The organism is Aeromonas media, from assembly GCF_020423125.1.
Classification (GTDB): Bacteria; Pseudomonadota; Gammaproteobacteria; order Enterobacterales; family Aeromonadaceae; genus Aeromonas; species Aeromonas media.
Genome location: NZ_CP075564.1, coordinates 247,501 through 304,082, shown reverse-complemented (window position 1 = coordinate 304,082; position 56,582 = coordinate 247,501). Strand labels below are relative to the sequence as shown.

General features: G+C 62.0%; 52 protein-coding genes, 1 tRNA gene, 2 rRNA genes and 1 pseudogene (2 of these 56 only partly in view). 27 read left to right on the top strand and 29 right to left on the bottom strand.

From position 1 onward, the window contains the following. Nucleotides 1–467: the 3' portion of a tetracycline resistance transcriptional repressor TetR gene (gene tetR, locus KI797_RS01455; protein WP_017780888.1), read on the top strand. It extends 169 nt beyond the left edge of the window; 467 of the gene's 636 nt are visible here — the last part of the coding sequence; its start codon lies beyond the left edge, outside the window; the stop codon is at nt 465–467. A 331-nt stretch (nt 468–798) separates the two neighbouring features. On the opposite strand, the gene KI797_RS01450 is transcribed toward tetR, so the two are convergent. Together KI797_RS01450 and KI797_RS01445 are read right to left on the bottom strand one after the other, a co-directional pair. Continuing rightward, on the bottom strand, nt 799–990 hold the full coding sequence (locus tag KI797_RS01450; protein WP_017780887.1) for a hypothetical protein: 192 nt from the start codon (nt 988–990) through the stop codon (nt 799–801). A gap of 209 nt (nt 991–1,199) precedes the next feature. Next, a complete protein-coding gene (locus KI797_RS01445; protein ID WP_017780886.1) occupies nt 1,200–1,670 on the bottom strand; it encodes a hypothetical protein in 471 nt (156 codons plus the stop codon). Between the two features lie 98 nt (nt 1,671–1,768). On the opposite strand from KI797_RS01445, the gene KI797_RS01440 reads away from it, so the two are divergent. Further along, nucleotides 1,769–2,077 (top strand): helix-turn-helix domain-containing protein, encoded by a 309-nt coding sequence (locus KI797_RS01440; RefSeq protein ID WP_047440196.1) that lies wholly within the window; start codon nt 1,769–1,771, stop codon nt 2,075–2,077. A gap of 108 nt (nt 2,078–2,185) precedes the next feature. Here the strand turns inward: KI797_RS01440 and KI797_RS21120 are convergent, their stop codons facing one another. Both KI797_RS21120 and KI797_RS21115 read right to left on the bottom strand, forming a co-directional pair. After that, nucleotides 2,186–2,932: a DinB/UmuC family translesion DNA polymerase gene (locus KI797_RS21120; protein ID WP_113725460.1), complete on the bottom strand. Its 747-nt coding sequence runs from the start codon at nt 2,930–2,932 to the stop codon at nt 2,186–2,188. A gap of 84 nt (nt 2,933–3,016) precedes the next feature. Beyond that, nucleotides 3,017–3,139 (bottom strand): annotated as a pseudogene (locus KI797_RS21115) (Y-family DNA polymerase); the annotation flags it as partial. A 481-nt stretch (nt 3,140–3,620) separates the two neighbouring features. Here KI797_RS21115 and KI797_RS01430 point away from each other — a divergent pair. Continuing rightward, entirely contained in the window at nt 3,621–4,391 is a 771-nt protein-coding gene (locus KI797_RS01430) for a substrate-binding periplasmic protein (protein ID WP_005328770.1), read from the top strand. Nucleotides 4,392–4,439: 48 nt separating this feature from the next. On the opposite strand, the gene KI797_RS20975 is transcribed toward KI797_RS01430, so the two are convergent. Beyond that, on the bottom strand, nt 4,440–4,565 hold the full coding sequence (locus tag KI797_RS20975; RefSeq protein ID WP_005328772.1) for a hypothetical protein: 126 nt from the start codon (nt 4,563–4,565) through the stop codon (nt 4,440–4,442). Between the two features lie 337 nt (nt 4,566–4,902). On the opposite strand from KI797_RS20975, the gene yjbD reads away from it, so the two are divergent. Both yjbD and cspE read left to right on the top strand, forming a co-directional pair. Beyond that, the gene (gene yjbD, locus KI797_RS01425) at nt 4,903–5,187 is read left to right on the top strand and encodes a DUF3811 domain-containing protein (RefSeq protein ID WP_025328558.1); all 285 of its coding nucleotides are present in this window, start codon (nt 4,903–4,905) and stop codon (nt 5,185–5,187) included. A 393-nt stretch (nt 5,188–5,580) separates the two neighbouring features. After that, the gene (gene cspE / locus KI797_RS01420; RefSeq protein ID WP_025328559.1) at nt 5,581–5,793 is read left to right on the top strand and encodes a transcription antiterminator/RNA stability regulator CspE; all 213 of its coding nucleotides are present in this window, start codon (nt 5,581–5,583) and stop codon (nt 5,791–5,793) included. Between the two features lie 237 nt (nt 5,794–6,030). Here the strand turns inward: cspE and KI797_RS01415 are convergent, their stop codons facing one another. Together KI797_RS01415 and KI797_RS01410 are read right to left on the bottom strand one after the other, a co-directional pair. Then, entirely contained in the window at nt 6,031–7,416 is a 1,386-nt protein-coding gene (locus KI797_RS01415) for an ATP-binding protein (protein WP_226171144.1), read from the bottom strand. A 7-nt stretch (nt 7,417–7,423) separates the two neighbouring features. Continuing rightward, entirely contained in the window at nt 7,424–8,146 is a 723-nt protein-coding gene (locus tag KI797_RS01410; RefSeq protein ID WP_041207099.1) for a response regulator, read from the bottom strand. A gap of 200 nt (nt 8,147–8,346) precedes the next feature. Here KI797_RS01410 and KI797_RS01405 point away from each other — a divergent pair, with 200 nt between their 5' ends. Then, the gene (locus KI797_RS01405; protein ID WP_005328782.1) at nt 8,347–8,703 is read left to right on the top strand and encodes a hypothetical protein; all 357 of its coding nucleotides are present in this window, start codon (nt 8,347–8,349) and stop codon (nt 8,701–8,703) included. A gap of 221 nt (nt 8,704–8,924) precedes the next feature. Continuing rightward, a complete protein-coding gene (locus KI797_RS01400) occupies nt 8,925–10,919 on the top strand; it encodes a methyl-accepting chemotaxis protein (protein ID WP_226171141.1) in 1,995 nt (664 codons plus the stop codon). A gap of 62 nt (nt 10,920–10,981) precedes the next feature. Here the strand turns inward: KI797_RS01400 and KI797_RS01395 are convergent, their stop codons facing one another. Together KI797_RS01395 and KI797_RS01390 are read right to left on the bottom strand one after the other, a co-directional pair. After that, complete coding sequence (locus tag KI797_RS01395) at nt 10,982–11,395, bottom strand: hypothetical protein (protein ID WP_005328788.1); 414 nt, start codon at nt 11,393–11,395, stop codon at nt 10,982–10,984. A 149-nt stretch (nt 11,396–11,544) separates the two neighbouring features. Then, nucleotides 11,545–12,546, bottom strand: a complete 1,002-nt coding sequence (locus tag KI797_RS01390) for a sensor domain-containing diguanylate cyclase (RefSeq protein WP_226171139.1) — start codon at nt 12,544–12,546, stop codon at nt 11,545–11,547. Nucleotides 12,547–12,949: 403 nt separating this feature from the next. Here KI797_RS01390 and glnK point away from each other — a divergent pair, with 403 nt between their 5' ends. Continuing rightward, nucleotides 12,950–13,288, top strand: coding sequence for a P-II family nitrogen regulator (gene glnK, locus KI797_RS01385; RefSeq protein WP_005328794.1), 339 nt, complete (start codon nt 12,950–12,952; stop codon nt 13,286–13,288). 25 nt (nt 13,289–13,313) lie between these two features. Further along, nucleotides 13,314–14,555, top strand: coding sequence for an ammonium transporter (locus KI797_RS01380; RefSeq protein WP_182786784.1), 1,242 nt, complete (start codon nt 13,314–13,316; stop codon nt 14,553–14,555). A 59-nt stretch (nt 14,556–14,614) separates the two neighbouring features. Here KI797_RS01380 and KI797_RS01375 read toward each other — a convergent pair whose 3' ends face one another. Next, a complete protein-coding gene (locus tag KI797_RS01375) occupies nt 14,615–15,517 on the bottom strand; it encodes a helix-turn-helix transcriptional regulator (RefSeq protein ID WP_226171137.1) in 903 nt (300 codons plus the stop codon). 75 nt (nt 15,518–15,592) lie between these two features. On the opposite strand from KI797_RS01375, the gene KI797_RS01370 reads away from it, so the two are divergent. Beyond that, nucleotides 15,593–15,991, top strand: coding sequence for a VOC family protein (locus KI797_RS01370; protein ID WP_226171135.1), 399 nt, complete (start codon nt 15,593–15,595; stop codon nt 15,989–15,991). A gap of 376 nt (nt 15,992–16,367) precedes the next feature. Here the strand turns inward: KI797_RS01370 and recD are convergent, their stop codons facing one another. From recD to KI797_RS01340, 6 genes are all read right to left on the bottom strand, one after another. Then, a complete protein-coding gene (recD, locus tag KI797_RS01365) occupies nt 16,368–18,443 on the bottom strand; it encodes an exodeoxyribonuclease V subunit alpha (RefSeq protein ID WP_226171133.1) in 2,076 nt (691 codons plus the stop codon). After that, complete coding sequence (recB, locus tag KI797_RS01360) at nt 18,440–22,048, bottom strand: exodeoxyribonuclease V subunit beta (protein WP_226172961.1); 3,609 nt, start codon at nt 22,046–22,048, stop codon at nt 18,440–18,442. The genes recD and recB overlap by 4 nt, the downstream gene beginning before the upstream one ends. A 2-nt stretch (nt 22,049–22,050) precedes the next feature. Beyond that, complete coding sequence (gene recC / locus KI797_RS01355) at nt 22,051–25,413, bottom strand: exodeoxyribonuclease V subunit gamma (protein ID WP_226171130.1); 3,363 nt, start codon at nt 25,411–25,413, stop codon at nt 22,051–22,053. 262 nt (nt 25,414–25,675) lie between these two features. After that, nucleotides 25,676–26,068 (bottom strand): DoxX family protein, encoded by a 393-nt coding sequence (locus KI797_RS01350; RefSeq protein ID WP_161506824.1) that lies wholly within the window; start codon nt 26,066–26,068, stop codon nt 25,676–25,678. An 84-nt stretch (nt 26,069–26,152) separates the two neighbouring features. After that, nucleotides 26,153–26,839, bottom strand: a complete 687-nt coding sequence (locus KI797_RS01345; protein WP_161506823.1) for a pirin family protein — start codon at nt 26,837–26,839, stop codon at nt 26,153–26,155. A 32-nt stretch (nt 26,840–26,871) separates the two neighbouring features. Further along, nucleotides 26,872–27,204, bottom strand: a complete 333-nt coding sequence (locus KI797_RS01340) for a hypothetical protein (RefSeq protein ID WP_043129538.1) — start codon at nt 27,202–27,204, stop codon at nt 26,872–26,874. A gap of 256 nt (nt 27,205–27,460) precedes the next feature. On the opposite strand from KI797_RS01340, the gene KI797_RS01335 reads away from it, so the two are divergent. Further along, entirely contained in the window at nt 27,461–28,375 is a 915-nt protein-coding gene (locus KI797_RS01335; RefSeq protein WP_005330088.1) for a LysR family transcriptional regulator, read from the top strand. Nucleotides 28,376–28,811: 436 nt separating this feature from the next. Next, the gene (locus tag KI797_RS01330; RefSeq protein WP_005330085.1) at nt 28,812–29,576 is read left to right on the top strand and encodes a helix-turn-helix domain-containing protein; all 765 of its coding nucleotides are present in this window, start codon (nt 28,812–28,814) and stop codon (nt 29,574–29,576) included. A 154-nt stretch (nt 29,577–29,730) separates the two neighbouring features. Here the strand turns inward: KI797_RS01330 and KI797_RS01325 are convergent, their stop codons facing one another. Further along, nucleotides 29,731–30,543: a UTRA domain-containing protein gene (locus KI797_RS01325; RefSeq protein ID WP_226171126.1), complete on the bottom strand. Its 813-nt coding sequence runs from the start codon at nt 30,541–30,543 to the stop codon at nt 29,731–29,733. A 182-nt stretch (nt 30,544–30,725) separates the two neighbouring features. Here KI797_RS01325 and KI797_RS01320 point away from each other — a divergent pair, with 182 nt between their 5' ends. From KI797_RS01320 to KI797_RS01295, 6 genes are read left to right on the top strand one after another with little or no spacing between them, the layout of a single operon-like run. After that, the gene (locus KI797_RS01320) at nt 30,726–31,772 is read left to right on the top strand and encodes an ABC transporter substrate-binding protein (protein ID WP_226172958.1); all 1,047 of its coding nucleotides are present in this window, start codon (nt 30,726–30,728) and stop codon (nt 31,770–31,772) included. Nucleotides 31,773–31,781: 9 nt separating this feature from the next. Then, nucleotides 31,782–32,615, top strand: a complete 834-nt coding sequence (locus KI797_RS01315; RefSeq protein WP_226171123.1) for an alkaline phosphatase family protein — start codon at nt 31,782–31,784, stop codon at nt 32,613–32,615. Beyond that, on the top strand, nt 32,615–33,514 hold the full coding sequence (locus tag KI797_RS01310) for an ABC transporter permease (protein WP_226171120.1): 900 nt from the start codon (nt 32,615–32,617) through the stop codon (nt 33,512–33,514). The genes KI797_RS01315 and KI797_RS01310 overlap by 1 nt, the downstream gene beginning before the upstream one ends. Continuing rightward, entirely contained in the window at nt 33,507–34,283 is a 777-nt protein-coding gene (locus tag KI797_RS01305) for an ABC transporter permease (RefSeq protein ID WP_226171117.1), read from the top strand. The genes KI797_RS01310 and KI797_RS01305 overlap by 8 nt, the downstream gene beginning before the upstream one ends. A 6-nt stretch (nt 34,284–34,289) precedes the next feature. Next, nucleotides 34,290–35,297 carry an ABC transporter ATP-binding protein gene (locus KI797_RS01300; RefSeq protein WP_226171114.1) on the top strand — a complete coding sequence of 336 codons (1,008 nt, stop codon included), beginning with the start codon at nt 34,290–34,292 and terminating at the stop codon, nt 35,295–35,297. Between the two features lie 39 nt (nt 35,298–35,336). After that, entirely contained in the window at nt 35,337–35,996 is a 660-nt protein-coding gene (locus KI797_RS01295; protein ID WP_226171112.1) for an HAD family hydrolase, read from the top strand. A 23-nt stretch (nt 35,997–36,019) separates the two neighbouring features. Here KI797_RS01295 and KI797_RS01290 read toward each other — a convergent pair whose 3' ends face one another. Beyond that, nucleotides 36,020–37,630: a sensor domain-containing diguanylate cyclase gene (locus KI797_RS01290; protein WP_171272802.1), complete on the bottom strand. Its 1,611-nt coding sequence runs from the start codon at nt 37,628–37,630 to the stop codon at nt 36,020–36,022. 109 nt (nt 37,631–37,739) lie between these two features. On the opposite strand from KI797_RS01290, the gene KI797_RS01285 reads away from it, so the two are divergent. Together KI797_RS01285 and KI797_RS01280 are read left to right on the top strand one after the other, a co-directional pair. Next, entirely contained in the window at nt 37,740–38,180 is a 441-nt protein-coding gene (locus KI797_RS01285; protein WP_042648087.1) for a DUF2214 family protein, read from the top strand. 133 nt (nt 38,181–38,313) lie between these two features. Continuing rightward, nucleotides 38,314–39,225 (top strand): DMT family transporter, encoded by a 912-nt coding sequence (locus KI797_RS01280; RefSeq protein WP_218410196.1) that lies wholly within the window; start codon nt 38,314–38,316, stop codon nt 39,223–39,225. Between the two features lie 70 nt (nt 39,226–39,295). Here KI797_RS01280 and KI797_RS01275 read toward each other — a convergent pair whose 3' ends face one another. Together KI797_RS01275 and KI797_RS01270 are read right to left on the bottom strand one after the other, a co-directional pair. Beyond that, on the bottom strand, nt 39,296–40,153 hold the full coding sequence (locus KI797_RS01275; protein ID WP_226171110.1) for an AraC family transcriptional regulator: 858 nt from the start codon (nt 40,151–40,153) through the stop codon (nt 39,296–39,298). After that, nucleotides 40,150–40,638, bottom strand: a complete 489-nt coding sequence (locus KI797_RS01270; RefSeq protein ID WP_161506811.1) for a GNAT family N-acetyltransferase — start codon at nt 40,636–40,638, stop codon at nt 40,150–40,152. The genes KI797_RS01275 and KI797_RS01270 overlap by 4 nt, the downstream gene beginning before the upstream one ends. Before the next feature lie 153 nt (nt 40,639–40,791). Here KI797_RS01270 and KI797_RS01265 point away from each other — a divergent pair, with 153 nt between their 5' ends. Further along, on the top strand, nt 40,792–42,240 hold the full coding sequence (locus tag KI797_RS01265) for a catalase (protein ID WP_226171107.1): 1,449 nt from the start codon (nt 40,792–40,794) through the stop codon (nt 42,238–42,240). 644 nt (nt 42,241–42,884) lie between these two features. Here KI797_RS01265 and KI797_RS01260 read toward each other — a convergent pair. Continuing rightward, the gene (locus tag KI797_RS01260) at nt 42,885–43,202 is read right to left on the bottom strand and encodes a YnjH family protein (RefSeq protein WP_226171104.1); all 318 of its coding nucleotides are present in this window, start codon (nt 43,200–43,202) and stop codon (nt 42,885–42,887) included. A 222-nt stretch (nt 43,203–43,424) separates the two neighbouring features. Between KI797_RS01260 and KI797_RS01255 the strand changes: the two genes are divergently transcribed. Continuing rightward, complete coding sequence (locus tag KI797_RS01255) at nt 43,425–44,669, top strand: hypothetical protein (RefSeq protein WP_226171101.1); 1,245 nt, start codon at nt 43,425–43,427, stop codon at nt 44,667–44,669. Between the two features lie 77 nt (nt 44,670–44,746). Here KI797_RS01255 and KI797_RS01250 read toward each other — a convergent pair whose 3' ends face one another. Continuing rightward, nucleotides 44,747–45,124, bottom strand: coding sequence for a hypothetical protein (locus tag KI797_RS01250; protein ID WP_005330064.1), 378 nt, complete (start codon nt 45,122–45,124; stop codon nt 44,747–44,749). A gap of 195 nt (nt 45,125–45,319) precedes the next feature. On the opposite strand from KI797_RS01250, the gene KI797_RS01245 reads away from it, so the two are divergent. From KI797_RS01245 to dhaR, 4 genes are all read left to right on the top strand, one after another. Then, nucleotides 45,320–46,699 carry a bifunctional NUDIX hydrolase/phosphatase PAP2 family protein gene (locus KI797_RS01245; protein WP_226172956.1) on the top strand — a complete coding sequence of 460 codons (1,380 nt, stop codon included), beginning with the start codon at nt 45,320–45,322 and terminating at the stop codon, nt 46,697–46,699. A gap of 10 nt (nt 46,700–46,709) precedes the next feature. After that, nucleotides 46,710–47,798, top strand: coding sequence for an AI-2E family transporter YdiK (gene ydiK, locus KI797_RS01240; RefSeq protein ID WP_041206533.1), 1,089 nt, complete (start codon nt 46,710–46,712; stop codon nt 47,796–47,798). 201 nt (nt 47,799–47,999) lie between these two features. After that, complete coding sequence (locus KI797_RS01235) at nt 48,000–48,704, top strand: SDR family oxidoreductase (protein ID WP_226171098.1); 705 nt, start codon at nt 48,000–48,002, stop codon at nt 48,702–48,704. A 98-nt stretch (nt 48,705–48,802) separates the two neighbouring features. Beyond that, a complete protein-coding gene (dhaR, locus tag KI797_RS01230) occupies nt 48,803–50,692 on the top strand; it encodes a dihydroxyacetone kinase operon transcriptional regulator DhaR (protein ID WP_226171096.1) in 1,890 nt (629 codons plus the stop codon). A gap of 93 nt (nt 50,693–50,785) precedes the next feature. Here dhaR and dhaM read toward each other — a convergent pair whose 3' ends face one another. The 4 genes from dhaM to KI797_RS01210 all read right to left on the bottom strand — a co-directional run bounded on the left by dhaM (nt 50,786) and on the right by KI797_RS01210 (nt 54,810). Then, nucleotides 50,786–51,502 carry a dihydroxyacetone kinase phosphoryl donor subunit DhaM gene (gene dhaM / locus KI797_RS01225; RefSeq protein ID WP_226171093.1) on the bottom strand — a complete coding sequence of 239 codons (717 nt, stop codon included), beginning with the start codon at nt 51,500–51,502 and terminating at the stop codon, nt 50,786–50,788. A 1-nt stretch (nt 51,503) separates the two neighbouring features. Then, nucleotides 51,504–52,133, bottom strand: coding sequence for a dihydroxyacetone kinase subunit DhaL (gene dhaL, locus KI797_RS01220; RefSeq protein ID WP_226171090.1), 630 nt, complete (start codon nt 52,131–52,133; stop codon nt 51,504–51,506). Nucleotides 52,134–52,142: 9 nt separating this feature from the next. Further along, nucleotides 52,143–53,213, bottom strand: coding sequence for a dihydroxyacetone kinase subunit DhaK (gene dhaK / locus KI797_RS01215; RefSeq protein WP_226171087.1), 1,071 nt, complete (start codon nt 53,211–53,213; stop codon nt 52,143–52,145). Between the two features lie 238 nt (nt 53,214–53,451). Continuing rightward, entirely contained in the window at nt 53,452–54,810 is a 1,359-nt protein-coding gene (locus KI797_RS01210) for an NCS2 family permease (RefSeq protein WP_226171084.1), read from the bottom strand. Nucleotides 54,811–55,011: 201 nt separating this feature from the next. Between KI797_RS01210 and KI797_RS01205 the strand changes: the two genes are divergently transcribed. Next, entirely contained in the window at nt 55,012–55,344 is a 333-nt protein-coding gene (locus KI797_RS01205; protein WP_226171081.1) for a cupin domain-containing protein, read from the top strand. A gap of 124 nt (nt 55,345–55,468) precedes the next feature. Here the strand turns inward: KI797_RS01205 and KI797_RS01200 are convergent. From KI797_RS01200 to KI797_RS01190, 3 genes are all read right to left on the bottom strand, one after another. Beyond that, a tRNA-Asp gene (locus KI797_RS01200) sits at nt 55,469–55,545 on the bottom strand. 98 nt (nt 55,546–55,643) lie between these two features. Further along, nucleotides 55,644–55,758, bottom strand: a 5S ribosomal RNA gene (gene rrf / locus KI797_RS01195). Between the two features lie 125 nt (nt 55,759–55,883). Next, a 23S ribosomal RNA gene (locus tag KI797_RS01190) occupies nt 55,884–56,582 on the bottom strand; it runs 2,191 nt beyond the window's last position.

The window sequence follows — 56,582 nt, the reverse complement described above, 5'->3', positions numbered from 1 at the left end:
AGGCAATACTGGCGAAGCATCACACCCGTTCAGCACCGTTACCGACTGAGAGTTGGCAGCAGTTTCTCCAGGAAAATGCTCTGAGTTTCCGTAAAGCATTACTGGTCCATCGTGATGGAGCCCGATTGCATATAGGGACCTCTCCTACGCCCCCCCAGTTTGAACAAGCAGAGGCGCAACTACGCTGTCTATGCGATGCAGGGTTTTCGGTCGAGGAGGCTCTTTTCATTCTGCAATCTATCAGCCATTTTACGTTGGGTGCAGTATTAGAGGAGCAAGCAACAAACCAGATAGAAAATAATCATGTGATAGACGCTGCACCACCATTATTACAAGAGGCATTTAATATTCAGGCGAGAACCTCTGCTGAAATGGCCTTCCATTTCGGGCTGAAATCATTAATATTTGGATTTTCTGCACAGTTAGATGAAAAAAAGCATACACCCATTGAGGATGGTAATAAATGATGCTATCTATGTGTCAACTCTAATTTATAGTTATGGATAGTGTTTTCAAATATATACATGTATCGTCAGTATTTTATCTATTAAATATTAAACCACTTCTGGTTAATATCATGGGTGTCACCGTCCCTCGATAAAATGGCATTGAGTCTCCCACAACTAAGCCACCCATTCGGTTTAAGGTCTTAACGATGATATCTCTTGCATCCATATGGATTTCATCTACAGATTGTGCGAAAAGTTCGTGCAGTGAAAACCGAGCCAAGCTAGAACCTATTTGATACCCTCTGAAATTTTGCATTGTTGCAAATCGCCCCCAATGAGTTTCATCGCATTATTTCCAGGCTGCAACGGCACCAACAATTGTGGAGTTCATAATTGCACACCACCATTGTGGCGATTTTTCAGCTGGAATAGGGATCAATTCGTCAGGGATCCCCTGCTCTCCCTTGAACACGGGAATTTGCAAACGCAGTATGTCGTCCATATCTTCATGCGTTGCTTTCCTCAATACAAGATTCTGCATCGGGTCATCCTTATCGTTGAGCCGTAACAGCAGGTATTTTCATTAGTAGCTCAGCACAAAATGCACATAATTTGTTCAAATCAATAAGCCGCCTAGGAACACAGTATCTATTGGCCACCGCCTTCCGTTGGCGGCATCGCTTCTTGCGCTATGGCCGACTCAGGTATGCTTCTTTTCGATAAAACGCCTCTTTCATTTATACCTTTTAATTACATCATCACCAATTGACTTACCGCTCTAATTTTCCCATTCAACCGGTAGATTTTTTCTGATGCATTTTTATGCAAACAAGTAATTTTTTGCTTCTCTTGAGGTAGTTTTTCAAGTATCTCGCGGTAGGCTTGTAACTCATAACGAGTCAACAGAAGCTCTTCTTCCAGAGACCTCAACTCACTTGCTAGATCATAATTATCGCCTTTGATTGATGCTTGTAAACTGCCCAGAAGATCATCTGAAAAAATATAATGCCGATTATTTTTTGGCCCATTAGCTTTCACTGCATCCTGTTTTTTCAAGCTATATACATGGCGGTCAACCAAGCCTGATGCCTGATACACAGCCAAGTCATTGACCTCCATAGCCAATCGTATCAGCTCTTTCCTGCTTATTTTTAGACCAGTCATTTTGAGTAAAACTTGATAAAACTTGTTACTGATTTTGTAAACATTTTTATTCTGCATAAAATTTCCACAACCACAACACTTAGGATTGCTAAGTATACAGAGACAGGTGAAACTTAGACAATCTATACATATGAGAACTTTGTGATGAACAAACATTGTACAAAAACCCATTCCCAGAGAGACTCAAGCAGGCGCGTAAAAAAGCAGGTATATCCCAAAAGGAGCTTGGGGTAAGGGCCGGTATGGATGATAGTTCTGCTAGTGGTCGCATGAATCACTATGAGAGAGGTCGCCACGTTCCAGACATTGATACAATGCGAAAACTTGCCAATGTACTGGGAAAGCCGCTGAGTTATTTTTTTTGCGAAGATGATCTTAGTGCGGAATTGGTTTGTCTATTTGAGCAACTTGATGAGGATGAAAAGTTAGATCTTCTCTTTAAGCTACGTGAAAATAAACGGTGATACCGCTAAGTAAGATACCTGCTCATGTTGCGGATTGACCACCAGAAGTTTGCAACGCATTGATAGTGGTTTGTAGCTAGGAGAGGAGGTTAACTTTCATGGTTGTGCTCATGCCTTCACCACCGGGATCCCTTTGATACTGGTGGTATAGCGGGGGCTGAGTTGTTCGCGTTTCATCATCCATTCGCTGGTATCTCGGCCTCGGGATGCAAAGTAGACCTTTCCCAACCGCCCCTGGTTAATCCTATCGATCACCTGCATGAGTGCATCGCTACGGGGATCCTGCTGTTCGCTGCCGAATAGACCCCCTTGCTGCATGCCTTTCGGGGAGAAGTCCGCCAGCATGACGCCGCCCTTCATATAGCGAACATCATCCAACCAGATCCTGCTCAGCAGCGGCTCGATCTGGGCTAGCAACTCACGGGTGTCGGCTGTGGGTATCGGCAACAGCATGGAGATCTGGTTGGCATAATGTGTTTCCCGCTCCGCAAACGGGCTCGAACGAATGAATACTGTGACATGGCGGCAGCACATGCCCTCTGTCCTGAGTTTCTCAGCTGCCCGCTCCATGTAGCCAGCGAGAGCCTCCCGCATGGGGCCGAAGGCGGTGATGCGCTCCCCAAAGGATCGGCTGCAAATTATCTGTTGCTTGGCCTGTGCCAGTTGCTCCAGCTCGGCGCAGGGGATCCCGCACAGCTCCTGCACCGTGCGCTCGACAACGACCCCGTAACGGTGCCGAAGACTCTTAGCATCAGCCGCTACCAGATCAGCCACGGTGTTGATGCCCTGAGCTGACAGCTTGGTGGTGAGTTTGCGACCAATTCCCCAGACCTCGTCTACCGGGGTGATCGCCATCAGTTTGGCGCGGCGTGTTTCATCGCGCAGATCGACCACCCCTCCGGTGGCGGGCCATTTTTTTGCGGCATAGTTGGCGAGTTTGGCTAGGGTTTTAGTGGGGCCGATACCAACACCGACCGTCAGCCCTGTCCACTGCTGTACCCGCTCCCGGATCTGGCGTCCATATGCCACTAGGTCACCCGCCCAACTCTCACTCAGCTCAGCAAAAGCTTCGTCTGTTTACCGGGACGGGTGCGAACAGCTTTGCGAGAAGGTCACTCAGCAACTCGGTGCGTGGTTCTCTCTTTTGAGCTGGTAAGGCTCATGTGGTGAGGGTTCTGGTGAGGACAACCAAAAAGTGTAAGAATAAACAGGTATGAACACGCATTTTCATACCTTTTCTTACATATCTTTAAAAAGTGTCATTTTAAGGTGAGCAACCAGAAGTGTAAGAAAAGGTGTTATGCATTGAAATATATAGTAAAAAATTCATTGCCACTCACTCAGTCACTCACTCAGCAGCGATTTTTTACATGTATTACCGTTCTGATCTACAAAAAGGCCCTGATCACTCAGGGCCTTTTTGTCTGTTTCTGACGCATTCACCTCCACCCTCATCATGTTGTTGCGACGATCCGGCCCCTCCTCTCTTCCTCGCCCCGACTTGTCGCTATCATCGGGACGTAACACTCCTCCGAGAATAAGCATGAGTTATCCTGGTCGCCTGCTGCGCCTCATCTTGCTGGTGTTTGCTGCCCCTCTGGTCGCCGAGCCGCTACGAGTGGGAGTGAGCTTCGCCATCCCTCCCTACGTGATCACTCACGAAGATCGCGGTATCGAGCTCGATCTCCTGCGCGAGGCATTCGCTGGCAGCGATCATGTGCCCGAGTTCACCTATCTGCCTCTCGAGCGGACCTTCCGGATGCTGGAGGAAGGCAAGCTGGATGCCATCATCAACGTCAAGCCAGGCATGCTTAACAATGCCCACCTGTCACAGGCGGTGATCACCTTTCACAATCGGGTTTTTACCCTCGACAAGACGGCATTTCACACCATGAGGGATCTGCAGACGCTGCGCGTCAGCGCCTTCCAGCGGGCACGGCAGATACTGGGAAAAGAGTTTGCCGAGCTGGTCGACCAGAACCCCCACTACGAGGAAGTGGCACGGCAGGAGGGGCAGGTACAGAAGCTGCTGCTGGGACGTACGGATGCCGTAATCCTGGAGCAGCGGGTATTCTACTACTACATGACGCAACTGCTCGGGCAGACAGAGGGCAGCGTACGCTACTCCTCCGATCGGGTCAGACAACATGATCTCTTTCCCCCAACCCAGTACCACTTCGCCTTTCGCCAGGCGACGGCGCAGCGGTGGTTCGATCGCCAGTTGAGCAGGATGAAGGAAGATGGGCGCTATGAACGGATCTTTGCCGCCTATGGCGCGTCGTCATCGTATAGAAACATAAAAGCCAGCCCATGACGGACTGGCTTGATACTGGCCCCAGAGGAACAACAGTGTAGTGGAGCGTTACTTCATCGCGCCGCCATTTTTCAGGTCGGCTTTCTGCCGTTTGGCCTCGCGCTTCTCTTTCAGTGACATCTGCGGTTTTTTCTTGGCATCTTTGCCGTGATGCTGTTCTTTGTTGCTCATCATCAGACTCCAAAAATGTTACCAGGACAGTTGGAATGAGATTCCAGCATGTCATCCGAATCATAGATCACAGTACGCTAGCAGTGACGATCGAGGATCGCACTGGCACCAGCATACCCCCACCCTCCATCGGGATCCAGCCTCACTGGACGGCAGTGTCGCGCAGGGCGTGGACCTCGTCATCTACGTTCCGACAAACCGCAATAACCGGCTTGTATCAGGGCGAAAACCGGCAAGAAAACGCACTCAAGTTGCCCTTTTGGGGTCAAGAGGACGATTACATAAGAGTCGGCTTCCGGAGTGTGTTAGGGTGAACCATCACCTGCCGCAGGAGTGCGCCATGAAAAAGCTGGAAATGAAAGATCTTACCGAGGCCGAAAAAGCCGAGATCACCCTGTTGCTGCAGAAGGCCCAGGCCAATGCCGATCACACCCTGACCAACGGGGAACGCAACAAGATCCGTGAAGAGGGACGCCTGAAAATCGCAGAGGATCGCGCCAAGGCAGCCAAGGCGGCCTCCGCACTGGCACGGGAGAAGGCCAAGGAACGAGCCAAGAATCAGGTGCTGCCTGAAACCTTCAACTGGGCGGATTCCGTCAGCAACAAGTACCGCAGCAAGCGATAATTTCCGTCTCCCATGTCCGGATGCTTGTGCTGTCACCCGGACATGAGCCTGCATACTGCCCTTTCCCATACCGGAAATTGATAGATAACCTTCTGGTATAAAACGATTTTATCAAAATAAAACGCTAACGTCTCCTCGTCGGGCCGGAATTAATACCAAGATAAAGATTGCCATGACGGAGTGAGCGTGTTCTAATCGATTTCGATGGTTCGGTAGTTCAGACCTGATTATGTTAGGCAGTCATTTTAAAGCAGTGATTTGTGCATAGAGTTGTCCCAGATGATTCTCGCCAAATAATTCTCCTTCTTTAGTGCTCCCCATACGTATTGCTGACGAAAAATCATGGATTGCTACAAACGTAGCGTTTCAACATCACTATTCAAGGAAATTATTATGTCTAACAAAATGACTGGTACCGTAAAGTTCTTCAACGCTGAGAAAGGTTTTGGCTTCATCTCCCCGGCTGACGGTGGCAAAGACGTGTTCGTACACTTCTCCGCTATCCAGTCCACCAGCTTCAAAACCCTGGACGAAGGTCAGCGCGTTGAGTTCACCATCGAGCAAGGCCAGAAAGGCCCGGCTGCTGCCAACGTAGTTGGTCTGTAATTCAAGCCAGGAAGCCTTTTCGTCAACCGGAAAGTCCTTCTGCAAGAATTAAAAAAACCCGCCTAGGCGGGTTTTTTGTTGCCTGCTTTTTACCTCTCTACCTTTCGCCTCTCTCAATCCCCTCCCAGATCCCACCTCACCGTCGTCCCACAGCCGCAAGCACCCTGTAAACACCACCGGATACAACGAGGGCGCCAACATGGCGCCCTCGTTACTGATGGATGAATGCGAGCGTCCTCACAACGGCAGGCTGATCCTCGCCTCCAGGCCACCCTCGGGGCGATTGTGGAGGCTGAGCTCCCCGCCGTGCTGGTGCACCAGGGTGCGGGCGATGGCGAGCCCCAGCCCCACACTGCCCGATTCGGTGTTGCGGGCCTCATCGAGGCGCACGAAGGGTTTGAATACCTCCTCCAGCTGACCCTCGGCGATGCCAGGCCCCCGATCGCAGACCAGGATCAGCAGCTCGGATTCGGTGCGCACCAGTAACACCTCGGCGCCCCCCGCGTATTTGATGGCGTTGCCGATAAGGTTTTGCAGCACCCGGCGCAAAGTATTGGCACGACAGGCATAGACCTGCTTGCCCTCGGCCAGGCAGGTGACGGGTTGCCCCATGTCGGCATAGTCGTCGCACAGGCTCTCCAGCAGGCTGACCAGGTCCAGCTCCCGGGTCGCCTCCTGCTGCCCTTCCTCCCGGGCGAAGCTCAGGGTCGCCGCCAGCATCTGCTCCATCTGTTGCAGGGTCTGTTGGAAGCGATCCTTGTCCTCGCCGTCCGCCAGAAACTCGCTGCGCAGCCGCAGGCTGGTGATGGGAGTGCGCAGGTCGTGGGAGATGGCGGCCAGCATGCGGGTCCTGTCCTGCACGAAGCGATCGAGTCGGGTGTGCATGCGATTGAAGGCCTGGATCGACTCTCGGATCTCGGTGGGCCCCTCTTCGCGCAGGGGTTCGATGTTCTCGCCGCGCCCCAGCCTGTCCGCGTTGGCAGCCAGCTGTTTGAGGGGCAAGGTCGCACGGCGGAACAGCCAGATCATCAGGCCGATCACCAGGCTTGCCACCAGCAGCAGGTTGAGGGTGGTCTGCCATGACCAGCTCGCCGACTCCTTGTCCACCAGGGAGCTGAACTGCAGCCAGCCGCCGTTGGGCAACTGGATGGAGCCATAGAGCCGCATGTCCTGGGGGGGCGGCATGCCATTGCGATCCTTCATCATGCGGTTGTGGTGCTGCCAGGCCCGGCTGCGCTGGATGTCCTGCTTCAGCTCGGCGCTGATCTCCACCGACAGGGACGACGGATACCCGAGCTTGGCGCGTACCAACTTCTCGAAACGGGGGCTGCGGTTGTCCGGTTGCAGCGGCTCGTCGGCGAGGCGCAGCAGCAGGGTCTCGCTACGGCTCGCCTTGAGGATCTCGTGATAGAGGGAGGGGGGCGAGAGGGAGAGCAACCGCACCACGGAGATGATCCGCTGCATGGCGTTGCGGCTGTTGACGTAGCCGAGCGCCTCCTCCCGGTCCGAGCGGTAGATCTGGATGCTGAGCAACTGGATCAACACCAGTCCCGCCAGTGCCACCAGCACTATCTGGCCGGTCAGCCCCTTGGGCAGCAGCCTGGCGAAGAAGCCCTTGATCATGCTGGCCTCACTCCTGAGTCACGTCTGCGGCGAACAGATAACCGCCGCCCCAGATGGTCTTGATGAGCTCGGGGTTCTTGGGATCCCGCTCCAGCTTGCGCCGCAGCCGGCTCACCAGGGTATCGATGGCACGATCGAAGGCCACAGCCTCCCGGCCGCGGGCCAGATCCAGCAACTGATCCCGGCTCAGTACTCGCTGGGGGCGCTCCAGAAACACCTTGAGCAGATCGAATTCGGCGGTGGAGAGGCTCATCCCCACCCCCTCCTCGTCCACCAGTTCGCGGCGATTGATGTCGAGCAACCAGCGATCGAAGCGCAGATCCCGGGTCAGAGTCTCGGGCACGGGCTGGATCTCGGCCTGGGTTCGACGCATCACCGCCTTGATCCTGGCCAGCAGCTCCCTGGGATTGAACGGCTTGGCGAGGTAGTCATCGGCCCCCATCTCCAGCCCTATGATGCGATCCGTCTCCTCCCCCATGGCGGTGAGCATGATGATGGGCAGGCGGGACTTCACTCTGAGCTCGCGGCACAGGGTGAGGCCATCCTCCCCCGGCATCATCAGATCCAGCACCAGCAGATCGAACTCCCGCTCGTCCAGCAGCCGCTTCATCTCCTTGCCATCACGGGCACAGCTGACGCGCATGCCGTGTTGCTCCAGAAAGCGCTTGAGCAGATCGCGGATCTCACTGTGGTCGTCGACCACCAGAATATGAGGGCTGCCTTGGTTCATCATCGTCTCTCCCGTTATCGAGCTGGAGCGATTATACGAAAATCAACCGGGCGGGTTGTGTCAAAGTGTGCCAGAGCGCCAAGATGCCACACTCTGCTACAAAATAGTCCGGTACTGGCAAAGTTCAGACACTTCCACGGTGTTTACTGGGTACCAAGGCGAAACAGCCTGTACCCGTACCAATTAGACAGGAGTGACCCATGAAAAACCTGACCAAGACCCTGCTGACCGCCACCCTGATCCTCGGCCTGCCGCTCGGCGCCTATGCCGCCAGCGAAGCCGTCTCCACCGCCCAGCCGACCCAGGCCATGGCGGCCGGTTGCCCCATGGACGGCTCCGGCATGATGGGCGGCAAGCACCACGGCGGCCGCCACGACAAGATGGCCCGCATGCAGAACATGACCCCGGAGCAGATCCAGGCCCACCTGCAACAGCGCTATGACAAGATTGAAGACCCGGCCAAGAAGGCCGAATTCGTGAAGAACCTTGGCTTGCGTGCCGACGGCATGACCAAGCATGCCGAAGCGATGAAACAGTTCGCCGAGGCGCACCAGTAAACGCTTCTAGACCCGCAACAGGGTGGCCTCGGCCACCCTTTTTTGTCTCTCCCGCTCGGCCTGCCACCCTCTGCGATTCGCCCCTGGCATCCGTTATTTCCCTTATCATCTGCTCCGGGTTATGTGAGCGATAACAAACGTTTTATGTTCGAAATGGCTAATAATGGCGACTCAAACAACAGGATCGGGCAAGGCCCCGACAACAGTGGACAGGAGTCGTTATGGGATGGAATCTGGGCACAATCAAGGGGCGTTATACCGCCGTCTTCGTGGGATTCATGGCGCTGGTGTGCGCCCTGACGGTGATCGGCATCCAGTTCTGGATCAAGCCGGCGCTGCAGAAGGCCGGTGAGCAGAATGTGGCGATGCGGGTCAGCGAGATAGCCACCGACATCCGCGATCAGCTCAACGGGGTGCAGAGCCAGTCCCGCAGCATCACCCAGCTGGTGGCACAGCTGCCGAGCGAGCAGATAGACACCCTGCTGCCTGCCCTCATCGATCAATACGGCAACGCCATGGTCTTCGGCGGCGGCATCTGGCCCCTGCCGAACAAGCGGGAGGCGGGCCGCGCCAAGTTCAGCACCTTCTATCACAGGGACGCGGCCAACGCGCTCATCCCCAATACCTACTGGAACTCGGCCGAGGCGCCGAACTACTTCGAGCAACCCTGGCACAAGGCGGGGCAGCAGGCTCCTCGCGGCATGTGCGTCTGGGCCGCAGCCTACAAGGATGGCGCCAGTCAGCAGCCTAGGACCAACTGCGCCATGGGGATCTACAAGGACGGCGCCCTGTACGGGGTATCGACCATAGACGTGACCCTGGGGTTCTTCAACGATCTGGTGGCCAGGAAGGAGCAGGAGATCGGTGGCCAGGTGATGATCGTCGAGGCTGACGGCAAGATCCTGAGCAAGAACGCCCGCCTCGGCGGCGATGTGGTGCTCGGCAACCTCTCCGCCCACGCCGACTACCCCTTCGCCGGGGCCATCGCCGGCCTGCTCGGCCAGGACGCGAGCAAGGGGCTGCTGCGCACCACCTTCCAGGATCAGGGGCAGGAGCAGACCTTGCTGATGCAGGCCATTGAAGGCACCCCCTGGCTGCTCGCCACCGCACTGCCGACCAGCACCCTGACCCAGGACAGCCGGGACGTGCTCGCCACCCTGGCCAGTATCCAGCTGCCCCTGGTGGGGCTGCTGTTCGTGCTCATGGTGCTGGCCATCAGCCAGCTCGGCAGCCGGCTGCAGACCCTCAAGCTCAACATCGATGCCCTCAGTGCCGGCGATGCCGACCTGACCGCCCGCATCCAGGTGAAGGGCCATGACGAGCTGGACAACATCGCCCTGTCGGTAAACCGTTTCATCGCCTACCTGCAGCAGATGATGGTGCAGGTGACCGATGCCACCGACCTCATCACCCGTGAGCTGGCGCAGCTCGATCAGCAGACCGGTCAGGCCAGACGGATCCTGGGGGAACACGCCAGCGAGACGGATCAGGTGGTCACCGCCCTCACCGAGCTCAGTTCCACCGCCGACAGCGTGGCCCAGCACGCCAGCGACTCGGCGAGCTTCACCGAGGCTGCCAATGGCCAGGCCGCCAATTCACGCAAGGTGGTGGGATCGGCCTCCGCCAGCGTGGTGGCCCTGATCGACGAGGTGGATCTCGCCGCCGCCAAGGTGCTGGAGATGCAGGAGGATGCCAAGCAGATCGGCAGCGTACTCGGAGTGATCGGCGGCATCGCCGCCCAGACCAACCTGCTGGCGCTCAATGCCGCCATCGAGGCGGCGCGGGCCGGGGAGCAAGGACGTGGCTTCGCCGTGGTGGCCGACGAGGTGCGTGCCCTGGCGGCCCGTACCCAGAACAGCACCGCCGAGGTGGGCAGCATGCTGTCACGTCTCACCCAGGGGGTGGCAGAGGCCGTGGTTGCCATGGAGCAGACCAAGCACAGTTGCCAGGCCGCAGCCGACACCACGGGTCAGGTCACCGGCGGGCTCGACAGCATGGCCGACTCCGTGGTGCAGATCCACGATCTCAGCAGCCAGATAGCCACCGCCGCCGAAGAGCAGAGCCGGGTGACCGAGGAGATCAACCGCAACATGGTGAGCATTCGCGACATGCTGAGCCTGCTGGTGCAAAACGGCAGCCAGACCGAGCAGAGCGCCGCCACCCTGCTCGGCTCCAACCGCCAGTTGCTGGCCCTGGTGCGCCGCTTCAAGGTGTGATGGTGAACGTCAGCCAGCAAAAAGGGGCCCGCGGGCCCCTTTCTCATTCACTTCGCCGTGACTCAGGCCTTGTTGGCCAGGTTCAGGGTCTTGACGGTCTCGCCTTCGAACTTGATGACCACGTCTTTCTGGGCCACTTCGGAATCCTTCAGCAGGGACTTGGTGGTCTCGGCCAGCAGCGGGGAAGCCTTGTTCAGGGCGCCCAGATCATAGGTCCACACTTCCAGACCGGCGTCGGTCTTGGTGCTGGCCGGGGCGCCCAGCTTGTCCTTGATGGCCTGCTTGTTGGAACCGCCTTCCTTGATATCCAGAGCCTTTTTGATCGCTTCGTTGGAGGCGCTGTCCATGGCAGTACCGGCCATCTCTTTGGCGGTGCTGGTGACGCTGCTGGTCACGGAGTCGGTCAGGGAGTCCATCAGGCCGGCCTGGGCAACCAGAGGCAGGGCGGTCAGGGCAATCAGGAGGCACTTTTTCATTAAGATACATCTCACAGGAATGAAAGAGCGCGCATCAGACCAGTGAGCTTGACTGGAGTCAAGGTGATCCCAAGGTCAAGCCTCATTCGGGGGGCAAGGGGCAATCCCCTTAGGTGAAGATGGTGGTCGGGAACGGATATCGGGCTGGCCTAGCCGCAGAGCTGATCCTTGCCCGCCAGCTTGGCTCGATAGAGCGCCCTGTCCACCCTCGCCATCAGCTGATTCAGGGGCTCATCCGGCATGGACTCCACCAGGCCGAAGCTCAGGGTGATGGGCTCCACCCCCTTGACCCTGGCGTAGCCCAATCGCTGTCGCAACTTTTCGGCAACCACCTGGGCCTCCGGCAGACGGGTATTGGGCAGCACCAGCATGAACTCGTCTCCGCCCCAACGGGCCAGCAGATCGATCTCGCGGATGGAGCCTCGCGTCAGACGCACTATGTCGATCAGGGTCTGATCCCCCACCCCGTGGCCATGGCGATCGTTGATCTGCTTGAAGTCATCCACGTCCATGGCGATCACGGCGAAGGGCTCCTTGAAACGCCGGGCACGCTCATATTCCAGCCGGACGGCCTGCTCCAGCCGATAGCGGCTGGCGGCGCCGGTCAGGGAGTCCGTCTCCGCCAGGCGACGGTTCTCCTCAACCTGGTGCTGCAGCGTAAGATTGAGCCGCTCCAGCTCGGCGGTGCGCTCCGCCACCTGCTGCTCCAGGGAGCGATTGTGCAGCTCCAGCCGGGCATAGAGCTCACGCTGAGCATGGATATCCCGATGCGCCCCTATCATCCTGGCCACGGATCCATCCGGATTGCGCGCTATGATGCGGCCACGATCCTCTATCCAGATGAAGTCCCCGTTGCGGCAGCGGCAGCGGTACTCGACCCGGTAGTCAGGGGCCACCCCGCTCAGATAGGCGTCGAAACAGGCCATCACCCGCGCCAGATCGTCCGGATGGATCACGTTCTCCCAGGTGAACACCGTATTGTTGAGAGAATGCGGCTCATAGCCCAGCATCTGATACCAGCCCGGGTTGCGATAGACGAAACCGGTGTTGGCATTCCAGTCCCAGACCCCGTCGCTGATGACCTCCAGAATGCCGCGTACGGCGGCGTCATTGAGATCCGAGATCCTGATCGTGTCATTGTCCTGCAGCATGGGAACCATCCTTGTTCTGCTACCCCGCGTCACTGCGCGGTGACTCACATCCGATTGTTGAACATCACTGAAACATGCGCCTGGCCTGCCGGGAGTCGCCGATGGCGGTGGACGGCTTTCACACCCTGCCATGACAAGGTTATCGGCCACTCCCGAGCTCCCCTGAATAACAGTAGCAGCCGGGCTCTTCGCAGGTCTTGAGCGCCGTCAAGCCGACCCTCTTTTGTTTGTTCGCCGCATGCACCAAAGCGGTGCGCACCCTTGGCGCAGCCCTGCCAAAATTGGGCGTCTCTCGTCCCACCTCCGGACACAAAATGAATAAGATATTGAATAAATGGGAGAAAAATATTGGCCCAACATTTGCCTTTTGTCTAAGTGAGCCACCAAGGATTGGGGATATTGCATGAAATTAATCACCGCCATCATCAAGCCATTCAAACTCGATGACGTTCGCGAAGCCATGGCCAATCTCGGCGTCGAGGGGCTGACGGTCTCGGAGGTCAAGGGGTTTGGCCGCCAGAAGGGGCACACCGAACTCTATCGGGGTGCCGAATACCAGGTGGATTTCCTGCCCAAGGTAAAGCTGGAGATCGCCACCCTGGCCGACAACGTCGAGCAGATCATCGACGCCATCAGCAAGGCCGCCCACACCGGCAAGATAGGTGACGGCAAGATCTTCGTCTACGACCTGCAGGCAGCCGTGCGGATCCGCACCGGCGAGACCGACGCAGACGCCCTTTGATACGACTGGAACCGAGGAATACGACATGGAAGAGTTGATCACATCCGTCAGCGAGCTGCGTTATGCGCTCGATACCTTCTACCTGCTGATCTCCGGCGTGCTGGTCATGTGGATGGCCGCCGGGTTCGCCATGCTGGAGGCGGGCTTGGTCCGCGCCAAGAACACCACCGAGATCCTGACCAAGAACATCCTGCTCTATGCCATCGCCTGCGTCATGTACCTGCTGGTTGGCTACAACATCATGTACGTGGACAACGGCGCTGGCGGCTGGCTGCCGAGCTTTGGCAGCCTGATGGGCAGCCAGGCGGACGACGCGGGCCACTCCCTGCACGCCGACTTCTTCTTCCAGGTGGTGTTCGTCGCCACCGCCACCTCCATCATCTCGGGGGCGGTGGCCGAGCGGATGAAGCTCTGGTCCTTCCTGCTGTTCTGCGTGGTGATGACCGGCTTCATCTACCCCGTCGAGGGCTACTGGAGCTGGGGCGGCGGCTTCCTGAAAGAGGCGGGCTTCTCCGACTTCGCGGGCTCCGGCATCGTCCACCTGGCGGGTGCCGCCGCCGCCCTGGCCGCCGTGCTGCTGCTCGGCCCCCGTCGCGGCAAATATGGCAAGCAAGGGGAGATCCATCCCATCCCCGGCTCCAACCTGCCGCTCGCGACCCTGGGCACCCTGATCCTCTGGATGGGCTGGTTCGGCTTCAACGGTGGCTCCCAGCTGGCGCTCTCCAGCGCCGCTGACGCCACCGCCATCGGCACCGTGTTCGTCAACACCAACGCCGCCGCTGCCGCCGGTGTGGTTGGCGCCCTGCTGGTCAGCAAGCTCACCTGGGGCAAGGCAGATCTCACCATGATCCTCAACGGCGCCCTCGGCGGTCTGGTCGCCATCACCGCCGACCCGGCCTCCCCCAGCCCGCTGTTTGCCAGCCTGATCGGCGCCCTGGCCGGGGCCCTGGTGGTCTACGCCATCGTCGCCTTCGATCGCCTGAAGATCGATGATCCGGTCGGTGCCATCTCGGTACACGGGGTGTGCGGCCTGTTCGGCCTGATGGTGGTGCCCTTCTCCAACGCGAGCGCCACCTTCGGCGCCCAGTTGCTCGGTGCCGCCACCATCTTCGGCTGGGTCTTTGTCGTCTCTCTGGTCGTCTGGAGCCTGCTCAAGGCCACCATGGGTCTGCGGGTCAGCGAAGAGGAAGAGCTGATGGGCGTGGACATGCACGAGTGCGGTGTCGATGCCTACCCCGAGTTCGTCAGCATCAAATCCAGCATCTAAGCACGCCATCTGCTTGCGGGGCCCGGGGGACACCTCGGGCCCCGTTTTTTTTGGCGCCCTCAGCGCCCCTTGAAGGCGGGATGGTGAGCCTGGCGGTAGTGGCTCGGGGCCAACCCATGCTGGCGCTTGAAGGCGGTGGAGAAGTGGTACTCGTTCTTGAAGCCGCACTGGGCGGCCAGCAGCTTCACCGAGTCGGCCCGGCTCGCCAGCAAGAGCGCCGCCCGCTGCAAACGCAACCGTTGCAGCAGCGCCATGGGCGCCAGCGTGAAGTGCTGCTGACAGAGCCGATGGAGCTGACGCTCGGAGAGGTGCAGGGCGCCGGCCATGCGCGCTATGTCCCACGGCTCGGTCAGCGCCTCTTTGAGCAGCAATTCGAGGCGCAGCGCCAGCCGCTCGCCGCGACTCTGCCCCTCTCCCTTTTGCAGCAGGCGGCGCAGATAAAAACCGAGCTGCTCCACCAGCAGCGCACTGAGCAACGGGTCCTGGTGGCGCTCCTGCTCCGCATAGAGGTTCTCGATGGTGCGAAGCAGAGTCCCCTGCTGGGAGGTGCAACCGAGCCGGGGGTGGCTGGCGAAGGCATCCCAGGGGGAATCCTTGTGCAGCAGCAGCCACACCAGCTCCCACTCACCCGTCTCACTCAACGGCAGATCCAACGGCTCGTTCACCTGCTCACTAAGCTGGTAGCAGAGCGGCTCTCCGGCCGGGATCAGCGCCCACTCGCCGGCCTGCAGCCGTTCGCGGCGATCCCCCACCTGCACCTCCCCCTCGCCCCCCAGAGTCAGCAGAAAACAGTGCACATCGGCAAAGCGGCGCGCGATGCGATAACGGGTCTTGAGACGGGAATAACCCGCCAGCCAGACCTGCTCCTGTGCGAGGGCCGGCAACAGGCTGTCACAGCAGATCTGCTCGCGGCAGTCGGGGGAGACATCGACAAGATCGGTGTTGGCAGTTTCAGACATCATCAGGACGGGCTCAGCCATGTCGAAGGGACAGGCCCCAGCATAGCATTGAGGGCATCAAGTCACAGGAGACCAGCCATGCATATCCATCACGTCGCCATCTGGGCGCAGGATCTGGAGGCACTCAAGGCATTCTACTGCACCCTGTTTGGCGGGCAGGCCAATGAGCGCTACCACAATCAAGCCAAGCAGTTCAGCTCTTACTTCGTGCGTTTCGAAGGGGGCGCCAGCCTGGAGCTGATGCACACCCCCATACTGTTTCCGGTAGATCTCAGTCTGCCGCACCCGCTGCAGGGGCTGGCCCACCTCGCCTTCTCCCTCGGCAGCGTGGAGGCGGTGGACAAGATGACAGCCCGCCTCAAGCTGCTCAAGGGCGCCGAGGTCAAACACCTGGACGGCCCCCGCTGGACCGGCGACGGCTATTACGAGAGCACCTTCCTCGATCCGGAAGGCAACCGGTTGGAGCTCACCATCTAATACCTGAATGCTCCCCTCACCCTGCCCTCTCCCAACGGGAGAGGGAATAAAGCGGCACCGGGGATATGATCGCCAGCCATGGCGATTCGATTGACGTAAAAATAGTCAGCCACGTAGGTTCGATTAGCGAAGCGTAATCGGACGAAGGTCACTTTATTACTCCCTTCTTCCGTTTATTAGAAAAGGAGGAGAAAGGCTGAGGATGAGGGGGAGGAAAAAAGAGATTACGCGGTAAACGTTGGGCTTCGCTACCTTAGATGTAGCAACTCAATATCCATATAAAACATAGCACTATAGCGAACCATGATGAATTTTCACATATAAAACAATAAGTTAAAAACAAACCTATTAGTGCGAAATAAAAAATACAATGCTGTCAAAAAAGAATCCCAGCCCCCAACCTCTCCGCCAATCCGGAATAACGCTCGGTCTTTTTCCGCACGGCCTGTGCCAGCAGGGCGCGATCGCCATAGAGATCGAGGCGCGCCTTGGCGCGGGTGATGCCGGTATAGACCAGCTCGCGGGTCAGCAGCGGGCTGGGGCTGTCGGGCAGCACCAGCACGGTATGGGCAAACTCTGAGCCCTGGGATTTGTGGATGGTCATGGCGTAGACGGTCTCGTGAGGTGGCAGGCGGCTGGGCAACAAGGCACGCAGGGTGCCGTCCGGCTGCTCAAACCATACCTTTAACCGACCAGTTTCATCGGGCAGGCAGAGCCCCATATCGCCGTTATAGAGGCCGACGCCGTGGTCGTTGCGCACCACCATCACCGGGCGGCCCGCATACCAGTCGCCATCACGGGAGATCAGACCAGCCCGTGACAGGGCCAGTTCGAGCCGCTCGTTTAGCCCCAGCACGCCGAACGGGCCATCGCGCAGGGCGCAGAGGATCTGGAAGCTGTTGAATGCCTTGAACACGGCGGCGGGCGCTTCACCCGCGCGGGCCGCCTTCAGATAGCTGCCGTAACCGGCCACCCCCTGGGCAATCAGGGCGTCGTAGGCCTCCCCCGCCCAGGGGTGCAGGCTGATATCGGCGAATCCTGCGCTCCAGACTGATTCCACTGCCGTGGCATCGCCACTGTTGCAGGCGCGCGCCAGCTGGCCGATGCCCGAATGCTGATCGAAGCGCCAGCTCTTGGCCAGCAGGCAGAGGCTGTCGCGCACCGGTGCCCCCGCGGGCGTGCCCTGCAGGCGGTAGCCGGTCTGGCGGGAGAGCCAATCCGCCTGCGCCGGGCTGATGCCCTGTTCGATAAAGCTGCAGATATCGCCGAGCACAGCCCCCGCCTCCACCGAGGCGAGCTGATCCTTGTCGCCAAGCAGGATCAGGCGGGCGTGACTCGGCAGCGCATCGAGCAGGCACGCCATCATCGGCAAGTCGACCATGGAGGCCTCATCCACCACCAGCAAGTCGAGGTGCAACGGGTTGCCCGCGTGGTGGCGGAACTGGCTGCGCCCCGGGATCACCCCGAGCAGCCGATGCAGAGTGCCCGCCTCGGTGGGGATCGCTTCGACCCACTCGGGGGGCAGATCGAGGGCCTGCAGGGCAGAACCGATACTCTCGGTGAGGCGCGCCGCCGCCTTGCCGGTGGGGGCCACCAGCCGGATCGCCGGGGCCTTGCCCGCTTGCAGGCCAGTCTCCACCAGAATGGCGAGCAGTTTGGCGACCGTGGTGGTCTTGCCGGTGCCGGGGCCGCCGGAGATCACCGCAAAGGGGCGCGCCGCCGCGGTGGCTGCCGCCAGCTTCTGGCCGTTGCAGCAGAGCGCCTCGAGCACCAGCGTATCCAGCTTGCTCAGGTCGCTCGCCGCCTGGGCGCTGGCCAGCAATGCCTCGATGGCGGGCCAATCCACTTCGTTCGGGAACACCAGATCGAGATACTTCTCGATAAAGTGGCAGGCCGAGAAGTCGGGGGCGAGGCGGGCTTTCAGCAGAGCCGCGAACACCAGCCCGTAGTCGCGGGCAAACAGCCGCGACAGGGCCGGGGCGATCTCCGGCCATTCGGCGCGTTCACTCAAAGCGCGCAGATGGCGGGCCACCCCCTGCTCGTGATCGTGGTAGCGGGTAAGGTAGAGCCGCCCGTGCCAGAGCCGCAGCGGCCAGCGCGGGGTGAGCCCCTCATCCTGTTCGGTACCAACCAGGGGACTTGCCGCAAACAGGGCGGGCCAGCGGGCAGGATCCGCCAGATCCAGCAACAGATCCCGGCTCTGCTGGGGATCCAGCCCGAACGGCCGCAGTGATCCGGCAGCGAGCATCTCCAGCGGCAGGCAGACATGACCGCGCCCCAGCTCGAAGCAGGCGAGCGCCGCCCCCAGCACCAGCTCGGGGCTGCCGCCCAGATCGGCCACCAGCTTGGCAAATTGCAGATCCAGCTGGCGGATGCGGCCAGCCAGCGCCAGTGTTTTCAACCGTTCAACCATCATTGCGCTGGTTGCGGTGCTGATCATGGTGCCGCTCATGCCTCTACCTCGTTTAATTCTGTTGATGACACACCGCCAGAGCGATCACCGTTTCTAAACAACTCATCCAGCCCCAGCACCAGCTCACGGCTCGGGCGGGTATGGAAAATGCCCCCCTGCGGCATGCCGCGCAGGAACAGATAGAAAACCCCGCCAAAGTGCTGCTCGAAGTCGTAGCCCGGCAGGCGCAGGGTGAGCAGCCGGTGCAGCGCCAGCGAGTAGAGCTGGTATTGCAGGTCGTAGCGATGCTCCGCCATCGCCTGCTCCAGCGCCGGGCGGCTGTAATCGGCGGGGTTCATGCCGAGGTGGTTTGATTTGTAGTCGAGCAGATACCAGCGCCCCTGCCACTCGAACACCAGGTCGATAAAGCCCTTGAGCATCCCCTGCACGGTGGCAAAGCTGAGCGGCTTGCTGTCCCGCGACAGGGGGTCGTGCTGCTGGCAGAGGGCGGTCAGCGCCGATGCCGTCACCCGCCCCATGGGCAGGAAGAACTCCAGCTCCACCTGTTTGCGCTCGGGCGCCAGATCCCGCAGCCGCACCGGCTCGCCAAGGCCGGTCTCAAGGGGAGTCTCCAGCACAGCCTCCACCTGCTGTTGCAGCACCGGGGCCCAGCTCTCGTCGAAGCCATCCTGCGCCAACAGGGTGGCGATATGCTGCGCCAGCGACTCGCCAGCGGCGCTCTCGAAGTCTATGGTCTCGAACAGGCTGTGCAGCAGGGTGCCGGGGCGCGCCCCTTTCGGGAAAGTGAAGATGGAGGGCTGGGGCGCCTCCTCCGGTTGTTCGGAAGCCAGCGCGGCCGCCTCGGTCACTACCTCGTCATCGAAGCCGGGATTGGCGAGTACGCCCTTGCTGTGGCCGTGGCCCTGCGCCGCCAGCCCGGAGTAGGAGCTGATCCACCAGTCCCGCTCAAGAGAGCCGCTAAAGTGGCGCACCTGCGGCTCGCCCAGCTGCTCCTCCTCTGGCGGCAGCGGGGCTGGACGGGTGAGCGAGGGCTCACCGACAGCCACCCCGGGCAGCGCCTGCGACAGCTCGGTCAGAGCGGTCGCCAGCGTCTGCGCATCCCCCTCCTCGCCCTTTTGCAGCAGGTAGCCGATGGCGGTGTGGTGCAGATCGGTCTTCTCCGACTTGCCCGCCCCTGCCCGCACCGGCGCCAGCCCCAGCCAGGTGGCGTAGACGCCCCGGGTCAGCGCCACGTAGAGCAGCCGCAAATCTTCGGCGAGGCGCTCGCGGTCGGCCTCGGCCAAGGAACCCTCGGCGCCGGTCAGATCGAGAATGGTACGATTGCCCGCCTCATCCGCCTCGTGATAGAGCGGAGTCTCGGCGGTTCTGTGGCTGCAGATAAAGGGGAGGAACACCAGCGGGTACTCCAGCCCCTTGGATTTGTGGATGGTGACGATCTGCACCAATTTCCGCTCGGATTCGAGGCGCAGTACCTGCTCCGCATCCTGGCCGTTGGGGCGGCTCACCGCCTCCCCCAGCCAGCGCAACAGGGCGTACTCCCCGTCCAGCTCGCTGCTCACCTGTTGCAGCAGCTCGCCGAGATGGAGGAAGTTGGTCAGCCGCCGCTCGCCATAGGGGCTCGCCAAAAGCGAAGAGGCGAGATTGCGCCGGTGCAGCAGGGCCCGCAGCATCGCCAGCACGCCGCGGCGATGCCAGATCTTGCGGTACTCCATAAACTCCTGCACCGCGCTCTCCCAGGCCCGTTCATCGCTGGCCAGCCCATCAAGCGCCTTGGCATCCAGATCAAACAGGCCGGTGGCGAGCGCCGCCCGCAGGCTGCGCTCTTCGCTCGGGTTCTGGCAGGCGTGCAGGATCAGCAGGATCTCCCGCGCCTCCACCTGCTCCAGCACGCTCTCGCGGTTCGACAGATAGACGGAGGCGATGGCGAGCCGCGCCAACTCCTGCTGCACCAGCTTGCCCTCGGCTCCGGTACGCACCAGCACGGCGATATCTCCGGCCTTCACCGCCTTGTCACCGATCAGCGCCTTGCCTTCACGGGCCAGGGTCAGCAGGCGGTGGATCTCGGCGGCGGTGGCGCGGGCCATCTTGCTCTGGTAATCCCCCCGGTTGAAGGTGGGCTGGCCGCTCAGCTGCCAGCAGTGAAGCACAGGGGCAGTGGCGCCATCGAGCAGCAGCGCCTTGCTCTTGCCCTGCGCCTCCACCGGCAGGAAGGGGATATCCGCCTCGTAGATAAAGGGATCCTTGGCCCGCTCAAACAGGCCGTTGACCGCCCCCACCAGCGCACTGCTGGAGCGCCAGTTGCGCCCGAGGGTGTAGTGGGCGCTCACATTTCGCCGCGCCTGAATGTAGGTAAAGATGTCGGCGCCGCGAAAGCCGTAGATGGCCTGCTTGGGGTCACCGATCATCAACAGCGCCGTGTCTTTATGGCCACCGTAAAGCCGGTGGAAGATGCGGTACTGCTGGGGATCGGTATCCTGAAATTCATCGATCATCGCCACCCGATAGGTGGCGCGAATGCGCTCGCACAGCCGCTCGCCCAGGCTGGAGCCAAGCGCCCCGTCGAGGTCTTTCAGCAAGTCATCGAACGAGAGCTGATGGGCCTGCCGTTTGCTCGCCTGCATCCGGCTGCGCACCACCTTGGCCGCCCGTTGCAGGATGAGATCGCGAATACCGGGGCGGCTCGCCAGCAGTTCATCGATTTGGCTGAACAGTGGCAGGGTTGGTAACGCCTTCCCCTTGCTCAGCTTGGCTTCCAGTGTCTCCTGGCCGAAGCGCTCGAGATCCTTGGGCAGCTCGTAACCGCTGCCCTCGTCCTGCGCCCAGTCGCTTATCTTGGCGAGCCAGCCTTCGTAGTTCTTGCCGGTATAGAGCTTCATCTGCCCCTCAGTCTGGCGGCGGATCTCGTCCGTCTGCGCCAGCCACTCACGCTTCACCGCAGCGATGCGGCTCATGGCCAGGCGGTGCCGCTCGGCCAGGGTCTCGTCCCCCAGGGCGGGGTGGATCTCCAGCTCGCTGTTGTCGAGCCAACCGTTCATCTCCCGCAGCAGGGCGGCGGGGCTAGGCCAGAGCGCGCGCACCGAGCTCGCCAGGGTCTTGTCCACCGGATAGAACTCGGCGCGCCAGTAGTCACTCACCGCCTGCAGCCTGAGCTGGCTGTCGTCGGTCAAAAATTCGGTTTCGAACAGGGCGCCCGACTCGAAGGCGTTCTGTTTCAGCATCCGCTGGCAGAAGCCGTGGATGGTGAAGACCGCCGCCTCGTCCATCTGCCGCTCGGCGGCCAGCAGGCGGCGGGCCGCAAGCTCGTGATCCTCCACCTCCTCCAGCAACTGGGCCAGCAGGGTGTCACTGCTGTGGCCACGCATAAAGGCGAGCCGCGCCTCGTGGATGCGGGCGCGGATCCGCCCCCGCAGCTCGGCGGTGGCCGCCTCGGTAAAGGTCACCACCAGGATCTCGGTCACCGACAGCGGCCGCTCGTGGGCGCTGGATTGACCCACATCGGCGCCCTCTTCGATCAGTGGGCCGTGGCCCAGCAGCAGGCGCAGGTAGAGGCCGGCTATGGTGTAGGTCTTGCCGGTGCCGGCAGAGGCCTCGATCAGTCGTTCACCGTGGAGGGGAAAACGCAGGGTATTGAGCGGGTTGGCCATGATCACATCATCTCCAGGGTGGTCAGCAACGGGGTCAGATGTTCGCGGGCCAGGGCCTGCAACTGGCCCAGCACGGCGTCATCCAGCTCGGGGAAGCAGCGGGCGACATAAGGATCTTGCCCCTCCCCCGTCACCATGTAGCCGCCGTTGAAGTGGGTGAGGGCCGCCTTGTCGGCCGCCTCCGGCTTGTCGGGATCCTTCTCGATCGCCCTGAACCACTCCCAGGCAGTATTGGGGAAAAACGGCAGCGGCCGCTTCATCCCTTGGGCCCAGAGGGAGACCAGGGCCGCCAGCCTGGGGCGCGCCTCCTCGGCCGGAAGAGCTGGCAGCCGCAGACTCTGCTTGGCATCGAACAGCAGGGTGTCGCCGGGGGCGCAGCTCAATGAGAGGCAGAGATGCTGAACCCAGCCCAGCAGCAGATCCTTGCCGTTGAAGCTGCCGGGTTTCACCACCAGCAAGCGCCCCTTCTGGGTGTCTATCCACCCCTGCAGCTGGCCCTGGGTCAGGGAGATATCGATCTCCACCGCCCGTTTTTCTGTCTCATTGGCCGCAACCCAGGGGCGCAGCCGATCCGCCAGCTTGCCCATCTCGGCGTCCAGATCCTCCAGCAGCAGGCTGCCGAACCACCCTTGCGGCAGCAGGCCGGTGAGCTGCAACCGCTCGCGCCGCACTGTGCTATCCCCCTGTGCCAGATGGGCATCGAGCAGCAGGGCCTTGAGCTGGTAGTGCTGCAGGCCGTCCAGCTCGAACGGCTCGCTGTCTTCGATGTTGGCTTCGTTCAGCTCGAACCACACCTTGAGGCGACGGTTGAGGAAATACTTGGTGGGCTGCCGATAGAAGCGCAGCAGCTCCGCCAGCTCCAGCCCCTGCTCCTTGCCCCATTCGGGAGGCAGCGGCAGCTCGCCGCTCTGGAAGTTGGCCGCGCCGCGCACCGGATTGAGGGCGGGCAGCCAGTCGGCGGCATAGGTAAAGAGGCGCGAACCCGCCTCCGGGTAGAAGTAGTTGCGGCTGTAGGGGGTGAGCGGATGCGCCACCATCAGGTGGTTGAGCAGCCGCTTGCCGGAGGTTTCGTCGTCCAGATCCTCATCCCCCGCCAGCACGAAGCCCTGCCGCACATAGTCGATCAGTTCCGCCAGCAGCACCGAGGGCACCTTGTCGCTGTTGTCCTGCGCGCTGAATCCCTGATAGCTGATATAGAGCCCCTGCTGGGCACTCAGCAGCGCCTCGAGGAAGAGGTAGCGGTCGTCATCGCGGCGGGAGCGATCCCCCCGCCGCGATGCCACCGCCATCAGATCGAACCCCATGGGAGCCAGGGTGCGCGGGTAGACGCCGTCGTTCATGCCAAGCAGGCAGACCTGCTTGAAGGGGATGGAGCGCATCGGCATCAGGGTGCAGAAGTTGACCTGACCGGCGAGGAAGCGCTGGCTGGAGCGGGACTCCCCCAGCACGCTGCCGAGGTAATCCTGCAACAGGTCGGCGGTGATGGGCTGCTCGAAGCGAGCCTCGCCGAGCCGGGTCTGCCACTCGACCAGCTGGCTGCGAATGAGCTGGAGCTGACGCTCTTCATCCTCGTCGGCCAGATAGAAGCGCTCCAGCAGCGCCAGCAGGCAGGCGTGCCACTCGGTCAGCGGCTGGGCCTGCTGCAGCCGGGGCAAAAACTCGGCCAGCGAATCGACAAACCAGGCGAGCTTGCCGAGCGCCAGCCCCTGCTGACCCTCGATATCGGCGTAGGGCAAGATACCCGCCACCGGTTCGCCGTCGCCCATGGCAAAGCCAAGCAGCATGCGGCGCAGGCCGAACAGCCAGCTGTTGCCGGACATGGGCGGCAGCTCGAAACGGACGGGGTAGCCGTCATCCAGACCCCAGCGGATACCGGTCTCCTGCACCCAGACCCGCAGCTGGTTGAACTCGTCGTCATCGAGCTCGAAACGACGCAGCACGGCGGGCACCTCGAGAATGGCGAGCAGCTCCCCCGCACCCAAGCGGGCGTTGGGCAGCCTGAGCAGGGCGAGGAAGCTTTGCAGCAGCGGGCTCTCCTGACTCGCCGCCCGATCCGATACCGCAAACGGGATCTGACCGCGCGCCCCAAACACTGCCTGAATGTATGGGCCGTAGCTGTTCACATCCGGCATCATCACCACCACATCTTTCGGGGTGAGGGCGGGATCCTGTTCGAACAGCGCCAGCAACCGGTCGTGCAGCACTTCGAGTTCGCGCATCGGGCCGTGGCAGGCATGGATCTGCAAGGATCCATCCGCCGGATCGATCGGGCTCTTGTGGTGGCTGCTGTCGAGATCGAACTGACCGGCGCCTCTCTCGGCCAACTCCAGCACATCCTTCTGGATGGCGCGCAGCAGGCTGACATTGCCTTTGCCATCAACCTCGTCGATATCGACGAAGGCCTCGATTTGCGGCACCTCCAGCTCCATCAGCTGGTGCAGGTAGTCGCGCCCCAGCTTGCCCATGGAGGCGAGCAGCGGGTTGGCGGGGCCCTGCAGGGTCTCAAGATCGGTGCCGGGCTTGAGCTTGTTCTCCAGCCGAGCCAGGGTCTTGCGATCCAGCAGGTCCCCCCAGTAGTAGCGGCAGGGGTTGGTGACGAACAGATGCACCTCCACCTCGGGCCGGCTACCGAGGGCCAGCAATGCCTCCACATAGCGGGGCGGCAGCGCCGAGATGCCGAACACGAATACCCGCTGCGGCAGCTTGCCCGGCAGATCGGCGGTACGCTCCAGCTCGTGGATAAACTCCTCGTAGAGGTTGGCTCTGTGGTAGCCACTCGGAGAGAGCGCCAGGGTGCGGGCCACCAGCTCGCGCCACAACTCCGGCTGCCAATCCTGACCGCTCACCCCGGCCAGCTCCTGACTGCCTGTGCCGACCAGTCCTTCCCCCTCTTCCCAGCGGGCGATCCAGTCCGGCCGATAGACCAGATACTGGTCAAAGAGATCCGCCACTTTTTGACAGAGCTGCCACAACCGCACCTGCTCGGGATCCCTGGCGGGATCCTCGTCCTCTCCACCGCCCAGATAGGCGGCGAGCGGGGCAAAGGCGGGGCGATCCAGCAAGGCAGGCAGAATGGTCATCAGCTGCCAGCTCATGGAGCCCTTGTTGTAGGGGCTCTGGCGCGGCACATCCGCCAGCACCCGGGTGAACATCTCCCAGATAAAGCTGGCGGGCAGCGGAAAGTCGATATTGGCGGCGATGCCGAAGGCTTTGGCCAGCTCCAGCTTGAGCCACTGGGCCATGCCCGGGCTCTGCACCAGGATCTGCTCCCGATCGAAGGGGTGAGAGAGGGGCGCCTGCCGGATGCGGCTCACCAGCAGCTCCTTGAGCAGATCCAGCTGATTGGAGTGGTAGAGGGTAAACATGGACGACTCCCGCCAATTCACAAGAGGGGATGAGCGCCGGAAAAAACGAGCCATTTCCGTCACTTCACAGGAGTGGGAATTGTCAGGGATCGGGGGGGAAGATGCAAAAGGCTCTTGCGGCCAGCAGGCGGGCAAACCGCCGAACCATGAGGGGCGCCGCAGATTTGGCGCGCCGCCTCACCAACCCGGAAAACGCAGACAGAAAAAAGCCGGTGCAGTTGCACCGGCCAAAAGGCATTGGAAAACTTGAATCTTCAGGGCATTACCAGTTTTTGCCGAGACGGGCATCCACACTGAAGGCACCCGCACCAGCCGCCGCCAGGGCCAGGAAACCACCGGCCACTGAGACGTTCTTCATAAACATCAGCATCTGCATCTGTTCGGCAGGCTGATAGTGGAAGATGAAGGCGGCCATCAGGGTGAAACCGGCCAGCAGCACCGAGAGGCTGCGGGTAAAGAGACCCAGCACGATGGCGAGACCGCCACCCAGCTCCAGCAGGATCACCAGGGGCAGCATGAACCCGGGCACGCCCATGGCTTCCATGTAACCCTGGGTACCGGCGTAACCGCCGATCTTGCCCCAGCCTGCCATCACGAACATCAGCGCCAGCAGAACACGACCCGCCAGCAGTGCCACATCTTTCATCTTGTCCATCGTCAGATTCCTTTGATTACCCATCTTGGTAATAACAGTGTAAGAGCTAATTGTTAACTCATTCATTTCGCCGTGATTTATCTATCAGGGCAAGTCAAACAGCAGGGCTTCACTCCCCTCGGCGGCGGTGAGCATCCAGGACGCCTCATCGCGACTGAGCAGGCCGTCGCCGGGTCGGGCAGCCAGACCGTTGCCAGTCAGCTCCCCTGAAATCATATGCAGGTAACCATGACGCCCTTGCAATGCCCATTCGAGGGTTTCCCCTGCGGCAAGTTGCAGTCGCCAGATGCGGGCCTGCTGGCGGATCCTGAAGGATCCTTCCTCCCCATCCGGTGACGCGACCAGCGTCAGCCCGGGCTGGGTGGCTATCTTCTTCTGCTGATAACCCGGGGTAGTGCCGACTTCGTTCGGCTCTATCCAGATCTGCAACAGGGAGAGGGGCTCGGTCTGCGAGGGGTTGTACTCGCTGTGCCGGATGCCGGACCCTGCGCTCATCAGCTGGAAATCCCCCGCCGGGATCTGCTCGGCATGGCCGAGGCTGTCCCTGTGCTCTATGGTGCCGCTCAGCACGCAGGTGAGGATCTCCATGTTGGCATGAGGGTGGGTAGCGAAGCCGCCACCCGGCGACACCAGATCCTGGTTGATGACCCGCAGGACGGAGTGCCCCATCCAGTCCGGGTCATAGTAGTGACCGAACGAGAAGCTGTGGCGTGCATCCAGCCAGCCGAAGTTGGCATGGCCCCGTTCTGCTGCGGCTCTCAATTTCATCATGGTGTGCTCCTCCAATACCTTTAAACGGTTGATTAGCGCTGGCGACCGTCACCCAGACCGAACGGGATGCGGTAGCTGCTGCTCTCGTTGCCCAGGCTGACCGTCAGGTTGCCCTGGGTGCGGCTCGGGATCTGTACCTGTTGGGTGCCCATCAGGTTGGCGTGAACGGAGGCCAGCAGATCGCCAGACTCATCGCGCACCTCCAGCATGGGGTTGGCCTTGCCAGCCATGGCGGCAGTCGCGTTCCAGTTCACGAACAGCACGCCCGGGGCGGCATTGAGGTCGGCCGGTACGGCAGCCTGGGCGAAACCTGCGGTCATCAGGCCTGCAACGGCCAGCATCTTGATTACGTTTTTCATGTTCATTCACTCTCTTGGTTTTTATGTCATTGCCAAGGCCGGTCTGGCCCGAATCAATGCATCCATGCAAGAGGTTATTCAAATAGTGTGTTGTTCTTTCACCTACAGCAGACATCGTTTTTGTGATGTCTCAGCCTGGAACTACCTTTTATTTGGCCGCTTGGCCTTCCTGCCTAAGCGTTGATTGAATATTAAAGTCACTTGCCCTAAGTTGTTAGCGAGATAATCTGGCAAACATGTTCAAAAAAATTGAAGGTTAGATATGGCCAAGGAATCGAACAAGGAGCGGGCGCTGACCCTGGAGGCGATCCGGGTGCTGGACGCCATAGACCGTCGTGGCAGCTTCGCGGCGGCGGCCGACGAGCTGGGCAAGGTGCCCTCGGCGCTGAGCTACACGGTGCAGAAGCTGGAAGACGAGCTGGACGCCATGCTGTTTGATCGCAGCGGCCACAGAACCAAATTCACCCCCGCCGGGCGCATGCTGCTGGAGCAGGGCCGTCTGCTGCTGGAGGCCGCCGAGCATCTGGTGGGAGAGACCCGGGCCCTGGCCCGGGGCTGGGAAACCGACATCACCATCGCCGTCGATGCCCTGGTGCCGCTGCAGGCGCTCTACCCCCTGGTGGAGCGGCTGGCCGAATTGACGGATACCCGGCTGCGATTACGGGCCGAGGTGCTGGCGGGCAGTTGGGAGTGTCTGGAGGATGGCCGCGCCGACCTGCTTATCTCCTCCCTCAATCCCGACATCACCCTGACCGGCATCAAGCACCAGCCCTTGCAGGAGGAGGTGATGCTCTACGTCGCCCACCCTGATCACCCCCTGCACGGGGAGCCCGAGCCCCTGGCGGACGAGACACTGCGCCGCTACCGCGCCATCGCCATCGCCGACACGGCGCGGCGCAAGCCCGCCCTCACCTATCGCCTGCTGGACAAGCAGCCGCGCCTGACCGTCAGCACTATGGGGGAGAAGCGCGATGCCCTGCTGGCGGGCATTGGTGTCGGCACCATGCCCCTGAGCTGGATAGAAGAGGACATCAAGGCGGGACGCCTCAAGGTGATCGGCCCCGAGTATCGCCATCAGGTGCAGGTCGTGCTGGCGTGGCGGCGAGATACCATGGGCAAGGCCAAGAGCTGGCTGGTACGGGAGATCCCCAAGCTGTTCCCCTGCAAGGGGGAATAGCCCCTCGGGAGGGTGGCGCAGGAGGTGCCAAAAAATGCGCCCCTTCCTTGACGGCGGGCTCAAATTCGGAGAAAAGAAAAAAAGCGGACCTCTTGCGAGTTCCGCTCAATGCCAGGAAAGAATAAAACCTTGCGGTTAAAAAAACCCTTAAATTGGAAGCAAACAATCGTTTTCTCAACCAGGAAGGTATTGAATCCGATTCGTGTTGGATTATGTGCGATGTAATATGCATCACCAGCAAAATGTTGGAAGGTTGAAGGATATGCACCACCGAGTGTCATTATCTGCCACCTTGCACCACAACTGGTCAGGCCATTTCAGCCGTTATAACCGGGTTACTCTCCTCTGGTTTTTCTAGGTGTCAAAAACTGAGCCCAATACAGATAAATCACTCACTTTTTGACACGACTAAAAATGCAGATAAAGGAATAGTTGCATGACCTACAGCCAGACCCTGGCCAACCACATTCTCGACACCCTGAAGAAGACCCTGACCGACAAGGGGATCCGCTATCAGACCCTGGCGGAAGCCATGGGGGTCTCCATCGCCACCGTGAAGCGGATGATGAACAAACCCTCCCTGCCGTTCGATACCCTGCTGGAGATCTGCCATCTGGTGGGCCTCTCGTTCGAGGAGCTGCTGGATCGCACCCAGGATGCCCAGAGCCGCCGCGCCGTCTTCACCCAGGAGCAGGACGAGGCGTTTCACAAGGAGCCCGGCCTCTACGCCTTCCTCGCCAACATCTTCTGGCGCGACAAGACCCTCATCGATCTCAAGCGCGAATACGGCCTGACCGATGCATCCTGCTACCTCTATCTGCGCAAGCTGGAGAAGCTCGGCATATTGCAGCTCGGCATCGACAACAGCTACCACTTCCTCATCAGCGAGCGCATCAGCTTCGAACAGCACAGTCGCTTCGCCCGCCAGCAGGCACGCCAGGCCATGTCGGTGCTGGGGGACTATCTGGTGGAGAACATGCACAAGTCGAACAACTACATGGCGCTGTGCCAGCTCCACCTGGACGAGAGCGAAGCCATGGCCCTGATCGATCGCATGAAGGAGTACTGGCATCAGGAGCTCAAACTCAACCGCCCCGCCATCGGCCAGCGGGAGGGCAGCAAGACCTACACCATGTCGCTGCAACTGGCGGACTGCGGCTACCAGAGCTTCGACGACCTTATCCCCAATATCGACAACTGATCCCGGCGGATCCTGTGGGGTCCGTCCGTTTTCGCTGGCTCGGTCGTTAGCCTTACATCGGCCATTCAGACCCTCTTGCCGCCTTCGGATGCAGTGCCCGTGTATCGAGACCGATACGGAGCGCCACTGTGCCCGTCAGTGCTCTGGATATTCCCTAGTCAACGAGCCGGGTTTGCTGCAGTGTGCCTGAGAGCGGCAGCAAGACGCGCGTATCCAGACAGATACGGATCGCATCCGGTCGCCAGTGTTCGATATCGCAATCCACCAGCGCCCCCCGTTCGTCATAGTTGACCCGCACCAGTCTTAGCACGGCACTCCCCTCTGCCAGATTGAGGGCCCGGGCTATCTCTCCGCGAGCCGCCGAGGGGGCGATCTCCAGGCTCGCCCCACCCTGGCCTATGCCATAGCGCTGCTGATAGAGCTCGGTGAGGGAACTGGCCAACGGGGCGCTGGCGATATCGGGAAAGCGGCTCGCCAGCAGATGGTGGCTGACGTGCAGCACGGGGCGGCCGTCGATCAGTCGCTGGCGGCGGATCTCATAGAGCGGGGTGAAGGGCACCAACCCCATCCAGCGGCAGAGTTCGCTGCTGGCAAGCTCGCCGCCGTGAGCCAGCACCCGGGTTTCGGCAGTGCGCTGCTGCTCACCGATCCACTGATGAAAGTGGGTGTGGATGGCGGGATCGTAGGTGAGGCGGGGCGGCGCCACGAACCAGCCGCGTCGCTCGGCCCGGTAGATAAGACCATCCGCCTCGAGGCTGGAGAGCGCCTCCTTGATGGTGATGCGGGTGGTGGCAAAGCGCTCGCTCAGCGCTCGTTCGGCGGGCAACTGCTGCCCGGCCCCCAGCTGGCCGCTGCCAATATAGCGGCGCAGGGTCCGGCAAATCTGTTCGCACTTGGAGGGGCTGCGGCCATCGGTCAGCCCCTGTTCACTCAATCGCTCTGTCACTATCACGTCCCTGTCGGTCATTCCGGTGTGCGCCCCCTGGAGTAGACCAGCGGCTGTCGGTCCCGAGTTGTAACCGCTGTGGATGACAGCGCCATGACAGGACTATTGTCACGAAAACGCCATCAAAGCGCCCCGCCATCGTCATATTTCCCCTCTAGCATCCCTCTCGAACCTTAACTGACCTAGTCCAGAGGGATGGGATGATGAAAAGCGTGATCGCAAGTGCAGTGGCCCTGGTGGCCATCAGTCAACCGCTGTTTGCCGCCGACAATATCGCGGATCTCGAGAAGGCCGCTCGTGGTGAAGGGCAACTCAGCAGCATCGGCATGCCCGACAGCTGGGCCAACTGGAAGGATACCTGGCAGCAGCTGGGCAGCATCCACGGCATCAAGCATCAGGATACCGACATGAGCTCGGCGCAGGAGATCGCCAAGTTCGCCGCCGAGAAGGCCAACGCCACCGCCGATATCGGCGACGTGGGCGGCGCCTTCGGTCCGGTGGCGGTCAAGCAGGGGGTCACCCAGCCCTACAAACCCTCCACCTGGGCGGACATTCCGAACTGGGCCAAGGATGCGGACGGTCACTGGATGCTGGCCTATACCGGCACCATCGCCTTCCTGATCAACAAGGATCTGGTCAAGGCTGCCCCCACCAGCTGGCAATCCCTGCTGGGCGGTGACTACAAGGTGACCCTGGGTGACGTGGGCGTCGCTTCCCAGGCCAACAACGGCGTGCTGGCAGCGGCCTATGCCACCGGCGGCAGCGAGAAGAACCTCAAGCCCGCGCTGGATCTGTTCGGCCAGCTGGCCAAGCAGGGCCGCCTGTCGCTGAACGACCCGACCATCGCCAATATCGAGAAGGGCGAAGTGGAAGTGGGTGTGCTGTGGGACTTCAATGCCCTCAACTACCGCGACCAGATCGACCCCAAGAAGTTTGAGGTAGTGATCCCGAGCGACGGCTCCGTCATCGCCGGTTACACCACCATCATCAACAAGTGGGCCAAGAACCCCAACGCCGCCAAGCTGGCCCGTGAATACATCCTCTCCGATGCCGGTCAAATCAACCTGGCCCGTGGCTACGCCCGCCCCATCCGCAGCAATGTGACCCTGCCGGATGACGTCAAGGCCAAGCTGCTGCCAGCCGAGCAGTATGCCAATGCCAAGCCGGTCAGCGACCACGCTGCCTGGGAGCAGAGCTCCAAGGCCCTGCCGCGCCAGTGGCAGGAAACCGTCATGATCAACATGCAGTAAGGGAATCCAGTGCAACACAAGGTGATAGTGGTACTTGTGGATGGTCTGGCAGCCGAGGTAGCCCATTGCATGGGCTACCTATTCGGCATGGTGGAGGCGGGGCGGGGTCTGCATACGACCCTGAATGCTGCCCTGCCCTCTCTCTCCCGCCCCCTCTACGAGTGCATCCTGACCGGCGTACCACCGGTGGTGAGCGGCATCACCCACAACGGGGTGAATCGCCTCAGCCAGCATGACGCCATCTTCCATCTGGCCCGTGCCGCGGGTAAGCGCACCGCAGCGGCGGCCTACTACTGGGTGAGCGAACTCTACAACCAGAGCCCTTGGCTGGCGGCCCGGGATCGCTATACCCATGACGAGCAACTGCCGATCCAGCACGGCTGTTTCTACTGGGATGACGCCTATCCCGACAGCCATCTGCTGATGGATGGCGAATGGCTACGCAGCCAGTACGACCCCGACTTTCTGCTGATCCACCCCATGGGGGTGGACGATGCGGGCCACAAGTTTGGCCTCGATTCACGCCAGTACCGCAATCAGGCGCGCCGCATGGACAGCCTCTTGGCCGATCTGCTGCCCCAGTGGCTGGCGGAGGGGTATCAGGTGGTGATCACCTCGGATCACGGCATGAACAATGACCTGAGCCACGGTGGCACCCTGCCTGAGGAGCGCACAGTGCCGCTCTGGCTGTTTGGCGATGCCTTTATCGAGCGCTGGCCGGATGGGGTGGCGATTGCCCAGACCCAGCTATGCGCCCTGATGGCCGATCTGCTGGGCATTCCCCACGACAAGCCGAGCGGCCCGCCGCTGCTCAAGGCGACCTTTATGCGCGAGGTGCACTGATGATGCCTGCAACCACCGAGATCCTCGCGGATCAACCCGTGGCAACCCGGCGCAGGGCACACCGTCACTGGCTGCCGGCCCTGGTGCTGCTGCCCTTTGTCCTCTTGATGATCCTGTTCCAGCTCGCCCCCATGGTGTGGGTATTGGTGGGCAGCTTTCAGACCCCGGATGGCTGGGGCCTCGATTACTACCGGGAGATCCTGAGCTCCCCCTTCTACCTGCAATCGTTCGGCAACTCGTTGCGCATCGCCGGTATCGCCAGTCTGGCGGGGCTTGCCATCGGCACGCTCGGGGCCGCCGCGCTGCGCCACAGCGGCGAGCGGGTCAAACGGCTGCTGCTGGCCTTTGTCACCATGACCGGCAACTTCAGCGGGGTGCCGCTGGCGTTCGCCTTCATCATCGTGCTCGGCATCAACGGTGCCGTTACCCTGCTGCTGAAATCCTGGGGGCTGATCGACGGATTCAACCTCTACTCGGGCAGCGGCCTTATCCTCATCTACACCTACTTCCAGATCCCCCTCGCCCTGCTGCTGCTCTATCCGGCGTTCGATACCTTGCAGGATGAGTGGCCCCAGGCCGCAGCGCTGCTCGGGGCGAGCAAGGGGCAGTATGTGTGGCACGTGGCGCTGCCGGTGCTGACTCCTGCGCTGCTCGGCACCCTGATCATCCTGTTTGCCAACGCAGTGGGGGCCTATGCCTCCGCTTACGCCCTCACCACCGGCAACTTCAATCTGGTGACCATACGGGTGGCCAGTCTGGTCTCCGGCGACATCTTCCTCGAGCCCAACCTGGCGGCGGCGCTGGCGGTGATCCTGATGGTGCTGCTGGGGGTGGTGACGGCCGCCAACCAGTGGCTGCTGAAAAAGAGCTATGTGAACAAGGGGCAATCCCATGCATGATTTGCAACCGAGCTGGCCCAAGTGGGTGCGGGGAGCCCTGGTCGCCACCCTGCTGCTGCCGCTGCTGGCTACCTTTCTCTACTCCATCTCCACCCGCTGGGGGGCGACCCTGCTGCCGGACGGCTTTACCCTCGACTGGTATCTCAAACTGTGGGGCGACCCGCGCTTTCTTGCGGCGTTTGGCCGCAGCCTCCTGGTCTGCTTCGCCACCCTGTTGTTGGGGACGCTGGTGCTGGTGCCGACCGTGCTGGTGGTGGCCTACTACTTCCCCAAGCTGGATCCCTGGATGAACCTGCTGATCCTGCTCCCCTTCGCGGTGCCGCCTGTGGTCTCGTCGGTGGGGCTGCTGCAGATCTACGCCGATGGCCCGCTGCCGATTATCGGCACGCCGTGGCTCCTGATCGGCACCTGGTTCACCGTGGTGCTCCCCTTTATGTACCGGGCGCTGGCCAACAGCTTGCAGGGGGTGCCGCTCAAGGATCTGATGGATGCGGCCCATCTGCTGGGGGCGAGCAGTCGGCGCGCCTTCCTGCTGGTGGTGATCCCCTGCCTGCGCAAGGGGCTCTTGGCGGCGCTGTTTCTCTCCCTCTCCTTCCTGCTCGGTGAGTTCGTGTTTGCCAACATGCTGGTGGGCACCCGTTACGAGACCCTGCAGGTCTACCTCTACAACATGCGCGCCACCTCGGGCCACTTCACCAGTGCGCTGGTGATGAGCTATTTCCTGCTGACCCTGCTGCTCACCTGGGCGGCCAACAGATTTCATCGGTGATCCAAGATGTTTCATTTAGAAGTCAATCAGTTGCACAAATCCTACGGCGATACTCCGGTGTTCGAGGGGATCGAATTCGGCATCCGCAAGGGGGAGCTGGTGACCCTGCTCGGCCCCTCCGGCTGTGGCAAATCGACCCTGCTGCGGGCGCTGGCCGGGCTCACCCCGGTGGATGGTGGTCAGGTGCGGGTGGCCGGTGAGGAGATCACCTGGCAGGCGCCCCAGAAGCGGGGCATCGGCATGGTGTTCCAGAGCTATGCGCTGTTCCCCAACATGACGGTGTGGGACAACGTCGCCTTCGGCCTCAAGATGAAGCTCCAGCCGGGACGGGAGCTGGCCGCCAGCGTGCAGGAGGCGCTGGAACTGGTGGAGCTGACCGGCTTCGAGCGCCGCTATCCGGGGGAGCTCTCCGGCGGTCAGCGACAGCGGGTGGCACTGGCCCGGGCCCTGGTGGTGCAGCCGCGGATCCTGCTGCTGGACGAGCCGCTCTCGGCGCTGGATGCCCGTATCCGTCGCAGCCTGCGCCAGCAGATCCGCGAGATCCAGCAGCGCCTCGAGCTCACCACCATCTTCGTGACTCACGATCAGGAGGAGGCGCTCACCCTGTCGGATCGGATCTTCCTGATGAACAAGGGATCCATCGTCCAGAGCGGCACGCCAGAGCAGATCTACACCCGTCCCGCCAGCGAGTTTGTGGCGGGCTTTATCGGTAACTACAACCTGCTCGGCTCCGAGCAGGGCAAGTCGCTGTTCGGCCCCCGCTTTCAGGGCAAGCTGGCGCTGCGACCAGAGTCCATCACCCTGTTGCCCGCAGGGGCGACCAGCAGCGAGCCCAGCCTGCCCGGCATCATTCGCCAGCAACAGCTGCTCGGCAACGTCATCCGCTATCAGGTGGAGTGCGAGGCGGGGCTGTTGACGGTGGATTGCCTCAACCGTTCGGCTCGCGATCTGCTGGCCACCGGCAGTGCCGTGACCCTGGCGGTGGCCCGGGATCAACTCTGTGAGGTAGCATGACGCCTCGTTTCATTTTCGTTGTTACCGCAAGGAGCCCGCATGGCACTGGCACTGTTTGATCTGGATGAGACCCTGATCGCGGGGGATTCCGCCAGCCTCTGGCTGGAGTACATGGTGGCCCAGGAGCTGGCCCCGGCGGGCATGGTGGCCGAAGAGCAGGGGATGATGTCCCTCTACCATCAGGGCAAGATGGACATGCACCAGTACATGGCTTTCACCCTGCAGCCGCTGGTGGGCAAGTCGCGCCAGTGGCTCAGCCAGCAGTGCCACCACTTTGCCGAGCAGGTGCTGCGTGAGCGCCTCTACCCCGAGGGGCTGGCACGTATCGAGTGGCATAGGGAACGGGGTGACGAGCTGGTACTTATCTCCGCCTCTGGCGAGCATCTGGTGGCCCCCATGGCGAAGATGCTGGGGATGGATCACTGTGTGGCCATCCTGCTCGATGAGGAGGAGGGGATGCTGACCGGTCAGACCCGCGGCACCCTGAGTTTTCGCGAAGGCAAGGTGGCCCGTATCAACCAGCTGTTTGCCGGGCGGGAGCAGCTCTGGCAGGGGAGCTTTGGTTACAGCGACTCCCACAACGATCTGCCCCTGCTGCGGGCGGTGACCCATCCCCACGCGGTCAATCCGGCCCCCGCGCTGCGCCAGTGCGCCTCTGAGCTGGGCTGGCCCCTGTGGGCATGGCAGTTACTCCCTTGAACTGCTGAATGAAGAAGAGGCCCTCAGGCCTCTTCTTTGCTCAGTATCCCATCGTCTTCCGGCGGCACCTCGTTCTGTGCCGAGGGAGCGATTCCCCCCAGATAGATGCGGTTCTTGCCATCCCGTTTGGCGCGATACACCTCGGCATCGACGATATCGAGCAATTCCTTGGCATCCAGGCCGGGGGCGCTCGCCACCAGACCACCGCTGAAGGTGATCCCGAGGCCGGGCTCGCGCCAGTCCAGCGACGCGACCCCGATCCTGTACTGCTCCAGCAGCATCTGACAGAAGTGAATATCCGGGTTGGCCAGCAGCACCACCAGCTCCTCGCCACCATAGCGGCAGACCCAGCCGTGATCCTCCAGCAGCTTGGCGCCAAAGTTGGCCACCCGCTTGAGCACTACGTCCCCGGTCTGGTGACCATAGGTATCGTTGACCCGCTTGAAATCATCCAGATCGATCATGGCCAGACAGAACGGCTGGTGCTCAAGCAGCAGGCGATTGACTCGCTCGTCAAAAAAGCGACGGTTGTAAAGGCCGGTCAACTTGTCGAGGTTCGCCTGCTGGCGCGCCTCGTGGTAATCCTTGCTCACCTCCGCCAGCTCGGCATAGACATGCCTGAGTTCGTGCATGCCCCCATGGGGCACCTCGTCAGGCTGCATTCGGCTGGCGCGGATCATGGTGGAGATCTCGTCCAGCATGCGCCTGAAATAACGGGACCAGACCAGCGCCAACACCATGTAGAGCACGCTGGCCAGCAGCACCACCCCGAGCACGTTGAGCAAGGCCCGAGCCACCACGGCCTGGATGCTCGACGCCGGCTGCACGCTGATCAGCACCCAGTTCCGATCAGGCAAGTGGCTGTAGGCCACAAACTGCCGGGAATCCTGATCCAGGAAGATGCCATCCTCCCGACTGAAGCGGGAGAGCCAGCTCGGGTGGGTCATGGACTTGAGCAGTTGGGAAGGATCGGGGTGGGCCAGCACCTTGCCGGACTGATTGACGATCATCTGGTAACCACTGTTCAATTGCCGGTTCAGCTGGGCGGAGAAGGGGGCCAGCACGGCATCGACCGCGAACACCCCGCGCACTCTGCCCTCCTTGTCGGTCAGTGCCCGCGCCAGAGCGATGACCAGATTGCCGTTGGTGTAGTCGTAATAGGGCTCGGTCCAGACCATCTTGCCCACATGCTGGCTGGCCAGCTGATACCAGGGGCGCTCCCGGGGATCGAAGCCGGCATCCGCCTGCCATTCGGGATAGATCAACATCTGGCGTTCGGCGGTGCCGACATAGATATAGATGAGGTCTGCCATCACCCCCTTGTAGAGCTGCCACTCCTTCAGGTAGGTTTCGGCATGGTTCAGCCGGGGGCCGCTGATGTCCTCCACCTTCACCTGGTTGTAGATGAGGGTGAACTCGCGCTCCATCTCGTGCAGATAGGGTTCGATGAAGACGTGACGCAACTGGTGGTTGGTGGCGAGCAGGCGCTGTTGCAACTCGTGTTGCAGGCTGCGCTCCATGTGCAGGTAGTAGATGCCTCCCAGCACCAGTACCGGAATGAAAAGCAGCAGCAGGCCCAGACGCATCCGGGCAACCAGGGACCAGGTTTTTTTGGAGACTGCTCGCTTATCCAACCCTGACTCCTGCTATCCCCTGAGGTCGTGTAGTGTCAGAATATCAGCCCCGCCCGATGGCGTCCAAAAGGAAGCTTGCCATGTGGCCAACGAGAAGGAACAGGCTCGGATGTTGAACCCGGAACTGCTGACCGCGCTCCATTATTGCGCCGTGATCACCCTGACCGGCGCCATCACCTCGGAGTACTTTCTGTTCCGGCGTGGCATGTCCATCGAACAGGTGCGCAAGCTGCTGCTGGCGGACAGCCTGGCGGCGCTGGCGCTGCTGCTCATCTTCATCACCGGCGTGCTCATGGTGCTCGCCCACCCGCTGCAACCGGCGGCCCTGCTGGCCAATCCCGGCTATCGCACCAAGCTGCTGCTGTTCTTCGCCATGGCCCTCAGCTTCGGCTACCCCAGCCGGCTGTTTCATCACTGGCGCCGCTCTCTGCGTCAGGGGCGCGCCCCCATCGTCTCCATCCAGCAGCAGTTCTGGGTGATCTGGATCCTTCGGGGCAACCTGCTGCTGCTCGCCCTGCTGCCCCTGCTCGCCAGGCTGGCAAGCGACTGAGCACCGGCGCCCCTCCCTCATCCAGGGACCACGCCGGATCACAAATCACCGGCGACAAAGCCCCCCGCAGGCGGGTATCGTACTGACAGGGGCCAGAGTGCTCCCTTGACTGCTCTCTCAGGGATGAATCCGTATGCGTTCAAACATGATGTTATTGATGGCCGCCGCCATCTGGGGACTGGGCTTCGTCGCCCAGCGCCTGGGGATGGATCACATGGGGCCTTTCACCTTCAACGGCCTGCGCTTCCTGCTCGGCGCCCTCTCCCTGCTGCCGCTGCTGTGGTGGCTCAAATCGCGTCAGCCCAGGCCGCAACCAGGCTCACCATCCGGTGATCGCCGCCTGCTGCTGGTCGGCGGCCTGATCGCCGGGGGCGTATTGTTCAGCGCCGCCTCCCTGCAACAGGTGGGGCTGCTCTACACCACGGCCGCCAAGGCGGGCTTCATCACGGGTCTCTACATCATACTGGTGCCCGTCATCGGCCTGGCACTGCGCCACAAGACCGGGGCCAACACCTGGGTAGGCGCCCTCATCGCCATGGCCGGCCTCTACTACCTCAGCGTCACCGAAGAGTTCACCATAGGCTACGGCGATCTGTTGCAGGTGATCGGCGCCCTGTTCTGGGCCATTCACCTGCTGGTGCTCGATCACTACTCGAACCGGGTCGCCCCCATTCGCCTCGCGGGAGTGCAATTCGTGGTGTGCGGCCTGCTCAGTCTTGGCACGGCCTTTGTCATCGAAACTCCGACCCTCGGCGGCGCCATGGCGGGCTGGCAGGCCCTGCTCTACGCGGGTCTGGTCTCGGTCGGCATCGGCTACACCCTGCAGGTGGTCGGCCAGCGCGGTGCCCACCCGGCCCACGCCGCCATCATCCTGAGTCTGGAGACGGTGTTCGCCGCCATCGGCGGGGTACTGCTGCTGGGAGAGCATCTGGACGAGAGGGCCATCGTTGGTTGCGCCCTGATGCTGGCGGGCATGCTCATCTCCCAGATCCGGCTGCGCTGGTGGTGGAAGTCCCGCCGAAACAAGGTGTCCAGCCAGCCCTGATGTAGGCATGGCGCCATCCCCCCCCAATACAACGAGGCGCCCAAGGGCGCCTCGTTTCATTGCCACGCGCTTATCGCACGCTGGAGCAGAAGCTCACGTCATCCTGCAGGGGATCATTGCTCATGCTGTGATAGAGCTCGAAACAGGGGCCGTCGCCGAACGCCAGCCCGGCGGAAACGATGTCGCCTATGTGCTCCTGCCAGCGCGGCCCGTACTGGTTGCGATCCGTGATGAGGTAGCGGGACTGGGCGTAACGCCCGGCTGGGATGAGCTGGGTCTCCACCTCCCCCGCCCCCTGGGTCCCCACCGGCACTGTGATGCCGATGTCGGTACGGCACTGGGTCGGTGGCGTCACCTCGGGGTTGTCGTGGTAGATGAAGATCCACTCCCCCTGCTCGAGCCCGCGGGTAGCGGCCCACTGGTGCAGGTGGTTGCAGACGGCGTCATACCCTTCGCCATAGGGGCCGGTGACCCGGACATAGGCCAGAGTACGGGCGTCCATCTCGATGGTTTTCATGGTGTTGCTCCTTGCTGATGAGTGACCCTCAGCATAAGGATCCGGCTGCGCAAATGCGTGTCCATCCTTGCTCATCAGGTGTCCATTCTTGCTCTTGTCACGGCGAAACGCTCCCGGGGTGCAGCCATAGTGACGACGAAACGCCTTGGCAAAGGCCTGGGAGCTGGCCAGGCCAGCCCCCAGCGCGATGGCGGTGACGCTGGCGTCGGTGTAGCAGAGCTGCCAGGCCGCCCGCTGCATCCGCAGCCGCCGGTACATCTCCCCTGGCGCCTCCCCCACCACGGCGGTGAACACCCGATGGAAATGATAGAGGGAGAGGCAGGCGCGGCTCGCCAGCTCCTCGATGGAGAGATCCGGCTCCTGTTCGAGCGCCCGCAGCACGGGAGTCAGGCGCTCGCGATAGTCGATCATGAGCGCACCCTGGCCATATAGAGGGTGTCCACCAGCACGCCGTGGCGCAGGCCGTAATCCCGGGCGACGCCTTCCTGCACGAACCCGAACTTGCGGTAGAGCGCCTGCGCCGCCTCGTTGTCACTCCAGACGGTGAGCTCGAGGCGAGTCAGCCCGAGCCAGTTGTCCGCCAGATCCAGTGCGGCCGCCATCAAGGCCGTGCCCACGCCGCGCCCGACCCAGTCATCACGCACCGCCATGCCGAGGCTCGCCACGTGGCGTCGACGCGGGTTGGGCTCCTGCCACAGGGTCAGGTTACCCACCACCAGACCATCGGATTCGGCCAACAGCACAGTGACCCCGTCCCGCGGCTCGAGTCGCTGCTGCCAGTGGTGCAGCGAGGCGAAGGGGAGTTGCAGGGTGCCGGCCTGCGCTTTGGGCATGGCGTAGAGATCGCGCAGGGGGGCGGCATCTTCCGGCCCGGCGCGGCGAATGGTGATGGACATGAGACCTCCTGATTGGCTGAGTCCCATCTTGCCGCAAGGCTGGCGTTCGTTTCCACCCCCCATCAGCGAAACCAATCAAAGGGTTAGGCACACTCCATTGGAGCCGGGCGCGCCCTTCCCCTAGTCTGGCGACTCATCACAAGGAGATGCCCCATGACTGACAAGACCCTGCACAGCGCCAACGGCGCCCCCGTCGTCGACAACAACAACAGCCTCACCGCCGGCCCCCGCGGCCCCGTCTTGATGCAAGACATCTGGTTGATGGAGAAACTCGCCCACTTCGACCGCGAGCGCATTCCCGAGCGGGTGGTTCACGCCAAGGGCTCGGGCGCCTACGGCACCTTCACCGTCACCCACGACATCAGCCAATTCAGCAAGGCCGACCTGTTCAGCGCCGTCGGCAAGCAGACCCCGGTCTTCCTGCGCTTCTCCACCGTGGCCGGTGAGAAGGGGGCCGCCGACGCCGAGCGCGACGTGCGCGGCTTCGCCCTCAAGTTCTACACCGAGCAGGGCAACTGGGATCTGGTGGGCAACAACACCCCGGTGTTCTTCATTCGCGACCCGCTGAAATTCCCCGACTTCATCCACACCCAGAAGCGGGATCCGCGCACCAACCTGCGCAGCGCCACCGCCGCCTGGGATTTCTGGTCCCGCCATCCCGAGTCCCTGCATCAGGTCACCATACTGTTCAGCGATCGCGGCATCCCCAGGAGCCTGCGGGAGATGAACGGCTACGGCAGCCACACCTTCAGCTTCATCAACGACGCCAACGAGCGCTTCTGGGTCAAGTTCCACTTCAAGACCGAGCAGGGCCACAGCTTCTACACCGATGAAGAGGCCGCCACCGCCGTCGGGCAGGATCGGGAGACCAGTCAGGCGGATCTGTTCAACGCCATCGAGCGGGGCGACTTCCCGCGCTGGAAGGTCTATGTGCAGGTGATGCCGGAGGCCGACGCCCAGACCTACAAGATCCACCCGTTCGACCTCACCAAGGTGTGGCCGCACGGCGACTACCCGCTGATCCCGGTGGGGGTGCTGGAGCTCAACCAGAACCCGGACAACTACTTCGCCCACGTGGAGCAGGCCGCCTTCACCCCGGCCAACGTAGTGCCCGGCATCGGCTTCTCGCCGGATCGCATGCTGCAAGGGCGGCTCTTCTCCTACGGCGACACCCAGCGCTATCGCCTCGGGGTCAACCACGGCCTGCTGCCGGTCAACGCTCCGCGCTGCCCGTTCCACCACGGTGCCCATCGTGATGGCGCCATGCGCAGCGACAGCAATGGCGGCGCCAGCCCCAACTACCAGCCGAACCGCTTCGGTACCCAGCAACCGAGCGAGCAGCACGGACCGGCGCTGAGTCTGGAAGGGGCCGCCCTGCACTACGACTTCCGTGACCATGACAGCGACTACTACAGCCAGCCGGGGGATCTCTTCCGCCTGATGGACGAGGGGCAGCGTTCACGGCTCGCCGCCAACCTGGCGCGATCCCTGATCAACGTGGAGGATGACGCCATAATCGCGGCCCAGCTCAAGCACTTCGAGCAGGCCGACCCCGAGTACGCCAAACGGGTCGAACTGGCACTGGCCGCCTTGCAGCGCTAAGCCGCAAGCAGGCAATATCTGCAAAAGCAAAACGGGGGCCCGATGGCCCCCGTTGTCGTGATGTTGACGGTGATAAATAGAAAACGGAGCCCGAAGCTCGGTTTTTCAATGCCGTATCCATCCCGGACGCAGCGCCTTCGCGCGCTTCCCGCTCCCTTGCCAACAAGCGTTTGTACCACCAGCTCACTACGGCAACGACGTTGTGCATTGGCAGAGCGGCACCATTATCCACCCACGGTGATGAATAAAAACGGAGCTCGAGGCTCCGTTTTTTCAATGCCGTATCCATCCCGGACGCAGCGCCTTCGCGCTCTTCCCGCTCCCTTGCCAACAAGCGTTTGTACCACCAGCTCACTACGGCAACGACGTTGTGCATTGGCAGAGCGGAACCATTATCCACCCACGGTGATGAATAAAAACGGAGCCCGAAGCTCCGTTTTTCAATGCAGTATCAATCCCGGACGGAACGCGCTTCGCGCTCTTCCCGCTCCCTTGCCAACAAGCGTTTGTACCACCAGCTACTGCGACGACGTTGTGCATTGGAAGAGCGACGAGCCATTTCTTAGGTTCCAGCCAAAAGAAGAAAGGAGCTGCATTATGCGACAGGGGTCACGCCCGTGTCTGTAGCTGGATCAAGAAAAGGCTCACTGACCCACCCTGATCGTCTCCCTGCCGGTCGCCCCCTCGTCGACCGGCCCATACATGGCGGGTTCGCGCCAGGCCAGGGGCCCGTTGCTCTCCTGGTCGTTTTGCGGGCCGCACTCCAGCCAGAGATCCCCCTGTTGGATGCGAGATCCGAGGGAATATTTCTGATCCTGATACCAGCAGACCCGCTCGGGCAATGAGCCCAGGGGCAGCACCAGATCTGTGCCCACCGAATGGATGAGGGGGTTCGATGCCGGGGCCGCCAGCACGGGGAGCTGGCCGCCGAGGGCAAACAGACAAAACACGGTTCGGATCATGGGTGACACCTGTGACAACGAGAGAGTGATCCCCTAAAGCGACCACAGGTGTCGCCAACTTGACCAATAAATGTCGGCTCATCTGGCATTCCGGAAGCAATATGATAGCCTGCCAGCGCCCGCCGATCCCATGGGTGAGAAACCGGGCCAGTTCGGGTCATGCTGTCGGGAAAAGACAGCATATAACCTCATTAATCAAATAATTACTTGGATATGTTGTCGATGCGTATCATGCCGTTGCTCCAGGCCGCCTGCCTGAGCCTGATGTTGTCCGCCTGTGTGGCCCCCTTGCTGATGATGAGCCCCACCAGCCAGCTGATGTGGGCCCTGCTCAAACCCCTGGTCGGATTCGATCCGAACGAAGCCAACCTGTTCGAGCAGCCGTTGATCAAGGACAGGATGACCGCCATGCTGGGACCCAACTACGACAGCACCATGCAGTTGCTCAAGACGGCCAACGAGTTGCAGCAGGAGGGGCCGCTGTTTTACGTGGTCTCCCGCTACGCCCCGGTACCGGATGTAGCCAAACAGGCCGGCATGGTGTGGAACGCCGATACCAACCAGCTCTCCGTCATGTTGCAAAAGGGAGACGGCGCGACTCAGGTGTTTGGCGAGAACCTGACGACGGCGACCCCAACCTGGCCGAGCACCATGCAGGAGTGGCAGGCCGGCAACCCCACCGCCACCGCGCTCAGCGGCGTCGGGCAGGCGATGACGGGGTCCGGCACTTCCCTGCTGGGCAACATGGTGGGCAGCCTGCAGCAGAGCGCGACCCAGGCGATCTCCAGCTCCGCCAGCCAGGCGGTCAACGGCGCCACCAGCGCAGCGACCCAGCAGGTGAACAAGAGCGTCACCGGCACCCTGCAGCAGGCCAACCAGGCCGTGACGGATTCTGCCAAGCGGGCCGTGAGCGACTCAGCCACACAGGCTGCCAGCAGCGCCACCAGCGCAGCGACCCAGCAGGTGAACAAGAGCGTCACCGGCACCCTGCAGCAGGCCAACCAGGCCGTTACGGATTCTGCCAAACGGGCCGTGAGCGACTCAGCCACACAGGCTGCCAGCAGCGCCACCACGGTGCAGCCGCAGGCGAGCAAAGCCGTCAGCGACTCAGCCAAACAGGCCGCCAGCAGTGCCACCACCACGGTACAGCAGCAAGCGAGCAAGGCCGTCAGCGACTCAGCCAAACAGGCCGCCAGCAGCGCCACCACGGCGCAGCAGCAAGCGAGCAAAGCCGTCAGCGACTCAGCCAAACAGGCCGCCAGCAGTGCCACCACCACGGTACAGCAGCAAGCGAACAAGACCGTCAGCGACGCCTCCGCCACGGTGCAGCCGCAGGCGGACAAGGTCGTCAGCAATGCGGTCAGCACTGTGCACAAACAGGCCGACGCGGGAGCAGACAAGGCGATCAAGCAGAGCGATCAGGCCAGGGCGGATGCCGAGGCCGAGCTGGAGAAGCTGCTCAACTAAGATGGCGAACCCGCTCACCATGCAAACAGGCCATCCGAGGATGGCCTGTTGTTTATCTGCGAATGGGCAGGGGAGCCTTAAAAGTGGCGATCCTGCTCGGTTGGCTTTGCCACCTTGTCTTCGCTGTGTTCGATGGCCGTGCGGATAAGATCGACGCCAGCCCGGATGATCAGCACCCCCATGTTGACCAGCTTGACGCAGACCCACATGAAGGTGATGAGCAGGATCAGCTTGAGCACTGTCTGGAAGGCTTCCAGGAAGTTCTGCTCCAGCTGGGCGGTGAGGCCATTGGCGCTGCTCATCAGCCAGGTGTAGACCTCGCGCACGAAGGGGATACGGCTCGGCATCTCCAGCACGTCCAGTGCGGCAGGCAAGGCCTGGAAGATGACGATGCTGCCAAACAGTATCAGGATGACGCCGATGGCAATCCCCAGGAAGAAACCGAACTGTCGCATGAAAGGCCCCAAGATGTGTTGAATGAGAAGAACAATAGCCGCCAATACTAGGGACTGCCCGGGCCAACGGCAATCCTTGCACCCCAGATTGGATCGACGCTTGCCCTGCCGGCGCCGGCCATCCACCGGAGGTCATTGCCCAAGTATCTGATTTCTGTGACCCTTGTCCCCATCTATTCCCTTATTAGCGCCATCATGCTCAGACCCGCTCTTTTCCTGCTTCTGCTGCTCGGCACCCTGTCATCTTCCCTGTTTGCCGCCGAATCCCCCCCCTCTGCGGCCGCCTGCGTGATCCGCCACCAGCAGACGCTGTTGCTGGTGCAAGACAGGATCTCCGATCGCTACAGCCTGAGTGGCGGCTACATAGACGGGGGCGAGACGTCCGCCCAGGCGGCCCTGCGGGAGCTGTTTGAGGAGACGGGGCTCCATGGCCGGATCACCGGGGAGCTGGGGCGCTGGCAGCGCGCCACTGTATTCGCCTGCCAGACGCTGACCCCCATCCGGGCCCAGCGCGGCTCGGGTTTTGTCTCCCTGCTTGAGGCCCCGAACCTCGGCGGCGAGATCCTCAACGCCAGGCTGATCGACGTCGCCAGCCTGCCCCATGATCAGCGCCGCTTCCCGACGCAGCTCGACTGGCTCGCCCCCCGGCTGGCCGAGGTGCCCGAGAGCGAGGTGCAGTGGGTGCCGGACTTCAGTCTCGAAGGCGGCGCCCTGCACAGGGCAGAGCTGCCGCTTATCCAGCGCCTGCAGCAGTGGCTGGGGCCAGACGCGCGCTGGCTTGAGGTCGGCAATCTGCTGGGATCCGCGGCCTTCCAGCTAGCCCTGATCCCCTTCTTGCTCCCCCTGCTGGGCTGGCCAAGGCTGCGCAACCTGCTGTTTGCCATGGTGCTGCTCACCCTGCTGGTGCAGCTGCTCAAGGAGGGGATCGCCTGGCCCAGACCCTTCCACCTCGACCCCATGCTGGGGCAAAGGAGCGCCCAGGGCTTTGGCATGCCGAGCGGCCACGCCGCCTCGACCCTGCTGTTCTGGGGCCTGCTGCTCGGCGCCCTGACCTCCCTCAGAGCCTGGCAGGGCATGGCGCTGGCCTTGCTGCTGGCAGCCCTGGCCGGGCTGGCCCGCATCTGGCTCGGCGTGCACTTCCTCTCGGATGTGGCGGCCGGCCTGGGTCTCGGCGCCCTGCTGCTGGCGCTGCGCGCCCCTCTGGCGACGTTGGCGCAGCGCCAAGCTCCCTGGGCTCTCATGCTGCTGGCCTGCGCCCTGGCGGGCTGGCTGACCCAATCCACCGCCCTGGCGGGGCTCGCCATGTTCACCCTGGGACTGGTATCGGGTAATCTGCTACAACTCGAACGACACCCAGCTCCCGCCCTCCACGCCGCCGTGCTGGCCCTGGCGGGCGGTCTGCTCATTGGGGGACTGCTGTTGGCGCTCCCGATGCTCACCGACAGCTCAGTGCTGATCCTGGTGGGAAAAGGGTTACTCTATGGCTGCCTGGGATTCTGGCTGAGTGCCGCGCTCTGGTGGTTGCTGTCTTTTATCAATACGGGCTCCGGACCACGGAGCTCTCCCCCTCGCTAAAGGGAACGCAATGCATATGAAAAAAGTGGATTTGGCCAAGATCACCCTGGGCTTGCTGTTTCTCAGCCTGCTCATCATCTCGTGCTTCATGGTGCTGCGCCCCTTCCTGCCCGCTCTGGTGTGGGCCACCATGATCACCATCGCCACCTGGCCGCTGATGCAGATGGCCCAGCGCCTGCTGTGGGGCAAACGCACCCTGGCGGCGCTGCTGATGAGCTGCATCCTACTGCTGATGTTCGTCATTCCGCTGTTCATGGCCCTGGCAAACGTGGCGGAGAAGGCCCCCATGCTGATCGATCTCGGCACCGAACTGAGCCACTCGCCGCCCCCCGAGCTGCTCTGGCTGCAACAGGTGCCTCTGGTCGGCGACAAGCTGTTCGAGTTCTGGCAGCAGATCCTCGCGAGCGGCGGTCAGGTGCTGTTCGCCAAGCTGGCCCCCTACTTCGGCCAGACCGCCCGCTGGCTGGCGGCCCAGGCGGGCAACCTCGGCCTGCTGTTCGTCCACTTCCTGCTGACGGTGGCCATCTGCGGCCTGCTCTACCACTCCGGGGAAAAAGCCGCCGACGGCATTCGCCGCTTCGCCCACCGACTGGCGGGCCAGCGCGGCGACAACGCCGTGGTGCTCGCCTCCCAGGCCATCCGCGCCGTCGCCATGGGGGTGGTGGTGACAGCCCTGGTGCAATCCTCGGTGGCCGGAATCGGCCTGCTGATTGCCGGCATTCCCTACGTCATGATCCTGGTGGTGCTGATGTTCCTGCTGATCGTCGCCCAGATAGGCCCCTTCCCCGTGTTGCTAGCCAGCGTGGGCTACCTCTACTGGAGCGGTGATACCACCTGGGGCACCTTCCTGCTGGTCTGGTCCCTGCTGGCGGGCACCATGGACAACTTCCTGCGCCCCTTCCTCATCAAGCGCGGCGCCGACCTGCCGCTGATCCTGATCCTGGTGGGCGTCATCGGCGGCCTGCTGGCGCTGGGGATTATCGGGCTCTTTATCGGCCCCGTGGTGCTGGCGGTGGGTTACACCCTGCTGGATGCCTGGATAAAAGAGGGGGAGCAGACGCCCGCCGCAGAAGCGCCCGCATCCCCCCCGGTGGAGTGACCCACCCGCAAGAGAAGCAAGACGCCGCCCACTGGGCGGCGTCTTTTTTCGCACAGCTTGGGCCCGGTTGCGCCAACATAGAACCAAAGTTCGAATCAGCGCGTCAAAACACGAACCTGGGTTCGAATCCACCCCCTCCCTCCCCTAGGCTTCCCTAGCCCCTGCCGACACAATGGTTGCTCTATTGAAGGAGGAGACAAGATGAAAGAACTGAGAGCAACACGCGCCCTGATCAGCGGTGGCGCCAGTGGTATCGGGCTGGCCATCGCCGAGGCCCTGGCCAGCCAGGGGGTGGAGCTGATTCTGGTCTCGCGCCGCCTGGGGCTGCTGGAACAGGAGGCGGCGCGGCTTCAGGGCAGATACGGGGTGAGGGTACTGCCGCTCGCGCTGGATCTCTGCGACAGCGATCAGGTGCGCGCCTGCCACGCCGAGGCCCGGGAGCAGCTCGGCCCCATCGACCTGCTGGTCAACAACAGCGGGGTCGGCAGCGACTACCTGGTGCAGGACTTGCCGGAGTCGGAGTGGGACAGGGTCATGGACACCTGCGCCAAGGGGACCTTTCTGCTGACCCAGGCCTGCCTGCCGGACATGCTGGCCCACCGTCACGGCACCATCATCAACATCGCCTCCCAGGCCGCCAGGCACGGCTACGCCAGGGCCAGCGTCTATTGCGCCGCCAAGTTTGCCGTGCTGGGGTTCGCCAAAGCGCTGCGGGAAGAGGTGCAGCATCAGGGCATCCGGGTTCATACCCTCTGCCCCGGTCTGGTCCAGGTGCCGCCCCCGGCCTGCCCCGGGGATCGCAAGCCCGGCTGGCTGCAGGTGGAGGATCTGGCCGAGGCCGTGCTCTACACCCTGCGCCAGGGTGCCCATGTCCAGCTCGACGAGATCGGCATGACGGGGATCTGAGCGGGGGCCAATGGCATCACAGCCCTCTGAGACAGGTCACTGAATCTGGCCAGCAAGGGTGGTTAAATGGGGGTTCGTTTCCTTGCCGGATCTTCTCCATGCCACCCTCCCAGCCCTGGCCTGACTATCTGCAGGCCTCCTGGCTGCGCTGCGCCCACCAGACCAGCGCCACCCTCTGGCATCCGCCTCACCGCGCCAAGGGACAGACCTTGCAGAGCCTGCGTCAGCGCAAGCGGGATCTGCTCACCACCGGCGAGATGGCCCTCGAGGATCTCTACGAATTTATGGAGGGGCGCCCCTGCGCCCTGCTGCTCACCGACGAGAGCGGCTGCCTGCTGGCCCGCACCGGCCATCGCGAGACACTGGCAGAACTCGAAGCGCTGGGCTTTGGCCCCGGCGCCTTTTTCAGCGAGGGGCGCATCGGCACCAATGCCATCAATCTGGCGGCGCTGGAGGGCGTGCCGCTCTGCGTCAGCGGCCCCCAGCACTTCAACCAGACCCTGCACCCCTGGCACAGCTGCGCCAGCCCGGTCTACAACAGCAACGGCCGTCAGGTCGCCATCATGGCCCTGGTCTGCCGGGTGGAGGAGGCAACGGTCGGGGATCTGGCGCTCGCCGTCAGCGCCGGGCGCGAGCTGGCCCATCTACTGCAGATGGAGACCCTGATGCAGGAGTCCCAGCACCATCTGAGCGAGCTCTACGCCCTGCTCGACGGCATGGATGACGGCGTGCTGGCCTGGGATCCCCAGGGCCGGTTGCGCTACCTCAACGCGCTGGCGGCCAGCCGGCTGCGGCTCGATCCGGCGCTCTGTCTCGGCCAGCCCCTGGAGCAGCACCTGCTGCTGCCCCAGCGGTTGCAGCTGGCTATCAAGGGGCAGACGCCGCTCAGTCATGTGGAGGTGACGCTGGAGCGACTCGGTGCTCAGGAGGGGGAGTTTATCAATGCGCTGATAAGCCTCAAGCCGCTGCCGGGGCCGGAGGGGGTCAGCTTTATCGCCCTGCTGCACCCGGTCGATCGGCTGCGGGCCATTCACCAGCTGCGACAGACGGTGCCCGAGCTCTCGGCCCTGGTGGGGGAGTCGAGCGCCATGCGCAAGCTGCTGCGCCATGCCAGACAGGCGGCCCAGAGCACGGGCCCCATCCTGCTGCGCGGCGAGGAGGAGGTGGGCAAGGCCCAACTGGCGGAGGCCATCCACTTTGGCAGCGAACGGGCCGCCGGGCCGCTCATTACCCTCAACTGCAAGGCGCTGCCGAACGAGAGGATGGCACTGGAACTAATGGGCTCCGACGAGGCGGGACAGGAGCGGGCCGGCAAATTCGAGCTGGCCCACGGTGGCACCCTGGTGCTTGAACAGGTGGAGTGCCTCTCTGCCCCCATGCAGGCTGCGTTGCTGCAACTGCTCAAGACCGGTCGCATCCAGCGCTTCGATTCGGCCCGCATCCTGCCGCTCAAGGTGCGGATCATCGCCACCAGCAGCGCCCCGCTTGAGCTGCTGGTGCAGGAGGGGCTGTTTGGCCGCCAGCTGCTCTATGCCTTGCAGGCGTGCGAGCTCTGGTTGCCGGGGCTGCGGGAGCGCACGGCGGATCTGCCCGGTCTTATCAGCCAGCAGTTGGCGGCGCAGGGGCGCGAGCCGGTGCGCCAGTTCAGCCCGGCGGCCCTCGACTGTCTGCTCGCCTATCCCTGGCCCGGCAATCTGGGAGAGCTGCGCAGCGCGGTCGAGCATGCGCTGCTTCACGCCGGTCAGGGGCCGATCCCGCCGGAGGCGCTGCCCGCCGCCATTCGGCACGGCTATCAGCGGGTGGCGGACGAGGTGGTGGGGCAACCGCTGCTCACGCTGGCCGAGCTGGAGCGCCAGGCCATCTTGCGCTGCGCCCACGCCTGCAAGGGGCAGGTGAGTCAGATGGCACGGCAACTTGGCATCAGTCGCACCACCCTGTGGCGGCGGCTTAAACTGCTCGAGATCGATCCTGCGGACTACCACGGATAGCTGTGATGGGTGAGGCGCTGGCGCGCAAGAAGCCCCAAGCATTAAAAAGACAAGGCCCCGCACCGGCGGGGCCTTGTCCGTATGATGTGAACCTCAGTCGCCGAAGCGCTCCGCTGCCAGCTGCTGGAAGCAGGCCAAGGCGGCCTCGGCATCTTCCCCGCGCGCCAGCAGGGTGAGCCGGTCTCCCTGACGCACGTTGAGCATGGTCACCCGGGTCAGGCTGCGGGGGTTGGCCTCTTTATCCTCTTTTTGCAGCCAGAGTTCGGCGGCAAAGGGCTTGAGGGCGGCCACCAAGCGGGCAGCGGGGCGCACGTGCAGGCCGTGGGGGTTATCCACCACTACCTCGCAGCGCAGCCAGCCGTCGTCGGCAACGGGGGCCGTCTCAGTGGCGGATTGCGCCGGGCTGGCAGGCAGCATCGCCTGTTTCGGGCCCAGCGCGCCGAGCGCCTCTGCGGCCACTTCATCGAGGCTCATACCTGAACCTGCAGCCACCACGGCGGCCAGGGTGCCCTCGACCAGCGGGGCGGGGCAGAGCCGCACCCGAGCGCTTAACTCGGGGGGCAGCAGTTCAAGGGCGGTTTCGGCGCTGAGCAGAGCGCTGCCTAAGTCCATCAGTACCAGTACACCGCTGCCGTCGTCCGCTTCTTCTATCGCACTCATCACGGCGATGGCATCGGTGCCGATGGGGTGGTCAGGATCATCGACCCCGGCCGCCAGCAGCAATCTGGCCGAGCTGCCCAGCTGGTCGGCCAGCGCTTTCAATCCGGCCGCCAGCATGGCGCTGTGAGAGACCACTACGATTCCGATCATGTCACAACCTCGCTCTGTCACGCAGGGCGGTCAGCAGCAGCAGGGTCGAGGTGGCCCCGGCATCCTGATGGCCGATGCTGCGCTCGCCAAGATAGCTGGCGCGCCCCTTGCGGGCCTGCATCTGTATGGTGGCCTCGGTACCGGCGGCGGCGGCGGCCACCGCCTTGTCCAGCGCCTCGGGCAGCGGCAAGCCTTGTTGCTCCGCCTGCTGCAGGGCGGCCAGCGCCGGCCACCAGGCATCGCACATGGTCTTGTCACCCGGCTCGGCACGGCCACGAGAGACGATCCCCTCCACCCCATCACTCAGCATCTTGCCGAGCTGGCCGAGGCTCAGGCTCTGGCAGGCATCGGTGCTGGCCGCCGCCCGGATAAAGAAGGTGCCGTAGAGCGGGCCGCTGGCGCCACCGACCGAGGAGAGCAATGTCATGCCGGTGGTTTTTAGCACCTGACCGATATCCTTGTCCGCCACCACAGGCAGCTTCTCGGCCACCTTGGCAAAGCCGCGTTGCATGTTGAGGCCGTGGTCGCCGTCGCCGATGTCGGTATCCAGCGCGGTGAGGTAGTCACGCTGCTCGGTGAAGATGTGTTCGCAGTCGAGCAGCCAGTTGACGATGTGATGCTTGCTTAACATGGGTTCTCCTTAGCAGCCGCGACGCAGGGCAGGGGTGTGGACGGGGGCATCCCACAGGGTCATCAGCTCGTCATCCACCTTGAGTAAGGTGATGGAGATGCCGGTCATGTCGAGGGAGGTGCAGTAGGGGCCAATCAGGTTGCGCACCAGATGGATGCCTGCCTCTTCGCACAGGGTGGCGAGACGACCATAGACGCCATAGAGCTCGGAGATGGGGGTTCCGCCGAGGCTGTTGACCAGGGCGATAACTCGATCGCCCGCATTCAGCGGCTCGATAAAGGTGTGCTCTTCCTGCCAGCTGCCGGAGGCTCTGTCCCAGTGGCGCAGGGTGCGGCCATAGGGGGTGTTGTCAGCCAGCTCGCTGAACATGTCGTCCACCAGGGTATTGAGGTCGGTGAAGGGGCGGCGCTCGATGCCCGGCTCGCCGTGAATGCCCACGCCGAATTCCATCTCGTTGTCCGCCAGGGTGAAGGAGGGTTTGCCAGCGGCAGGCACGGTACAGGCGTGCATGGCAACGCCTATGGTGCGGCTCTGGTTGTTGATGCGGCGAGCCAGTGCCTCGCAGCGTGCCAGATCGTAGCCCGCCTCGGCTGCGGCACCCACCAGTTTTTCGCACAGCACGGTCGTGGCGACACCACGGCGACCGGCGGTATAGAGGCTGTCTTTGACTGCCACGTCGTCATCGATCAGCGAGAAGCCGACCTTGACCCCGTCGCCGTGCAGCAGTTCGACCGCGGTCTCGAAGTTGAGCACGTCGCCGGTGTAGTTCTTCACCAGAAACAGCACGCCCGCGCCGCCGTCGACCGCCTGACCGCACTCGTACATCTGATCCGGGGTCGGAGAGGTAAAAATCTCGCCGGGGCAGGCGCCATCCAGCATCCCCTTGCCCACCAGACCGCCGTGCATCGGCTCGTGGCCGCTGCCACCGCCGGAGACCAGCGCCACCTTGCCCATCACGGGGGAGTCGGCGCGGGTGATGTAGTGGGGTTCGATACGTACCTTGAGCTCGGGGTGGGCGGCCGCCATCCCCATCAGTTGTTCACGGACCACGGCATCGACGGCATTGATCAGCTTCTTCATGGCTCACTCCTTGGCTTGCCACCGCACGGGTGGGCAAATGGTTGATGAAGCCAGTCTAACGACAGAAAAAGGGATAAAAATGACGGTCGGTTTGGTTCGGATTTGAAACAGCTGAAGGGAGGTTGGCGTTTCAATCTGAAACGGCGCGGGGCAAACGGGCGGGAAACTGTTAGCGGCCTCACAGCCATGAAAAAGGGCCCCGAGGGGCCCTTCGCAACAACCGGAATAACCGGATGGGTTAGATGGCCCAGCCACCGGCATAGAAGATCACCAGCGCCAGGGCGATGATGACGGTGCCGACGTTCAGCTTCTTCCACTCGGCAGCGAAGATGCGGCCAACGACCAGTGCCACGAAGCCCAGCATGATACCGGTGACTATGTTGCAGGTCAGTACGATGAAGACGGCGCACAGCATGCCGGCGAGGGCATCGACCGAATCTCTGAAGTCCAGCTTGGTGACGTTGCCCAGCATCAGAAGACCGACGTACATCAGGGCCGGTGCGGTGGCGTAGGCCGGTACCAGATAGCTCAGCGGGGAGAGGAAGATCATCAGCAGGAACAGCACGCCGACCAGCGCAGCGGTCAGGCCGGTCTTGCCACCGGCGGCGGTACCTGCGGCAGACTCGATGTAGACGGCCGCCGGAGCACCACCCACCACGCCAGCGACCATGCTGCTGACGGAGTCGGCAGTCAGGGCCTTGCCGCCGCTGATGATGTGGCCACGTTCGTTGATGAGGCCCGCCTGACCGGCCACGGCACGGATGGTGCCGGTGGCGTCAAACACGGCGGTCATCACCAGTGCCAGTACGGTGGGAATCACCACCGGATTGAGGGCGCCCAGCAGATCCATGCTGCCTACCAGCGAACCTTTCTCACCAGTCAGGCTCGGCATGGCGAAGAAGCCCTGCCAGGTCACTTTCGGGTCGAAGATGAGGCCGAGGATGGAGATGGCGATGATCACCATCAGGATACCGCCCGGCACCTTGCGACGCTCGAGACCGAAGATGGCAGCCAGACCCAGCACCGTCATGATGACAGGGAAGGAGGTCACTTCCCCCAGCTGAACCGGCAGACCGGCTCCTTCGTTCTTGATCACCATGCCAACGCCGTTGGTGGCGATCAGCAGCAGGAACAGACCTATACCGATGCCGGTGCCGTGGGCGATGCCGGAGGGGAGGTTATCCAGGATCCACTGGCGCACGCCGGTGACGCTGATCAGGGTAAACAGCACACCCATCAGGAAGATGGCGCCCAGCGCGACCGGTATGCTCAGTCCCTGACCCAGTACCAGACTGAACGCGGTAAAGGCGGTGAGGGAGATGGCGCAACCGATGGCCATCGGCAGCTTGGCCCACAGACCCATCAACAGGGAGCCGAAGGCGGCGATCAGGCAGGTTGCCACGAAGACGGGGCCCTGCTCAAAACCAGCGGCACCCAGCATATTCGGCACCACTATGATGCTGTAGACCATGGCCAGGAAGGTGGTCAAACCGGCCAGCAACTCCTGGCGGACAGTGCTGCCACGCTGGGTGATGGAGAAATAGGAGTCCAGAAACCCACTATTGCCGGTGCGGGCCGTCATTTCTTGCGTTGCCATAACTCATCCTGAATGTGTGAAGGAAATCGTTTGCGTGATGGCGCGCAAAATAGCAAGAATTTGGCTAGATTGCAGCGGATCAGGCACCATTTTCCCGAACTTTTCCATTTAAAGCCTCATTGGAGGCCTCAACTTCCACATGGGAAGCACCTCATCAGCTTCTACACTCTTAGCTAGCCCCCATCAGCCGGAGACAAGCCCATGCACACAGGCAACCTGCTTGGCCAGATCCCCTCCCCCCTGCCCAATGAGGTGTTTACCGACCTGGTCAGCACCAATCACTTTCGCATCGGGCGCATCCTCTCCCAGGGACAACAAACCCCCACGGGGGAATGGTTCGATCAGGACGAACACGAGTGGGTAGCGCTGATGCAAGGCGAAGCCATCCTGGTCTTCATCACACCGGATACCGGGGTCCAGGAGCGCGTCCACCTTGGGCCTGGCGATTACATCAACATTCCGGCGCACCTTCAGCACAGGGTGGAGTGGACCCACCCTACCGAGACGACCGTCTGGCTCTGCATCTACTACTAGGGGAGTCCATTTTTCGCCGTGTTAAGGCACAACGAGAGAAGCCCAGTCGACAGATTGGGCTTCTTGGGATGCTGAATGCACATAGTAAAAAGGCCTTCCCGAGAGGGAAGGCCTTTCAAATTAGTGGCGGAGCGGACGGGACTCGAACCCGCGACCCCCGGCGTGACAGGCCGGTATTCTAACCGACTGAACTACCGCTCCGCTGTCTGGTTAGCTTTTTGCTAAATTGTCTGCCGTTTCAATGAGGTGTCATCCTCTCGGCCAATGATGTGATTTTGCACATCATCGTTTAATTGGGTGCCTGGCAGTGTCCTACTCTCGCATGGCGAATGCCACACTACCATCGGCGCTACCGCGTTTCACTTCTGAGTTCGGCATGGGATCAGGTGGTTCCACGGCGCTATGGCCGCCAGGCAAAAAACTTCATCTGGAAAGCTGACGTGAATAACAACTCGGCTAGTTTGCCTTGTCATTATCACTGAATTAGTTAGTAGTTCTTGGGGTCTGTTACAAGTCTCAGAACACTTCTTGGGTGTTGTATGGTTAAGCCTCACGGGTAATTAGTATGGGTTAGCTCAACACGTCGCCGCGCTTACACACCCCACCTATCAACGTTGTGGTCTCCAACGGCCCTTTAGGACCCTCAAGGGGTCAGGGATGACTCATCTCAGGGCTCGCTTCCCGCTTAGATGCTTTCAGCGGTTATCGATTCCGAACTTAGCTACCGGGCAGTGCCACTGGCGTGACAACCCGAACACCAGAGGTTCGTTCACTCCGGTCCTCTCGTACTAGGAGCAACTCCCTTCAATCATCCAACGCCCACGGCAGATAGGGACCGAACTGTCTCACGACGTTCTGAACCCAGCTCGCGTACCACTTTAAATGGCGAACAGCCATACCCTTGGGACCGACTTCAGCCCCAGGATGTGATGAGCCGACATCGAGGTGCCAAACACCGCCGTCGATATGAACTCTTGGGCGGTATCAGCCTGTTATCCCCGGAGTACCTTTTATCCGTTGAGCGATGGCCCTTCCATTCAGAACCACCGGATCACTATGACCTACTTTCGTACCTGCTCGACCTGTCCGTCTCGCAGTTAAGCTGGCTTATGCCATTGCACTAACCTCCTGATGTCCGACCAGGATTAGCCAACCTTCGTGCTCCTCCGTTACTCTTTGGGAGGAGACCGCCCCAGTCAAACTACCCACCAGGCACTGTCCGCGAGCCCGATTCAGGG

Coding starts and splice junctions, on each gene's coding strand:
- KI797_RS01415 (WP_226171144.1), bottom strand. CDS start 7,416: ATGATCAAGGGCTTCTTCGCCAGGCTGCTGCCCAAGGGGCTGACCGGC.
- KI797_RS01325 (WP_226171126.1), bottom strand. CDS start 30,543: ATGACCGACAGGGACGTGATAGTGACAGAGCGATTGAGTGAACAGGGG.
- KI797_RS01445 (WP_017780886.1), bottom strand. CDS start 1,670: ATGCAGAATAAAAATGTTTACAAAATCAGTAACAAGTTTTATCAAGTT.
- KI797_RS01280 (WP_218410196.1), top strand. CDS start 38,314: ATGCGTTCAAACATGATGTTATTGATGGCCGCCGCCATCTGGGGACTG.
- KI797_RS01380 (WP_182786784.1), top strand. CDS start 13,314: ATGGAAGAGTTGATCACATCCGTCAGCGAGCTGCGTTATGCGCTCGAT.
- KI797_RS01245 (WP_226172956.1), top strand. CDS start 45,320: ATGCTCAGACCCGCTCTTTTCCTGCTTCTGCTGCTCGGCACCCTGTCA.
- KI797_RS01395 (WP_005328788.1), bottom strand. CDS start 11,395: ATGAAAAAGTGCCTCCTGATTGCCCTGACCGCCCTGCCTCTGGTTGCC.
- dhaR (WP_226171096.1), top strand. CDS start 48,803: ATGCCACCCTCCCAGCCCTGGCCTGACTATCTGCAGGCCTCCTGGCTG.
- KI797_RS01260 (WP_226171104.1), bottom strand. CDS start 43,202: ATGATCCGAACCGTGTTTTGTCTGTTTGCCCTCGGCGGCCAGCTCCCC.
- KI797_RS20975 (WP_005328772.1), bottom strand. CDS start 4,565: ATGATGAGCAACAAAGAACAGCATCACGGCAAAGATGCCAAGAAAAAA.
- KI797_RS21120 (WP_113725460.1), bottom strand. CDS start 2,932: ATGGCGATCACCCCGGTAGACGAGGTCTGGGGAATTGGTCGCAAACTC.
- cspE (WP_025328559.1), top strand. CDS start 5,581: ATGTCTAACAAAATGACTGGTACCGTAAAGTTCTTCAACGCTGAGAAA.
- KI797_RS01295 (WP_226171112.1), top strand. CDS start 35,337: ATGGCACTGGCACTGTTTGATCTGGATGAGACCCTGATCGCGGGGGAT.
- dhaK (WP_226171087.1), bottom strand. CDS start 53,213: ATGAAGAAGCTGATCAATGCCGTCGATGCCGTGGTCCGTGAACAACTG.
- dhaM (WP_226171093.1), bottom strand. CDS start 51,502: ATGATCGGAATCGTAGTGGTCTCTCACAGCGCCATGCTGGCGGCCGGA.
- KI797_RS01285 (WP_042648087.1), top strand. CDS start 37,740: ATGTTGAACCCGGAACTGCTGACCGCGCTCCATTATTGCGCCGTGATC.
- yjbD (WP_025328558.1), top strand. CDS start 4,903: ATGAAAAAGCTGGAAATGAAAGATCTTACCGAGGCCGAAAAAGCCGAG.
- KI797_RS01340 (WP_043129538.1), bottom strand. CDS start 27,204: ATGAACATGAAAAACGTAATCAAGATGCTGGCCGTTGCAGGCCTGATG.
- KI797_RS01405 (WP_005328782.1), top strand. CDS start 8,347: ATGAAAAACCTGACCAAGACCCTGCTGACCGCCACCCTGATCCTCGGC.
- KI797_RS01255 (WP_226171101.1), top strand. CDS start 43,425: ATGCGTATCATGCCGTTGCTCCAGGCCGCCTGCCTGAGCCTGATGTTG.
- KI797_RS01390 (WP_226171139.1), bottom strand. CDS start 12,546: ATGCTGCAGGACAATGACACGATCAGGATCTCGGATCTCAATGACGCC.
- glnK (WP_005328794.1), top strand. CDS start 12,950: ATGAAATTAATCACCGCCATCATCAAGCCATTCAAACTCGATGACGTT.
- KI797_RS01375 (WP_226171137.1), bottom strand. CDS start 15,517: ATGATGTCTGAAACTGCCAACACCGATCTTGTCGATGTCTCCCCCGAC.
- KI797_RS01370 (WP_226171135.1), top strand. CDS start 15,593: ATGCATATCCATCACGTCGCCATCTGGGCGCAGGATCTGGAGGCACTC.
- KI797_RS01265 (WP_226171107.1), top strand. CDS start 40,792: ATGACTGACAAGACCCTGCACAGCGCCAACGGCGCCCCCGTCGTCGAC.
- KI797_RS01410 (WP_041207099.1), bottom strand. CDS start 8,146: ATGAACCAAGGCAGCCCTCATATTCTGGTGGTCGACGACCACAGTGAG.
- recD (WP_226171133.1), bottom strand. CDS start 18,443: ATGAGCGGCACCATGATCAGCACCGCAACCAGCGCAATGATGGTTGAA.
- dhaL (WP_226171090.1), bottom strand. CDS start 52,133: ATGTTAAGCAAGCATCACATCGTCAACTGGCTGCTCGACTGCGAACAC.
- KI797_RS01320 (WP_226172958.1), top strand. CDS start 30,726: ATGAAAAGCGTGATCGCAAGTGCAGTGGCCCTGGTGGCCATCAGTCAA.
- recB (WP_226172961.1), bottom strand. CDS start 22,048: ATGGCCAACCCGCTCAATACCCTGCGTTTTCCCCTCCACGGTGAACGA.
- KI797_RS01430 (WP_005328770.1), top strand. CDS start 3,621: ATGAGTTATCCTGGTCGCCTGCTGCGCCTCATCTTGCTGGTGTTTGCT.
- KI797_RS01275 (WP_226171110.1), bottom strand. CDS start 40,153: ATGATCGACTATCGCGAGCGCCTGACTCCCGTGCTGCGGGCGCTCGAA.
- KI797_RS01210 (WP_226171084.1), bottom strand. CDS start 54,810: ATGGCAACGCAAGAAATGACGGCCCGCACCGGCAATAGTGGGTTTCTG.
- KI797_RS01205 (WP_226171081.1), top strand. CDS start 55,012: ATGCACACAGGCAACCTGCTTGGCCAGATCCCCTCCCCCCTGCCCAAT.
- KI797_RS01305 (WP_226171117.1), top strand. CDS start 33,507: ATGCATGATTTGCAACCGAGCTGGCCCAAGTGGGTGCGGGGAGCCCTG.
- KI797_RS01270 (WP_161506811.1), bottom strand. CDS start 40,638: ATGTCCATCACCATTCGCCGCGCCGGGCCGGAAGATGCCGCCCCCCTG.
- KI797_RS01350 (WP_161506824.1), bottom strand. CDS start 26,068: ATGGACAAGATGAAAGATGTGGCACTGCTGGCGGGTCGTGTTCTGCTG.
- KI797_RS01400 (WP_226171141.1), top strand. CDS start 8,925: ATGGGATGGAATCTGGGCACAATCAAGGGGCGTTATACCGCCGTCTTC.
- ydiK (WP_041206533.1), top strand. CDS start 46,710: ATGCATATGAAAAAAGTGGATTTGGCCAAGATCACCCTGGGCTTGCTG.
- KI797_RS01335 (WP_005330088.1), top strand. CDS start 27,461: ATGGCCAAGGAATCGAACAAGGAGCGGGCGCTGACCCTGGAGGCGATC.
- KI797_RS01310 (WP_226171120.1), top strand. CDS start 32,615: ATGATGCCTGCAACCACCGAGATCCTCGCGGATCAACCCGTGGCAACC.
- recC (WP_226171130.1), bottom strand. CDS start 25,413: ATGTTTACCCTCTACCACTCCAATCAGCTGGATCTGCTCAAGGAGCTG.
- KI797_RS01330 (WP_005330085.1), top strand. CDS start 28,812: ATGACCTACAGCCAGACCCTGGCCAACCACATTCTCGACACCCTGAAG.
- KI797_RS01250 (WP_005330064.1), bottom strand. CDS start 45,124: ATGCGACAGTTCGGTTTCTTCCTGGGGATTGCCATCGGCGTCATCCTG.
- KI797_RS01300 (WP_226171114.1), top strand. CDS start 34,290: ATGTTTCATTTAGAAGTCAATCAGTTGCACAAATCCTACGGCGATACT.
- KI797_RS01345 (WP_161506823.1), bottom strand. CDS start 26,839: ATGATGAAATTGAGAGCCGCAGCAGAACGGGGCCATGCCAACTTCGGC.
- KI797_RS01450 (WP_017780887.1), bottom strand. CDS start 990: ATGCAGAATCTTGTATTGAGGAAAGCAACGCATGAAGATATGGACGAC.
- KI797_RS01235 (WP_226171098.1), top strand. CDS start 48,000: ATGAAAGAACTGAGAGCAACACGCGCCCTGATCAGCGGTGGCGCCAGT.